Here is a 44,237-nt window from a genome sequence, read left to right on the forward strand (position 1 = left end):
CCACCGTGATGCTGGGGCTGCTGCGCGCGCTGCGGGACGCGGGTGTGGCGGTGGCGCCGTTCAAGAACGGCCCGGACTATATCGACCCCGCCTTCCACCGCGCCGCGTGCGGGCGCCCCTCTTCCAACCTGGACAGCTGGGCGATGGACACGGACCTCCTCGACGCGCTGGTGGGGGTAGGGCAGGGGGCGGACCTGGTCCTCGCCGAAGGTTCGATGGGCCTGTTCGACGGCGTAGCCCAGCGCGGCGCGAGCGGCACCGGCGCAACCGCCGATCTCGCCCGGCGCTATGGCTGGCCGGTGGTGCTGGTCGTAGACGTGTCGGGGCAGGCGCAGTCGGCGGCGGCGACGGCGCTGGGCTTTGCGCGAATGGATCCGGACGTTCCATTCGCGGGCGTGATCCTCAATCGCGTCGCCAGTCCTCGGCACGAACGGCTGGTCCGCGTCGGCATGGAGGCCGCCGGTATCCCGGTGTTCGGCGCCCTGCCGCGCCGCGCCGACCTCGCGCTGCCGGAGCGGCATCTCGGGCTGGTGCAGGCGGTGGAGCATGCCGACCTCGATCGCGTGATCGGCGACGTTGCGGACTTCTTGCGCGCGCATGTCGATCTCGCCGCGCTGCGTGCCGCGGCGGCCGCCGCGCCGCAGCCGGGACTGCGGAGCAAGGGGGCAGACGGTCCGCCGCCACCCGCCCAGCGGATCGCCATCGCGCAGGATGCCGCCTTCTCCTTCCTCTACCCGCATCTGCTCGATGGCTGGCAGCGCGCCGGAGCGGAGATCCTGCCCTTCTCACCGCTCGCCGATGAAGCGCCCGCCGACGATGCCGACCTTGTCTGGCTGCCGGGCGGCTATCCCGAGCTGCACGCCGGCACGATCGCCGCGGCGGGACGCTTCCTTGCAGGTCTGCGCGCCCATGCCGAAACCCGGCCGGTCCATGGCGAGTGCGGCGGCTATATGGTGCTGGGCGAGGCGCTGGTCGACAAGGCCGGCGAGACGCATCGCATGGCGGGGCTGCTCGGCCTCGTCACCAGCCATGCCCAGCGGCGGATGCACCTCGGCTATCGCCAGGCGACACTTCACGCGCCCCTTGCGGGGCTGGCGGCCGGTACCCGGCTGACCGGCCATGAATTCCACTATGCCACGATCGTCGCCCAGACCGACCCGCCGCTCGCCGAGGTGCGCGATGCCGAGGGCGCGCTGGTCGCGGAGACGGGATCGGTGCGCGGGCGCGTGACCGGCAGTTTCTTCCACCTGATCGCGGCGGCGGCATGATCGCCCTTCAGCTGATCGGTATCGGCACCGGCAATCCGGCGCACCTGACCGGCGAAGCCATTGCCGCGCTCAACGGGGCCGATCTGATCCTTGTGCCGCGCAAGGAAAATGCGCCCGATCTCGCCGATCTTCGCCGTTCGATCTGCGCCGCGGTGCTCACGCGGGCCGTGCCGATTGCTGCGTTCGACATGCCGGTGCGGGCAGGGGAGGACTATCTCCAGGCCGTCCACGACTGGCACGACGCCATCGCCGCCGCCTGGACCGCGACAATCCGTGCGCAATTGCCCGGCGGCGGTACGGTGGCGCTGCTCGTCTGGGGCGATCCGTCCCTCTACGACAGCACGCTGCGGATCGCGGCGCGGCTCGCCGACGCCTCCGTGCGGGTGGTACCCGGCGTCACCAGCATCCAGGCGCTCACCGCCGCCCATGCAATTCCGCTCAACCCCCTCGCCGGCGCCGTTACCGTCACCACCGGCCGCTTGCTCCGCAGCCATGGCTGGCCGGGGGGTGCCGATACGCTGGTCATCATGCTCGATGGCGGCTGCGCGTTTCAGGACCTCGATCCCGCCGGCATCCGCATCTGGTGGGGCGCCTATCTGGGCATGCCGCAACAGGCGCTCGACCAAGGCCCGCTGGCGGAGGCAGGCCCGAGGATCATGGCCGCCCGCGCCGCGCTCCGCGGCCGCCATGGCTGGATCATGGACGTTTATCTGCTTCGAAAGGAAATCCGATGACCCGCGACGATGCCGCGCATGCCGAGAAGATGCGCAAGATCCAGGCCGCGCGCGCCACGATGATGGCGGGCAAGACGGAGGAGAGGGGCCTGTTGATCGTCCATACCGGCAAGGGCAAGGGCAAGAGCAGCGCCGCGATGGGCATGGTGGTCCGCGCGATCGGCCACGGCATGAAGGTGGGGGTGGTCCAGTTCATCAAGGGCGCCATGATGACCGGCGAGAAGGCCGTGTTCGACGCTTTCCCGCAGCAGGTCGAGTTCAAGCCCATGGGGGAGGGGTTCACCTGGGACACGCAGGACCGCGCCCGCGACATCGCCGTGACCCGTACCGCGTGGGACGAGGTCCGGCGGATGATCGCCGATCCAACCTATGACATGGTACTCGCCGACGAACTGAACATCGCGCTCCGCTACGACTATCTCCCGCTCGACGAGGTGCTGGAAACGCTCGCTGCGCGGCCGCCGATGCAGCATGTCATCGTCACCGGCCGCAACGCCCCGGACGCGCTGATTGAGGCGGCGGATCTGGTCACCGAGATGACACAGGTCAAGCATCCGTTCCGCTCCGGCGTGAAGGCGCAGCGGGGGGTCGAGTTCTGAGCGACGCGCCCCTCTTCGACGCCGCGTTTCTGGCGCAGTTCGATACGCTGCTGCGCTGGCGCCGCGACGTGCGCCATTTCGCCGCGACGCCGATCGCCGAGCAGGACATGCAGGCCCTGTTCGCGGCGGCTGCGCTTGCGCCGTCGGTGGGCAATGCGCAGCCCTGGCGGTTCGTGCGGCTGCGGACACCGGCGGTGCGCGCCGCGCTCGCGGCGCATGTCGATGCCGAGAATGCGCGCGTGGCCGAGGCGTTCGCCGACACGGCGCGACAGGAGGCGTATCGCGCGCTGAAGCTGCACGGCGTGCGCGAGGCGCCAGGGCTGCTTGCCGTCTTCTGCGACGAGCAGCCCGCCGCCGGCCACGGCCTGGGCATCGCCACCATGCCGGAAATGCTGCGCTATTCCTGCGTCACCGCGATCCATACGCTGTGGCTCGCGGCGCGCGTCCGCGGCATCGGGCTGGGCTGGGTGTCGATCCTCGACCCCGCGGCCGTCGCAGCGCTGCTGGACGTGCCGCGGGACTGGACGCTCATCGCCTTGCTCTGCCTCGGCTACCCCGAAGCCCTTTCCGTAACCCCCGAGCTTGAGCGCCGCGGCTGGCAGGCGCGCGAGCCGCTCGCCGACCGCCTGTTCGAGCGCTGATTTTCCAGGAGATACTCATGCTTACTCGCGTAGAAGACGGCCCCGCGATCGTCGTGTGCAATAGCTGCCGATTCAGCAAGGAAGCGCGTGAGGACCCGGCAGGCCGTCGGGGCGGCGCGCTGCTGGCGGAGGCCCTCACGGCTGCCCGCGACGCGGATCCGCGCTATGCCGCGATCGCAATCCAGCAGATGCCGTGTCTGTTCGCATGCAACGACCATTGCACCGTGCATCTTCGGGCGCCCGACAAGCTGGGCTATGTTCTGGGCCGGTTCGCGCCCGATGCCGACGCCGCCGATGCGATCCTGGAATATGCGGCACATTATGCGGCGAGCACGCATGGCCGCGTGCCATTCGGGCAATGGCCACAGGGCGTGAAGGGGCATTTCATCGTTCGCGTGCCCCCGGCCGGCCACGTCGTCGAAAGCTGATCGCCGGCGATCAAGACCGGGGCGGTTCGTCCTGATCATTGAACTTTGATTGGACGTCTGCTCCATGGGCAAGCGTGTTGCCGCCAGTTAGAAAAGGCACATTTCGCAGCCAGATAGAAACGGCACAACGCCGTTGGCAGCGGGGGCTGCGTGGAGCCCTCCTCATAGCGCAGCGCTGCCCCCGCTGATGCCCCAAACTCCCGGCTCCTGCCCCCCCGGACCCGCTGCGCACGCAGTGGGCCCGGTCACACCGCCTCAACCGCCGGTGCTCGTGCTTTTGGGTACCGCTGCGCAGGGTGGTCCCACAAAGGAAGCTGGCGGCCCTTAGCGTCGAAATCCGGTTATGCGTAAAGCCTGTTTGAAGATTGTCATCAAGCCCATCGTCACGCTACGATGCCATTGCATACTACAAAAGATGGGCCTATTTGAGCGATGAAAAAGCGATTGAGCGCTTTCGTTACTTTCTTGCTCTTATTGGTTGGTAGTGCCTCGATCTATGCTTGGGGTCTGATAGACTCAAATCGTGCTTACAGCCTTGCCAAAGACCTTTGTTTGAAAGCTGGCGGACTGAGAGTTACCGAACCCTTCCCGAATGCATCTGCTGAGATTGTGCTTCTCGCGGAAGCTAAGCCGGGTTTCGATCCAATCGAATACCTCAAGCGATATCAGGGAAAGAGATCATTGGTAGTTTACGTGCTGCCGTACCAGCACCCAATATCCCGGATTCCTACCCAAGTGCGAGTTTCCGGCTGGCAAGCTTATTCCACACAAAGCAAGCAAAAGGTGGCCTCTTATCTAGAGGTCGGCTTGAACGGTGGGGCGTTCTCGTATCGAGTGTCGAGGATATTTGAAGCTCTCAATCCAAATATCAACAGCTCCAACTTCTGCGATGCGGGAGAGTTGGGAGGCGAAGCTCCTCCCTTCATATTTCATGAGCGCTCACTGATCAGAAAGGGCGTATTTCTGAGAATCAAACGTTCCTGACGTCGACTGCGTAATTGGGGCGAGCGGACAAGCGAGTTTCCGTCAGCTCCCAGTTCCGGCTCCCGCTCCCGCAGGAGCGCAGGTAGCCTCGGCGGGCCGAATGCGCTTGAGCTTCGGCGTACAAAGCGTCCGTCGGTCGATCTTCGGTTCCGCAGGGGTAGGGGACGCAAACACGCCCACCGATTGCGAACTGCGTACGGGCTCGCTGTTGTTCCGCGTGCGGTGGTGCGGTCTCGCGGCCTGCATCGCCTGCGCCATGGCCAGTGCCGCGCCGAGACGCTTGTTCTCGACGATCTCGGCCTGGTTGACCCGCTGCATCTTGTCGTAGACCCGGTAGGGCAGGACGATCTCGCCGTGCCGCACCTCGATGCGGCCGTTGGGAAACTCGCAGACATGGACGCGTTTGCGGGCCAGTGTCCGCGCCAGCGGCGTCGGCTCCAGGATGAACATCGCCTTGTTGTAGTGCAGCGCCAGGGCGCCGGTGACCGAGCGCTCGACGCGCCAGACCATCTCGGCTTCCACGTTCTCGTGTGGGGCAAGCGGTCGATGGGCGTCCCGAGGATCCGCAGGGGAGCAGGCGAACTGAGCATTGTGGCGCAAGAGGTAAGAGGGGAGGAAGGTGTTGGCCTTTGCGATGGAGGAGATGCCTTCAAGCCGCATCGCTTTGACGAGGCGGTTTTGAAGCGTGCTGTTTGCCCGCTCGACCCGCCCCTTGGCCTGGGGCGAGTTGGCGCAGATGATCTCCACGCCGAGCTTGTCGAGGGCGCGACCGAGGTGTGACATGCCGTCGCTGTCGGCGGTCGCGCGGTTGTTCCGGAAGGCACTGTGCTTGTCCGAATAGAAGGCAATCGGCTTGCCGTGCCGCTCGAGATAGGTCCGTGTAGCCTGCAGGTAGGAGAGGGCGGTCTCGGCCTCCGCCATCTCCAGGTGCATCAGCTCGCTCGTGGCGTCGTCGATATAGACCAGCAGGCTGCAGCGCGCGCCGCGGCCCTCGAACCAGTCATGATCCGAGCCGTCGACCTGGATGAGCTCGCCGCGGCGCTCGCGCCGGTTGCGGGTCTGGTGGAGCCTGGCGCGCTTGGCAGCCTTGGCCTTCCAGAGGCCGGCGCCGATCATCAGCTGCCGCAGTGTCTCGTGCGAGAGCGTGATGCCGTGGCGCTCGGCCAGATACTCGGCGGCCAGCGTCGGGCCGAAATCGGCATAGCGCTCGCGGACGATGCCAAGGACCTGCTCGCGAAAGGCATCGCTGAAACGCCGATTGCTGGGCCGGCCGCGCTTGCGAGACACGAGACCGGCAGCGCCATCGTCGCGCAGTCGCTCCAGCAGGCGGTACACCTGGCTGCGCTGCAGCCCGAGCTGTGCGACTGCGTCGACCACCCGAAGCTCGCCGCGCTCAACGCGCATCAGCGTTTCATACCGTGAGATTTCCGCAGCGCTCATCGCGATCACCGTCATCGTGCGCACATCCTCGTTGCCGAGGACTGCATGGCACCGAGCCGCTGCGAAACGGAGGCTGTCCCGTTTCTATTTAGCGGAGATGTCCCATTTCCACGTTGCGCTTATACTCCATGGGCAAGCGTCGGGTTGATAATATGTATTATGTAAACCAACAGGACCAGCTTCGATCACCAGTGTGCAAGAGCCCTAGCGCGTCGACGTCCGCGCTGTCGGTTCCAGAATCAGCACATTGCCTTCGACCCGCCAGCTGTGCAGCCGCGACAGGAAGTTCATCCCAAGAACGTCGAGCTCGCCGAAATTCTGCGAGACGACCACCCCCACATCCTGCATCCGCAGCGGCCCTAGCGTGATCGTGCCGATCCGCGCGCGGCGCGCCGCGACACTTCCATTCGCCGTCTCGATGATCGCCGGCAGACCGTCCGCCGCCTGGATGTCCGCCGCCTTGGCCGTCCGTTCGGATATGGCGGTGATCGTCGCGCCGCTGTCGATCAGCATCCGGCGCTCGACGCCGTTCAACGACACGCGCGCCCAGAAATGGCCGTCCGGGCTCATCCGGATCCGAACGGTATCGCCCTCGACGCGCTGATCCTCGATACCCAGCCTGGTGCTGAGCGACGACCAAGCCGCCGCCAGCTCGTAGCGATGGCCTACCGCAAGCAGCACCACCAACACGATGGCGGCCCAGCCCAGCAGCGTTCGCACGAACACCCCGAGCCCGATGCGGCGTACCGACAAGGCGCTTACCACCAGCACCAGCGCGCCGACCAGCCAGACCATGTTCACGCCGTCGAACCCGTTCACGCGCACAACTCCAGACCGTCATAGCCCGGCTCGACACCGGCGGGCAGTTCGGCGGCAAGCGTCGCATAATCCATGGAGTGATCCATATGAACCAGCGCGGAACGACCGGGCTTCAGCGCCTCGATCCAGCCGAGCACGTCGGCCAGATGCGGGTGCGTCGGGTGCGGCGCGCGGCGCAGGGCATCGACCACCCACAGGTCCAGACCCGTGTACAGCGCGCGCATCTCCGCCGTCATCTCATGAAAATCCGTGGCATAGCCGATCACCTTGCCACCGGATTCAAATCGCAGCCCTGCCGAGGTGATGCCGCCATGCGGCTGGTCGGCGACGCGGATGCCGATATCGCCGACCTCGAACGCGTCGGGCATCGTCTCCAACGCCACCACCGGCGGATAATATTTTCCTCGCCCTTCAAAGATGTAGGGAAAGCGCTTGCCAAATTGTTCGAAGGTGAACGGCCGCGCCAGGCCGCGCACCGGGGCTCCACCCCGGGCGTGCATCACCTGGCGCAGATCGTCCATGCCGTGGCAGTGATCGGCATGATCGTGCGTCCACAGCACCGCGTCGACATCGGAGACCCGCGCGGCGATCAGCTGCTCGCGCATGTCCGGGCTGGTGTCGATCAGCAGCGTCGTCGTGGCACTGCGCACCAGCACCGACGAGCGCGTGCGGCGGTTGCGCGGCTCGCTGGGATCGCAGGCGCCCCAATCGGGGCCGATACGGGGCACGCCCGAGGACGTGCCCGAGCCGAGGATGCGGATGCTCAGCGCCAAGGGCAGGTCCCCTGCCCGGTCACGCCAGCGTCTTGGCGAAGAGCGTGTGAAAATTGGCGCGCGTCGCCTGGGCGAGCATTTCGGGATCCTCGCCGCGGAGCTTTGCCAGGAACGTGCAGGTGTCCGCCACGAAGGCGGGTTCGCCGGTCTTGCCCCGATGCGGTACCGGGGCGAGGAACGGCGCATCGGTTTCGATCAGCAGCCGCTCGAGCGGCAGCGCGGCGGCGGTTTCCTGCAGGTCTCTGGCGTTCTTGAACGTCACGATACCGGAAATGGATATGTAGAAGCCGAGTTCCAGCGCGATCTCGCCAAAGGCGCGGCTGGCGGTGAAACAATGGATCACGCCGGGGAAGGCCCCCTTCCCCATTTCCTCGCGCAGGATCTCGGCCGTGTCCTCCTCGGCATCGCGGGTATGGACGATGATCGGCAGCTGGGTCTCGCGTGACGCCGCGAGATGCGCGCGGAAGCTCGCCCGCTGGCGATCGCGGTCGCTGTGATCGTAATAGTAATCCAGCCCGCTCTCGCCAATGCCGACCACGCGCGGGTGCCGGGCACGCTCGACCAGCTTGGCGGTGTCGACATGGGGATGCGTGTCCGCCTCGTGCGGGTGGATGCCGACGCTCGCCCAGACGTCCGCTTCGCGCTCGGCGACGGCAATCACCTGGTCCCATTCGTTCTCGCGCGTCGAGATGTTGAGCATCGCCACCACGCCGGCGTCGCGCGCGCGGGCCAGCACCTCGGGCTGCTGTTCCCCGAGACCCTTGTAGATCAGATGGCAATGGCTGTCGGCGAGCTTCATGCGTCCTCGGAAGCTTGGAGTTCAAGTCTCGGAAAGATGGGGGTCGGCGCCGCAATCTTGAAGTCCGCGTCGCCCTCGGGCCCGAGCTGCGCGAGCAGCTTGGCCGCCGAGGTCGGCACGACGGGTTCGATCGTCATGCCCAGACGACGGATCGCCTTGAGCAGCGTGCCGAGCACCGCGTGCATCCGCTCGGGATCGGTCTTGCGGAGCGTCCACGGGGCCTGCGCGTCGATATACTGGTTGCACGCGAACACGCCCGTCATCCACGCCTCAACACCCTGGCTGAGCGCCAGATCTTGGAAGGCGCGACTGAAGGCGGCGCAGGCGGTGTCGACTTCGGTCAGCAGCACCGCATCGGCCTCCTCGGCGCGGCCGACCTGCACCGCGCCTTCGCAATTCTTCGCGATGAAGCTCAGCGTGCGCTGCGCCAGATTGCCGAAACTGTTCGAGAGGTCGGCATTGGCGCGGGTGATGATCGCCTCGTCGCTGAACGTGCCGTCCTGGCCGAAGCTGACGTCGCGCAGCAGGAAATAGCGCAGCGCGTCGACGCCGTAGGTTTCCGCCAGTTCCATCGGATCGACGACGTTGCCGACCGACTTCGACATCTTCTCGCCGCGGTTGAGCAGGAAGCCGTGACCGAACACCTGTTTGGGCAGCGCGATGTCGGCGGACATCAGGAAGGCCGGCCAGTAGACCGTGTGGAAGCGGACGATGTCCTTGCCGATCAGGTGCAGATCGGCCGGCCAGTAGCGCGCCAGCCGCTCGGCATCGTCGGGGAAGCCGGCGCCGGTCAGATAGTTGGTCAGCGCGTCGACCCAGACATACATCACATGTCCGGGCGATCCCGGTACCGGCACGCCCCAGTCGAAGCTGGTGCGACTGACCGAGAGATCGACCAGCCCGCCCTCGACGAAGCGCAGCACTTCGTTGCGGCGCGATTCCGGGCGGATGAAGTCAGGGTTGGCGGCGTAGAAGTCGAGCAAAGGCTGCTGATATTTGGACAGGCGGAAAAACCAGGTTTCCTCCTTGGTCCATTCCACCGGCGTGCCCTGGGGCGAGAGCTTCTGGCCCCCTTCCCCTTCCTGCAGTTCCTTCTCTTCGTAAAAGGCCTCGTCGCGTACCGAGTACCAGCCCTCGTAACGATCGAGATACAGGTCGCCCTTGGCCGCCATCTTCTCCCAGATCGCCTGGCTGGCGCGGTAGTGATCGGCCTCGGAAGTGCGGATGAAACGGTCGCAAGAAATATCGAGTTTCTCCGCCATCACACGGAAATGGCTCGACATTTCGTCGGCAAGTTCGCGCGCGGTCATGTCGCGGGCGCGGGCGGTCTGCACCATCTTGAGGCCATGCTCGTCGGTGCCGGTCTGGAAGAAGACGTCGCGACCCTGCTGGCGCTGGAAGCGCGCGATCGCGTCGGCGGCGATCATCTCATAGGCATGGCCGATATGCGGCCTGCCGTTGGGATAGTGGATCGCGGTGGTGATGTAGAAGGGGTCAGCCATGCCCGCCGCTTTAGGATGCGGCGCAGCAACGGGCAACCTGTACCCTGCCCCACAAACCCTTCGTCATTCCCGCGAATGCGGGAATCCATTTGCCAGGGCGCTGGGGGCTGGAACCGACACTGCAGCGCCAATGGATCCCCGCCTTCGCGGGGATGACGGAGCATATTGGGCTACGGGCGGTTGCCGCCTCTCACCGCCGGGCAAGCCGGGCGAGGATGCCGCTCATCTCGAACACGGTGGCGGTGGCGTCGAGCGACAAGCCCAACGCCGCGCCGGCCAACTCGCGCGCCGCCACATAGGCATCGAGCGCCGTCCGCAGCGCCTCCCCCTCCAGCCGCTTTGCACGTGCGGCGATGAAGCTGGGCACGCGCTCCAGGAACGCCTCGTAGCGCGGCTGCGCTGCTTTGGCACCGAGCTGGCGACCGAGTCGGGTTCGCAGCGCATTGTCCGGATCGCCGTAGTCGGCGAGCTGCGCCATGTCCGCTTCCAGCGCCGACAGGTCGAGCCCGGCGAAGCGCAGCGCACGGCCCGGCGAGCCCTCGGCTGCCTCGACCAGCGCCGCGATCTCAATCTCGCTCGCTTCGGGAATCTGGCGGCGGAGCACCGTCGTCGTCTCGGCATCACTCAGCGGCTCGAACCGCAGCAGCCGGCAGCGCGAGCGGATCGTCGGCAGCAGCCTGCCCGGCGCGTGGCTCACCAGCAGAAAGATCGTACCCGCCGGCGGCTCCTCGAGGTTCTTGAGCAGCGCATTGGCACCGCCGCGCTCGAGATCGTCGATCGCATCGATGATCACCACCCGGCGCGGGCTCAGCGACGGCTTGGTCGCGAACAGCGGCTGGAGGCTGCGCACCTGCGCGATGGTGATCGAGCGGGCCAGCGCCTCCTCCGGCTTGTCCGCATCCTTGGGCAGCCGGGCGAGGATCTTGAGGTCCGGATGGCTGCCCGCGGCGATCAGGCTCGCGGTGCGGGTCGACTCCGGCACGTCCCAGCCCGGCATCAGCCGGTCGGGCTCGGCGGCCTCCGCCAGCATCCGCGCGGCGGCGATGCGGGCGAAGCCCCCCTTCCCCACGCCCTCGGGCCCGGCGATCAGCCAGGCATGGTGCAACGCCCCGCTCGCCATGGCGGCGGCGAGCGCGTCGCGGGCTTGGCGGTTGCCGATCAGGGCGTCGGCCAAGGCGATCAGGCCAGGTGGAGCAGCGACATCAGCCCCGCCCAGGCGCGGCCGAAAAAGCCGGCCGGGCCGACATCCTCGGCGGCGACCAGCGGCAGCACCTGCTGCGGCATGCCTTCGCCTTCGATGATCAGGTCGGCGATATGGTCGCCCTTCTTGAACCCGGCCTTGACCGGACCCTGATAGACGATCTTGCCAGCCAGCTTGGGGCTCAGGCCCGAGGGCAGCGTGATGTTGAGGTCGCGCGGCGCCACGACCGCCACCTGGTTGGCGGTGCCGCCCTGCACGTCGACGGTGCCGACCGTGCGGTCCTTCTTCACCACCGGCTTGGTGCTCCAAGCGGCGAAGCCCCAGCGCATGAAGCGCACGGATTCATCGGCGCGGCCGCTATAGGTGTCGAGCCCCGCCAGCACCATCACCAGGCGGCGGCCATTCTGCTCGGCCGAGCCGGTGAAGCCGTAGCCCGCCTCTTCGGTATGGCCGGTCTTGAGGCCGTCGGCGCCCGGCACCTTGCCGAGCAGCGGATCGCGGTTGCCCTGCTCGATCGCGGCGCCCGCGCCCAGGGTCTTGCCCCAGGTGAAGCTCGGCAGCGAATAGAAGGACTTGTAGAGATCGGGGAAGTCGCGGATCGTCGCCGCCGCGAGATGCGCCAGGTCGCGCGCGGTCACATAGGTGCGGCCTTCATCGGGCCAGCCGTTCGACGTGCCGAAATGGCTGTTGGTGAGGCCGATCTTCTTGGCCCGATCGTTCATCAGGTTGACGAAGCCCTCCTCGGTGCCCGCAATGCCTTCCGCCAGCACGACGCAGGCGTCGTTGCCGGAGAGCGTCACGATGCCCTTGAGCAGATCCGCCACGGTCGGCTGCTCGCCGACGCCGAGGAACATGGTCGAGCCCTGCGAATGCCACTTCTTCCAGGTCTCGGGCCGCACCTCGATCTTCTGGTCGAGCTTGAGCTCGCCCTTCTTGATCAGGTCGAACGCGACATAGACCGTCATCATCTTCGCCATCGAGGCGGGCGGCATGCGGCGATCGGCATCCTTGGCGAACAGCACCGCGCCCGAGGACATGTCCTCCATGTACGCGATCGGCGCTGGCGTCGGGAAATCCGGGCCGGCGGCCTGCAGCGGTGCGGCAATGGCGAGCGCCAGGAACGAGACGGCGGCGAGCTTCTTCATGATGATCGGTCCAGAACGCGAGTAATTACCCCTATCGGACCGTGGTGCGGCGCGCATCTCCAAACCCGGCCCGAACGGCCTCCGCCCGTGCCCGCTCCGCTGCCGCCTCCGTCGCGAAGGGGCCGAGCTGGACGCGGTAGAGCCCGCCCCCTGCCTTTACGAAGCCCTTTAGCTTTTGGGCAAGCATCTGTGCGCGCTCCGGCGAAGAAAGTGCGGCCACCTGCACCAGATACCGGCCTTGGGCGGCGGCAATCCTGGTGGCGGGCCTCGACCTGGGCGCTACAGCGTTGTTGGCCACCCGACGCGGGAGGACGTCGACGATCGGATCGGGCTGCGGTGGCGGTGGCGGTGGCGGTGGCGGCAGGGGCTCGCTCGCGTCGATCCGCGGCGGCAGCTGCAGGCGCAAGGCCCGCAGCAGCGCGGGCGGCGAATCGATCCGCGGCTGCGCCGCGCCGGCGCTGCGCAGCGCGGCCTGGTCCTCGGAGGACGGGCGCACAGCCCGGATCCGCACCGCCGCCAGTCGGTCGGCGGGAAGCCCGAGCTGGGCGGCCGCGCCTTCGGAAATCGCCGCGATCGCCCCCGGTGCTGCCTCCACCGTCTCGGTGATCCGGACGAGGATCGTGCGGCCGCTGTCGAGCGCGGTCACCTCGGCATAGCTTTCGGCCGGGAGCCCCGGGCTTACCGCCAGCGCGGCGGCGCCAAGGGGCTGCACGGCGGCATAGCCAACCGCGTCGTAGCGCCCCTCCCCCGGTTGCATCTGCGAGGTTCCGTGCGGCCCGCTCGCCGTGCGGGTCGGGTCAACATCCTGGGCATGGGCGCTTGCTGCGGCAACCAGCGCAAGGGCGAACGAGAAAGGGCTAGCGTTCCACGGCATCGGCCAGCAGGCCTACCGACAAAGCGTAAAAATTCGAGCAATTGTAATCGAGGATCACGCGGTAATTGCCGGTGAGCAGATAGGCAGTCGCACCCTGGCCGTCCGGCTCGAGCAGCGTCGCCAGCACATCATCCCCCGGCCAGGCCCGCGCCTGCGGCACGACGCCCAGCGCGCGCCATTCCGCCATCGTCTTCCATTGGCTCTGCCGGCCATGGACGCGCGGGCAGCGCGGGCTGTTGGTGCGGTTGGCGATCAGCCGCCGATCGAGCGAGGCCGGCACCGAAACGGCAAACCCCCAGGGCACCCCTGCACGCCATCCGGCATTCACGAAATAATTGCCGATCGAGGCGAGCGTATCGGCGTCGCTGTTCCAGATGTCCGCCACCCCGTCCCCGTCGCCGTCGCGTGCGAGACGGAGATAGACGCTGGGCAGGAATTGCGGCCCACCGAACGCGCCGGCCCAGCTGCCGACCAGCTTCTCGCGCGGCACGCCGCGATCGATCATCTTGAGCGTGGCGATGAATTCCTCGGCGAACAGGCTCCGGCGGCGACCCTCATAGGCGAGGCTCGCGAGCGCACGCGGCAGATCGAACCCGCCCATCACCCGGCCATAGCTGGTCTCGTGCCCCCAGATCGCCACCATGATCGATTCGGGCACGCCTGTTTCGCGCTCGATCGCCGAAAGTCGCCCGCGCGCGCGCAGATAAGCGGCGCGGCCGCGGGTGATGCGATCGGCATCGACATGGCGGGCGCGATACGGCGCAAAGGCCGGGATCGGCGCATTCGGGCTGCTTTCCGGCTGCTGGCGATCCAGCTCGACCACGCGGGCATTGTAGGTGAGCGTGGAAAGCACCGCGTCGATCGTGCGACGACTGACCCCGGCGGCGGCGGCCTGCGACCCGAGCGTCTGGAGATAGCGCTGGAACCCGGCTTCGTCCTGCGCCAGCGCAGGGCGGGTCGGCAGGGCAAAGGCAAACGCGATACCGGCGATCCCGGCGAGGAACGAGCGAACACGCAACATCACGCGGCTGTTGCACAGCAGCGCGCAGACAGAAACCCCGCTCGGCGCTGCAACGCGACGAAAACCGGCGCGGGCGGCGACCAAAGGAAAAACACCGGCCGCGCGGGGCGACCGGTGTCCTTCGATCCAGCGCACCCGGGGGTGCGACGGCTATCGTTCAGGCGAGCGCGACGCGCGCGGTGTTGCGACGACGCAGCGCGCCGCCCACGAACGCGAAGCCGCCGATCATCATTGCCCAGCTGGCGGGCTCCGGAACCGGGGCGAAGGTCGCCTGGGCGCCATACGAGCCGTTGCCGCGCGACAGGCCCTTGATCACGATGGTGTTTTCCTTGCCGGCGAGGATCGGCACATCGTTGGCGAACACGGCCTCGTTCAGGCCGCCGAAGGTGCCGGTCAGCGCCACGCCGTTGAACAGGACCGAGAACAGGTCGAGGTCGTTCGCTGCCTTGAGCTTCACCGCGCTGGTGTTGATCGAGGCGCTGCCGGTGAGCGAGGCCGGGAGGGTGAAGCTGTAGATGTGCTCGAAATTGCCGGCCTTGATGCCCGCCTTGCCGAAATCGGCCGAGTAGGTGCCATCGGTGCCGAGCACGATGCTCATATTGGCGCCGGTGTAGTTGGTGGTGATCACCGGTGCGGCCTGCGCCGGAGCCGAGAAGGAAAGGACGGCGGCGATGGCGCCGAGTGCCGGAAGAAGCTTGCTGATCATGAACCCTCTGTTTCGCTGGTATCGAATGGTGTGTCGGACGATTGCCGTACGCCCCTTTCGAACTACGCTTCCCGCCGCCGTCTTCAACAACACGCTGGTCCCGAACGGGGACCACGTCCCGTCGCGGAACAGCGCGCGGGATTTGTTTACGATCTTTGTCGCTTCGCCCGCACCGACTCGACGATGCGACGCTGCTCGGCGCTGTCATATCGGGGGGTGGATTGATCCCGACGCGAAGTCGCACTAGGCGCTGACGTCGCGCGGAGAGGTGGCCGAGTGGTTTAAGGCAGCGGTCTTGAAAACCGCCGTGGGTGGAAGCTCACCGTGGGTTCGAATCCCACCCTCTCCGCCAGCGGGCGTTTCCCGCTTGTCGCATCGGGTCGCAAAAATGGTCGTTTTGCGAGAGCGCTAAAGCCCGATCTTGTCGCATCCTGTTGCTTTGAATCGCAGGGTAGCGCAAACGTCCTCGGGGCATTTTGGGGGCATCGCCCCTACACTCTGGGGGCTTCGCTTGCTTACCGACGCGAAATGCCGCGCTGCCAAGGCTACGGGCAAGGCCTACAAGCTTTCGGACGCGCGGGGCTTATATTTGTTTGTGACCGCCTCGGGCTATCGCTCCTGGCGCTGGAAATATCGCCTGCGGGGCAAGGAGCAGAAGCTCGTGCTCGGCAGCTACCCCGATATGTCGCTCAGCAAGGCGCGCGATTCGCGCGACGCTGCATCGCTGATGTTGCGGGAGGGCAGCGACCCGTCGCTGATGAAGAAGCGCGGGGCCCCCATCGGTACCCCTACGCTGAAGCAACTCGCGGAAGAGTGGATCGAGCAACAGAAGGTCACCTGGGTGGAACGCCACGCCCAGGACGTGCAACGCAGTCTCGAGCGGGACGTGTACCCGCACCTGGGCGAAGTGCTGATCACCGAGATCACGCCGCCGGACATCCTGCGACTGCTCCGCGCGATCGAGGCGCGGCCTGCGATCGAGACAGCGCATCGGGTGTGCCAGCGCCTGGACGCGGTTTTCGCCTTCGGCATCGCCTGCGCGCGTGCGACCAGCAACCCGGCGGCGGAGGTGCATGGAGCCCTTCGGCCGGTGAAGCGCGGCCGCCAGCCGGCGCTGCGGTCGATCGACGAGGCGCGGCAGCTGCTGATCGAGAGCGAGAAGCAACCCGGTCAGCCGCTGGTGAAGATCGCTTCTCGCCTGCTTGCCCTCACGGCCGTGCGGCCGGGCGTGATCCGGCTGGCGCAGCCGCACGAGCTGGAGGATCTCGACGGGGCCGAACCGATCTGGCGCGTCCCGGCCGAGAAAATGAAGCTCTCGCTCGAGCGCAAGGAGGACCCAGCGTTCGAGTTCATCGTTCCGCTGGCACCCCAGGCGGTGGCTCTGTTCAAGCTTGCGACTCGACTGACGCGGCCCGGGCCCTATCTGTTTCCGAACCTGCGACATGCGCATCGGCCGATGAGCGACGCGGCGATCGGGACGATGTACAACCGGCTTTCGGAATTTCGTGGGCGCCATGTTCCGCACGGCTGGCGCTCGACCTTCTCGACGACGATGAACGAGCTCGCCGAGCGCGAAGGTCGGCCAGGCGACCAAGCCGTCATCGATCTCATGCTCGCGCACAAGCCGAAGGGTGTGGAGTTCGCATACAATCGCGCGGCCTACATGCCGCGCCGACGCGAGATCGCTCGGCTCTGGGCGGATCTGCTACTCGAGGGACTGGCGCCGGCCGAGACGCTCCTGGATCTGCCGCGCCGCTGACGCGCTTCGGCGGGGGCCGCGCATGACGGCCCGCTCGGTCAAGCAGATCCTCAAGGGTGTCAGCGCGAGCCTGCAGGGGAAGACCCGCGGGCCCGATCACGATCCCGAGGGGAAGCGACGCACGCCGCATCGCGACAGCTATGATGTCGACGACGTCCGCGCGAAACCGTGGCGGCCGATCGGCGACGGCAGCGTCCGCCAGGGCCTGGCCTATCGCGAAGCGCTGATCCAGGCAGCGAAGGAGCTGTATCAGCAGCTCTGGCGCGATTACCCCCTGCCCGAGGTGCGCGAGGCGCGCGCCCGCTTTGCAGCCCTCTCGGCCGAGCTCGACGAGTTCGTCGCCGGCGGCGCGGCGCCAACCGGCCGCCCTGCCCTCATCCGCCAGGAGCTTGGTCGACTCAGCGGCTATCTGAATGCCGCCGACGCCCGCTTGCGCCGCGTCGACCTCACGGTTCTCGAGGCGGTGCTGCAGACGCTCGACTTCGCCACCGGCCGGCTATTCCCGGCGATCGACACGATCGCGACGCGCGCCGGCTGCCACCGCAACAGCGTGATCGCGGCGCTCCGGCGGCTGCGCGACCATGGCCTCATCTCGTGGGTGCGGCGGACGATCAAGACGGCGAACGAGGGCGAGTTCGCACCGCAGCGCGAGCAGACCAGCAACGCCTACTATTTCGAGCACCGCACCAAGATGGCTGCGCGGGTCTTCCAGCGCTATTGCCAGCTCCTGGTGACGAAGCTCCGACGATTAGGCGGCGTGCCCCAGGCGTTCGCCCAGCGCGGCCCTCGCGAGCCCCAAGACCCTGCGCTCCGCCAGGCGCTTGACGCCTTGGGCGCGGGTGTCGCCCTTCGCGAAAGCGCGAGTACATAGAATGTGCTCTGTCCGCCCTGAGAATCTAAGGAAATGAGGAATGGGCTCGCTTGAGCGAGCCCATGCGCCAGTTTGCTTTCCCCCCATGGCCGAAAGGTCCCACACCCTTCCACCGGATTGCCCAGCGCGGCAGTCAGGACCGGGCGGCTTGCGCCGCCCGATGGCTATCGTGGGGGGAGAGCACGATCCGTGCCATTCGAGCCGCGGCGGGGCCGCTCGTGGAGAGGCTGCCGGGCGCGCTCATGGCCAGGCCGGCCGCATCGCGGCCTCCGCGACCTGCACGTCTGGAAAATGCAGACCTTCCGGCCGCTCGCCATGAACCGGACCATCGCCGGCCGAGGTAACGGTGCGCAGCACCTTGAACCGATCGAGCGCGTCAGCGACCAGATTCGCCGCGGTCGCGCGCGCATCCCTCCAGCGGTCCGGTACCGAGGATAGCCACATGGACCGGAGCGCGCCCGGGAACGCCTCGATCGCGGCGATCACCACCAGCTGCAGCTCGGTTCGGTCCAGATCCCGCGCCGCGGCCACGTCGAAGATGGACAGCCGGCCGAGCTCGCGCGCCAGGACCTCGGCCGCCAGTTGCGGGCGTCTCGCCTGGAACATCGCCTTGATGTCCGCGCGCCGCCAATGGCGCATGCCGGAATAGATCTGATAGGTCAGTTCGTCGCGGTCGACCTGCCGCATTCGCGTCGTCAGTGACATGTTCGCCTCCTGGATGAGGCCGCATGTTCTCTTTTCGTTCGCCGTTTCGTTCAACCCCGGATCACACCGAGATCAGCGCGGCCCATTCCTGGAACAGCGCGCGCCGGCGGCGCATCTGCGCCGACCGATTGTAGGCCGCTTCGACCTTGTCCTTGGGCGCGTGGCCCAGCGCCAGGTCGATGGCGGCGCGCTCGAGCGGCCGCCGCTCGTTCATCACCGTGGCGAAGCTGGCGCGCCAGCCGTGCGGCACATGGCGGCCAGCATAGCCGGCCCGGTCGTAGAGGTCCCCGATCGCGCTCTCGCCGATCGCCGCGGATCCGCTGCGGCCGGGGAACACCAACGCGCCGGCGCCGGCGATCGCTCGCGCCTGGCGCAAGACATCGACAGCCTCGACGGAGAGCGGCACCAGGTGGTCGAACGCGCGATCGCGCTTCTTCGCGGCCGAGAGCTTCATGCGCGCCGCCGGCACCCGCCAAAGCGGCAGCGTGGGGCCGGTCAGAGTGCCCGCCCAGTCTATGCCCTCGAATTCCGACCAGGTCGCGCCGCGCAGTGCGCCGAGGCGCACCGCGGTGAGGGCGAGGAAGCGTGACGCGAGCTTGACGATCGGCGCGGCTTTCACGTCCTCGGCCGCGCCGAGCAGGGCGCGGATCTCCACGAGCTCCAAGATCGCCGCCTGACGGCCACCATGGGCCTGCGGGCGAAGCGCCCTCTTCACGATCGCCGCCGGATCGGCGCTGGCCTCGCCGATTGAGATCGCAAAGCCGAACACGGCCGAGATCCGTTGGCGCACCCGGCGCGCGGTCTCGCCGGCGCCGCGATCCTCGATGGCGCGAAGAACCTGAAGGATCGCGGGAGGAGTGATGGTGCCAAGTGCCATATGACCGATCGTTGCGAACACGTCACGCTCCATGCTAGTCAAGACGTCGGTCGCGTGTGCCTCAGTCCAACCCGGGCACTGGTGGGAATGCCAGGCGCGCGCGGCCACCTCGAAAGTCCAGGCGGCATCGTCTGCGGAGTGAGCCGCACGCCGTCGAGCGACGCACGGATCGTCGCCGCGGCGCAGCTGCTCACGCGCCTGATCGCACTGGGCGCGGGCATCGGCCAGTGTCACCTCGGGCCAGCTGCCGATCGTCAGCAGCTTTTCACGCCCCTGCAGGCGGAACTTCATGCGCCAGGACTTCAGACCGGTGGGAGCAACGAAAAGATAGAGACCGCGCTCGTCGGCCATCTTGTAGGCGCGCGATCGCGCGCCGGCGGCTTTCACCGCGGCGTTGGTCAGCATATACGGGGGCCTCAAATCGACGGCGTTCAGCCGTTCATCGTTGGGGGCAGTGTGATCGAAGGTTCAGAGGTTGAGCCAATCCCGTCGAAGCTGGCAGATCACTTCGCGAAGCGGCTCGAGGGGACTTCCGCGCAGCAAGTCACGCACCTGATGGAGTCGTCAAAATGGTTGTCGGCGTCGCTGCTCGTCATCAACAGTGGCGCGGCAGTTTTCACTCTGCAGGGTGTGGAAAAGCTCGGGTCGCCTTGGCTACCGATCGTTCTGTTTGGCCTCGGCATCCTGCTGTCGCTGTTGAACGCAGTTCTGATCCAGGAGTTTGTACAATCAGGGTTGCCATCGCTCGAGGCACTCATTGCTTTCTGGCGGAGGGCTGAAATCGACGGCGAGTTCGATCGCGCTGAGTTGCAGTCGCTGAAAGCCGGGATCGCCAAGGTCAATCGGAGGTCGTTCCTACCGCCGCTGGTCGGTTGGTTTTCAGGATTGGCCTTCGTAACAGGTGGCCTGGTGGTTTCGACTGACTTAGTCGAGCAGTCGAGAATGGCGAGGCAGGCAACGGTCCATCAACCTTCGGTTGTTACGCCGCCCGGGGCAAACCCTCGTGAGGGCCAGAAATGATCGCAAACACGGCGGAGGAATTGTCCGCCGTGCTCGCGCTCATTTTTGGCAGAAAAGCCCGATTCGGGCGCGCGCGCCGCGCGGACCGTACCCCGATTTATACCCCCAGCTGATCAGGCATAGTTGCGGATGATCAGCTCGCCGACCTTGCTCTGCGCGCCTACCCGGGCACCGACCGACCAGGTGGTCTCGACGTCCTCGAGGACAAATCGGCCGAACACCTCGCGGGCGCCCGGCGTGTCGTTGATGGATAGCAGGAATTTGCCCTGGATACCGGCGAGCTGCTCGGCCAGGCGCGCGAAGTCCTCGCGATCGAAGACGCCCGCGCCGTAGTCGCCCTCGCAACCCCAATACGGAGGGTCGAGATAGAACAGCGTGTCGGGACGATCATAGCGCCTGATGAATTCGGCATAGGGTAACTGCTCGATCGTGACGCTCGAAAGCCGGCGGTGGATCGCCCGAAGCTTCGGCTCAAGCCGGCCCGGGTTGTAGCGCGCGGGACTTCCGGCATCAGTCCCGAAGGTCCGGGCCTTCACCTTGCCGCCATAGGAAAGGCGCTGCAGGAACAGGAAGCGATCGGCGCGCTCCAGGTCGGTCAGCGAACTGGGATCCTGTCGGCGGAGCCGCTCAAACTCGACCCGGCTGGAAAGCCGCCAGCGCATCAGGTCGAGAAGCGCCTCGGGGTGCCGCTGCAGCACGCGAAAGAAGTTCGCGACGTCGCCGCTGATGTCGTTGATCGCCTCGGCGCGCGCCGCCGATCGCCGGCGAAGGAACACGCCGCCCATGCCGACGAACGGCTCCGCGTAGAGCCGGTGCGGCACCGCTTCGATGCGTTCGATCAGGCGGGTCGCGAGACGGCGCTTGCCGCCGAGATAGCCGGCAGCCGGCTCGACCGCTGCAGTTGCAGTCATGTAGCTTAGATCCTTTCTGAGAAAGGCACGTCGGCTACGCCGTGCATCGGTGAGTGCCGGCGCGACCGCGCCGGCGGGTGTTCCGCGCCGATCGGCGCAGGAATTCGGTGATGAAGGTTGAGCGAGCTCACGCGCGGCTAGCGCCCGAAAGCCGGGCGGTTAGCCGCGCGTGAACCAAAGGGAAACGCGCCCTGCGTATTTCCCGAAGGTCTTACATTCCGCAGGCCACCCGGCAAAGCCGGTCGCCTTTGGTTACAACCGCGGCCGCGGGCCGATCCTAACGGCTAAGCTCGGGTCGGCGGCGCCATATTGCATGCTGTCGAGCGGCCGACAACACCGCAGGCTCGATCGGCACCAGGCACCCGACTGGGCCGCGCCTTGCGTATCAGACGGAGACCTTCAGCATCCCCATCTGCGCGAGTTGCACCGTGGCGGAGACGTTGGCGGTGGCGCCGGTGTAGTTTCCGAACTGCAGATCCATGTACACGACCACCTGCGACGGCGACGAGATCAGTCCGGGTCCGCCGTTTGCGGCGTCCATATTTGGATCGGCCAGGTCGATCATCTGCGTTTGCAGCTCCTCCCATTCACCGCCCGCATCGAACCCAGCGCTGTTGATGTAGTAGCCGAGCCGATCGCCCGAACCTCCGGGCGAGCCGCCCTGATCATAGGCTCCTTGGCTCTTGGCGACTGTCGCATCGGTGATGGAAATGCGGAGCCGAGCTCCAAGCAGCTGCTGACTGCCAGGGAGGACGCGTCGCTTGCAGACGCCCTGCAGCTTGTCGGTGAGGGCGACCGCGGAACCAGACGCCAGCTGGTAAATCTGCAATGTGTAGCTGGACTGATCGGGCAGCGTGCCGCTGACCGATATCTGAAACATCGGGAAGCCGTCCGGAGTAGTGCCCGTCTTGTCGCAGGTTACGGTGATACCGGCACCCGCGCCAGTGCCGCTGACTGCCCAGCCTTGGGGAATGGTTGCCGCCGTAGGTGCGGTGCCGAAGTTTGCTCCAACGACCTGTCCGTTGCCGCCAGGCGTGAGCAGCGGGTTCGAATGAATGAACGGCGCACCGGCTGCAGTCGGGAGCGTGATGCGCTTGGGCAGGTTCGTCCAGACCGAGCCATATGCGGCCGCCAGGCGGTCGATCACGAGCTGGCCCCACTTGCGCGAGCCCCACGGCGTCGGATGCCGATCATCCCGCAGCCAGCCGAGATGGTTTGTGCCCGACGCAGCGTCGTACGACGGCCCCATCGAGTCGACGACGAGCACGTCGTTCCGGGCGTTGGCGTGGCCGCTGTCCGCGTCGAGCGTGTTGATCCACGCGGAGAAGGCCAGCTTGTTCGCTGTGGTGCCGCCAGCGATAGAGCCGTCGATCTTCTTGCCGGTGCCGGTTTCGTTCAAGATCACCTTGAGCTGGCCAGGCCGCAAATTGTTCAGGATCGCGAGCAGGTTGGTACGGCTCGTGGACGACAGCAGGCTGTCCGCGTCGTTCACGCCGTAGAGAATTACCGCAATGCCGGCAGGATGCGCCGCCGCATAGTCCATGCCCTTGTTCGTGCTGTCGGTGCCCCGGAACCAGGTCTGCGGGCTGCTGTTCGTGACGACGCCGCTGGCGTTCTGCCGGGGCACGGCGGCGCCCTGCGTCGTAGTCGAAGCCGAAATGCCGAAATTCGGATAGCGACCGAACTTGAGCCGGTTCTGCGAAAGCACCTGTACCCAGCCGATCGGCCCGAAGATGCTGGTTCCCGCGGTATAACCGGCCGTGCCCGTCAACGTGCCGGCGAGCACCGTATCGGTGCGGCTGTCCCCGATGCCGATCACGTCCCAGTTGGTCGGCGTAATGCGGCTGCTGACCGGGGTGGGCGTTGGGGTTGGCGCGCCGCCGCCGGTGCAGTTGATCGGATATTCTATCGCACGGGCGGTAGGGCCGCTGCCGATCTGTTCGCGGACCAGGGCTGTCTGCGTCTCGTTTGCAGCCAGGGCCGTGGCCAGCTTGAGTCCATCGCCATTGTCGAGAGCGATGTTGGCGTTACCGGCGGAAAGCAGCGAGAAGGTCGACGTGCTGCCCAGAAGGCGTACCAACGAGACGACGCGACCCGTAGCGCCCGCAGGCACTACAACAGAGCGCACGGCCGGAGCGCCGCCGGCAGCGCCGCCGCCGCCGAACGCGAATGCAAAACTCATGATGAACGGCTTTCGTTAGCAGGGGGCAGCGCTGGAAAGGCTCAAGGTAGCGCAACCGGGCCGCGTTGGGCTGACGTCTCAGAGGTGGGCGATCAGATCCGCCGCAGTTGTGCCGGTCGAACGGATGAACGCGAACCGCAGCGGCAGGAAGCCACTACCGAGATTCTTCCAGACATGATCGGTGGTATCGTCGACCAGGCGACCCGTGATGTTGCCCCCGGTGCCGACATAGATGCCTTTGGGAACGTCGGGCAGCGCCACCGTGTCGCTTGGCGTGATGTCGAAGCACTTGCGCGACGGACCGATGATGGTGTCGGCGGTGCCCTGATACTTGTCGGCCATGATCGGCTCCTATTTCGGTTGGGAGGGAGGCTGCGGACAGTAGACGCGCAGCGGCTGCGCGCCGGCGGCCAAGACCGCGCACTGCAGACGGATCAGATCCGCACGAAGCTTGCCGCCGGTGTCGTAGAGCTCGAGCTGGGTTCGATGGGCGGCCGCGCCGTCCTGGATCCCTTCAGCGGTCCGCTGGGGTCGTGGGAGCTTCGCCGGCTCCGCCAGCAGCTCGGCCGGGATCTTCGCCATTGGCGACGGCGGCAGCCTGATCGAGGATGCGCAAGCCGTCAGCGTCATCGCAGACGTTGCGATACACAGGGCGCACCACCACGCGTTCGGTTTCATGATACAGTTCCTTCACGCTGGCCTGGCGTCGGGTTTCACGCTCGGCGCCGGCGAGCGCGCCGCGGTCGACCAGGTCCTGGCGCTTCGCCTCTTCCTTCCGCACCGCAGCCTCGACGGCCGCCTGCTTGCCGATCTGGATCGTGGCGCCGTCGTGGCGGCCGAAGGCGTAGACACCACCGAGCAGCAGCAGGGCGGCGATTCCGCCGCCCAGGCCGAGCAAGGGGTTCATGCCTTGATCCCGACCGCAGCCAGGTCAGACGCTACATCGAAGCACGGGCAGCTCTTCAGCCACTCGTTGGACGTTATCTTGCCGTCGCCGTTGCGATCCGGGCTCCAGTCGCGATGGCCGCGGATCCGCACGCCGGGGTAGGTCACGCGCAGCTGACGCAGCAGCAGGTAAAGTGCCGATCGCTGGGCGGGCGTGCGTGTGTCCGCCGGAGTCTTGCCGTCCTCGAGGAGACCGCCGACGTAGCAGATGCCGAGATTGCCGGTGTTCTTGCCGCCCACATGAGCGCCGCGCTGGTCATGGCGCAGCGTCTGTGTGGTCTTGCCGTCGAGCTCGATCACATAGTGGTAGGCGACCTGGTTCCCGAGGTCCTTCCGCGCCAGGTCCATGGCGGAGATCTGCTCCGCGGTGAGCGCCCTGCCCTTCGGCGTGGCCGCGCAATGAATGGTGATGTCGCGGATCCTGTTCGGATCCATCCAGGCAGGCGTACCCATGCTCAGCTCCTGTCAGTGCTTGGAGCGCGCCCGGGGCGGCCGGGTCGCGCTGTGGTAGATGCGGCCAATCGCGGCAACGCCGGCCGCAAGCGGGTCCAGGGCCGGCTCGGCATCGATGACGATGATCGAGACGCCGGCGATCGCGCGCTCGAGCAGCTCGACGGCCGCCGCGCGAGGATCAGGCTTGATCGCCATCGGTCGGCTTCCCGGTGACCTTCATGGCAAGCGCCATGATCGCGCGGGCCATGCTCTTGTCGGTTTCGAGCCGGTCCTTGTCGTATTGGAGGCGCTCTGCGCGCTCTTCCTTCCGCTGCTGCAGTAGGAAAAGGCAGACGACGCCAAGCGGTCCCGAGCCCACCAGGGCCGAGATGATCGAGGGATCCATCGATGTCTCCGAATTCAGGTGAGCGGACTGCGGGCGCCGGCGCTGGCGCGGCTTAGGTCGCCGTGGGAACGGTTGTGCTTGTCGGCGCGACGGGTTCCACCCAATTTGCGACGTTGATGCCGAGGCCCGTCATGCCTTGGAACACGGCCTCGATGCCGATCCCGAAGAAGCTGTCGTCCTTGGGACCGTTCGCACGGATGTCGGCGAGCTGCTGGTGAATGCCGATGAAGGCTTCGCTTTCCACCAGCGGCTTGACCGCCAGATACACCTGGTGGCGCGCGAGCGCGGCCTGATAGGCTTTCTCGCGCTCGTAGACGGCCAGCTGCTCGCGCATCTCGGCCGCTTGTTCGTCGGTGATGATCGGGTTTGGCATCGTCGTTCTCCTCAGAAGAATTGAGCGCCGACCGGGACGCCGGTCACATCGACCACGAAGAGGCTCAGCGGGATGGCGTAGTCGGGCGGCTGGGTAGGGTCCGAGGTTGGGCCAACAACGACGTCGTCCCAGCTCAACATGCGGGTCTGGATGGTCTGGCCGCCGTTGGTGACGAAGCCGCCGTAGACCTTACCGTCGTTGTCCCAGCGGTACTGCGTACCGGGCGGAGGATCTTCAGGGTCGACGATGATGGGGCCACTGCCGCCGCTGTAGGCTCGGACCTGACCGGAGATCCTGTGCGACGCAAAATTGGCTTGGCAGAACGCCAACTGGCGCCCGGCGTAGGTGCTCGACTGCTCACCATCTCTCACGATGCCGCCGATCAGGTCGAGGATCTGCATCACCCTTTGAGATGAGGAGAAGACGATCTCCTGCGCCGGATTGCGCACCTCAAGCCCACTGCTCACTGCAGGGATGGTATTGCTCCGCTCGAAAATGAAATAGCTGAACGCCGTTCCGACTGGCGCGTTGGTGGCGTAAATACGCTGGCCATTGTCGGCTCGGCGCCCAGCATAAGCGGCGGCGTACCCGCTCCCGCCAGCCAACGCGACGAGGCATTGCGTGAAGGTGTTCGTCGTCGGCACCGAGAGGCTGTTCGGTGAGGTGTTACCAACCTTGTGAGCTTCGACGAACGTCGTTCCAGACACTCGCAGGGCATAGGTCAACAGCCCGCTCGTGATCTGCAACTTCTGATTCTGGTCATAGACCTCGAAGCCCGACTGCATCAGCGGATTCCGTAGATGATCGTCTGAACCGGGCGATTGTATAGCAGGCCGTTCGAATATTCGGCCGGGCGCGGGAAGGTCCAGATCAGGGATGAGCCGCTGACGCTCCACGTCGCGTCATAGCCAGCATCGTCGAAGCCGCCGTCGATGCGGCACCAGAACGGAACGTGCATCGCGAACTGGGTGAAGCGAGCATCCACGATCGAGCCTGACTGCGCATCGCCGGTGAAGCTCGGGCCTCCCGGCGCCGCGCCGATCGTCGCGGCGCCGAGGAACTTCACAACGGCCGTGGTCTGATTGAAGAGAGTGGTGCCGTCCTCCAGCCCGACCCAAAGGCCTACCGGCACGTCACCACCGCCCGAGCTTCACATTCGGCTGGCCATTCGGGTAGAAGACGAACACACCCCGGCCGCTGATCTCGGTGCTGCCGTCGCCGTCGCTTCCGACGATCCGGACATCTCCGACGATGTCGACGCCAGCGCCGCCGTTCGCGTCGGCCCGAACCGTCATCTGCGCGCGATTGTTGCCCGCTACCGCGAGCACGTGCCAATATGCTGCCGCCCGCCCGTTCAAGCCGACGATCGCGCTTTCTGTCGTGGTGATGCGGGAACCGAGCTGGCTTGGCTGGGCGCCACTGAGTTGCGCCTCGACGGTCGACGTCCGATTGGCAATCGCCGCGCCCTGATCGGCCCGAGCCGTCTCCTCTGCGGCGATGCGCGCCTGCAGCTGGCTGCCCTGCGAACCTGCAAGCTGGGCCTCTGTGGTCGAGAGGCGGTTAGAGAGCACCGCGTCCTGATTCGCCCTCGTCGTCTCTTCCGCCGTGATCCTCGCGAGGGCGCTCCCCGCATCAGTCAGCGCTTTCCCTGCTCTGATCTCGCCATCAGTCGCAGGGCGGACGTTGAGGTAGAACCACCGCATGTACTTCGCGGCGATGGTGCGCCCGAACCCACCCCAGCCTCCCATGGCGTGCAGATTGACCGAACCGGAGGAAGTCCAGTTGATCATCTTCGAGAACGAGCGGACGCCCGAGAGGTCGCCTACGGCACCGCTGGTATCCGCTTCCGCCACAAAATCGATGCCCTGAGCGCCGCTCAATGTCACACCTGCACCGGAGAGGCTCGCCTGATCCAGCGATATCGTTGCTTCGATCACCCATGCACCGGGCGTCATCCAGACACGCTGAAGGAGGCCCCAGTCCACGTTGGGGGTGTCGTTACGAAAATCTGCGCAGAACAGGCTGCCCCGTACAGAACCGCCTGAGGAGCGTGCGATCCTACCACCGTTCAGCTGCCAATAATCCCACTGCGCCGGCAGCGAGGAGTCATCGGGCCAGCGCGCGAAATTGGGGTTGAACGCCGTTCCAGCTGCAGATGTGCCTGCCCCCGCCTCCAAGGACGTCGCGCGGTTGGCGAGCGCTGCATCTTGCCCGGCGCGCGTCGTCTCTTCGGTCAGGATACGCGCTTTCAAGGCGCTGTCCTGAGTACCGGCGAGCTGCGCTTCGGTCACCGCCGTGCGGCTGGCAATCGCATTGTCGCCGTTCGCGCGGGCGACCGCTTCATCCCCGATTCTGGCGGACAGAACGCTCGCTTGCGCGCCGGCGAGCTGCGCCTCCGTCGTGGAGATGCGATTGCCTAAAGCGATATCGTCGCGCGCGCGGACGGTAGCCTCATCTGTCACTCCTGCAGATGCGCCGTCTGCTGTCGACTTCACGGCCGCCAGAGTGGTGTTGATCGCACCCTCGGCATTCTTGGCCCGCTGCACCTCGATCGCGAGGTCTGCGCGAGCGGCGGCAGCGTCATCCCGAGCATGCGAGGCGTCGACCTGCGCGGAAGTGACATCCGCATCGAGCTGCGCCTTGACCGCGGCGAACTGGTCGCGCGCCGGAACCACGTTTCCGTTGGCGTCTTTCACCGCGTCCGCGATGTCCTGCGCGGGAACGCCGCCAATCGACGACTGCAGCGCTTGAGACAGCAGGTCGAGCGCGAACCGCAAATCGGTGAGCACGCCGGTGAAGGTCGCGCGAGTGACGAATGTATCCAGCGCCACATTGTCCCAGGCGGGCGACAGAGAGTCGCGATATGCCAACCAAGCGGCCCAGGCCTGCGCGGCGGTCGCCCGCGCATTCACCACCGCAGGCACGTTCGGCGAAAGCGCTGCCTGCGCATCGAGCAGCCCGCGCTCGTTGGTCAACTCCCCATTCTTGGGGATAAGGATCCGCGCCTTTTCGTCGCGAGAGAGGATGCCGTCGTCACCCAGGCCGGCCACGGCCGCGATCGCGGCGTTTGCCCGCGCCGAGGCGCCGTCGGCGGCCTGCTGCGCGTCCTGAACCGCCAGGATGATGGGGTTGTTCGACGTGTTGTAGACGTTCGGCGCTGCGGCCTGGACGGCGGGGCGATCGGCACCACCAATGGGATAGATGGCCGGATCCTCTACCCGGAGCGTCATCGCGCACTTGCCGCCGGCTGCATATTGCTGGTCGACCACGCGGAATGGCTTCCGGACGAAGCCCAGCGCCGCGAGGGTGAATGGCAGCGGGTCACCGACGCGATATTTCCAGGCACGGATGTCGAACGTCGCCTGGAAGGTGCGGTCGTACTGCCGGCGCATCAGCGCCTGCGCCGCCACACGCTGCGCCTGCGCCGGGCTCTGCACGGCCGACAGATCGAGGGGCAACGTGCGATCGATCCCATCGACGGAGGCGATGCCGACATCCGGATAGGGCAGCAGCTGATACAGGGAGTTCGGCGAGGGATCGGTGAAGCGGCCGCGCACGACGTTCGGCACGTCGGTGATCGCCGGATCCGGCTGCCAGACGAAGGGGCCGACAAGATCGTCGTCATTGAGACCATCGTCGGCCGCGATCGCGGCGAGGTCGTTATGGGCGATCGCCAGGCCGAGCTTGCCCGATCGTTCGGTGATGCGGCCGCAACAGGCGGCGCAGAGCATGTTCAGCCGGGTGGTGGGATCGTCGCCCTCGGAGAGGGTCGCGGCGCCGACATACCGGCGCTCGGTACCGCCGGCGGCGAGGGTGACCGCCTCGTCGCAAAGGTTGGCGGCGATGATATAGGACTCGAGATCGATCCGCTTGACGGGCAAGCCGAGGCCGACCGACAGCTTCTTCTCGCCGGTCGCCGGATTGGTGATGCGCCAACCGAGCTTCTCGCGCAGGATCTGCAGCGCGACATTGTTGCCGATCACAGTCCCGTCATCCGCGGTGTAGCGCCAGGTAGACTGATCGGTCGCGCGCATCGGCCCCGAGCCGCCGGGCACGGTGCTGTCCCGGCGCGGATCGTAGACCGGCGAACCCTTCCCAATTACGGTGATCCGCTGCGGGATGCCGGATGAGAACGGGCTCTCGGCCTTGCTCGAGTTGCCGGTGACCTTGAATTCCAGATGTGAATAGGCGCAACCGGTCAGTCGGCAGAGCGCATTCCACCGGCTGCCCGGGGCCACGTTGGCGATGATGGAGGGCGATCCCTCCGTCACGACCTGACGCACCCAGAAATAGTTGATGAAGCGCCCCTGCGTGCCGCCGGTTGCGGTCCAGGCCAGTTCGTCGTTCAGCCAGATCGCGTCCACGCTCTGGATGCGGTGACCGGCGTGCGCAACGATCAGGCCGCAACGCTCCTGATTGGTTCCGAACCACTCCTGATACCGGACGTCGGTCGGCAATGCTGTCTCGCCGAGGGCCGACTTGCGCAGTGCCTGCGGGTCGATCGAGAGCGTCAGACGCTCGCTTTGCGAACTGGGGACGGTGGGCGGCTTGGAAAGCAGCGCACCCGCGATGCTGAGGCCGGCGCCGATCGCGGTGAGCGTGCCGGCGCCGACGCCCAGGAAGCCTGTAACCGCACCGGCCAGCGGCGCGCCGAGGCCACCGCTGGCGACGATCGCCACGACACCGACGACGGCCGCCGCGATTTTCGCGACCTTCGCCATCAGCAACTCCGTCCCACGGCCCAGGCGAACGGCTCGTCCCACTTCGCCCGTTCGATCAGGACCAGGCCTTCGCGGTCGCCGACACTCCCCACCGCGATCAGGGCTGCGCCCATGCAGATTCCCAGCGCGCCCCCGGACATCACGATATCGCCGCGTTGCGCCGTCGCGGCGGCGATCGGCGTGAACTTCTGGTCCAGTGTCGGGGCCAGCGCGCCGGCGCCGAACCGCTTCAGCACGCGCAGCGAACCGATGCGTGTCGTATAGCGGCCGCGAAACTCGGCCATGTAATCGAAGCCGGTCATCGCGTAGACGGCGCCGGCGGCGAAGGTGCAGCAGTCATGGCGGCCCCATTCGAAGGGCATCAGGCGCAGGGGGTCGAGGTACGCGGAGAGCCGCGCTTCCCAGTCGACATAGCGATCCATGGATCAGGCCTTCTTGCCGGCGCCGTTGGCGATCGCGATCGCGAGCGCGGCGCTCTGGTCGCCGGGATCGAAATCGCTCTGGGTGAGATAGGTCCGGTTCGACGCCTGCGTGAACCAGGCGAGATAGCCTTCGACGTCGAGCTCGATGACCTGCGATTCGGCGCTGCCGAGCACGCGCGGCACCGCCATCACGCCGGTGTGATAGCACCATACTGCCCCGAGTTGAGACAGGGTCTTAGGATCGAGCATGCCTTTCCAGAGGCGCGCGTCTCTGCCCTGCCATCGCTGGCGATCGCCGATTTCGTTCATGGTCTCGTCGTCGATGCTGGCCAGGCCGGACAGCTTCAGGGTGACGGTGTCCGCCCCCTTTTCGCTGAGCTTCACGTCGCCCACGGAAACGAAGCGGGGGTCCAGGGCCTCGAAGGTGAAGCCGTCGAGATCCTCGTCGCCGGTCCCGGTGAAGGTGATGTCGTAGGGGGCGTTCGTCACGCGCATCGGCGCGCCGGCAATGTCGAGAAAGGCGAAGTCCACCGGTCGACGGACGCTCGCCGCCAATGCAGCCTGTGCAGCGTTGTCCGGCTTGTCAGCCATCAGAACGCCTCCTCGCAATCGAGCTCGACCTGGTAGAGCTGGCCAGGGGACACGGTCCAGCCGGGCTTGCTGTCCTTGAGCGACATAACGCCATAGGGCCGCCGCACCTCGATCGGAGCGCCGGCGGCCGGCGAGCTCCGCATTGGCACGGCGAACGACAGGACTGCGTTGCCGCTGCTGTTGGCGACGACGTCGTCGACGAGCTCGAGCAACTGGTCGCCCACCGTGACCAGACATCCGCTGACCAGCTTCAGCCCAGGCGGGCCCCACCCGATCGTGATGAGCGACGAGCCCGCCTGCCCGCCGGCAGCGACGGTGACGGCCACGCCGCTGATCTGATCTTCTTCGGTAGCGCTCAGCCGAAAGCTGTTCGCGGTGCCCCGGAGCTGGGCGAGGAAGGCGCGCCAGGGGCGGAATGCGGCTTCGCCCTGGATGACCGGCAGGGTCACCTTCGCCTCCCAGCGCGGAGCCTGGGGCAGTATCACGGTGCGACGCTTGCCGGTGAACTCGGAGCGGTTCGACTGGGAGGGCTGATCGTGCGCCCAGGTTACGGTTGCGGGTATCGGACGCGCCGGCATGGCGATGAGTGTCATCCATAGCCTCCCGGCAAGACGGGTCGGTTGGCGCGGCGAAGCGTCCGCTTCTCGGCGCCGGCCATGATCGGTTCGGCCGCCGCACCGATTGTGCGGACGGAAACCTCTTCCATCCGCGCGTCGAGCAGCGGTGAGGCGTCCACGCGCACCCGGGCCTCCACCTGCACGGCGCCCGCCGGTATCGGCCGGGCAAGGGACTGGGGCGCAACGGCGTTGATGTCGGGGATCCGCGGGATATAGCCCGCCGGCGCGACCAGGCCGCCAGTGGCGAACCCGGGCAGCACGCCGCGGTTCATCGCGTCGATCAGCGGCCAATACCGGCGGGTCGCAGCTGCGTTGACGATCGACTCGCCGGTCGAGAGCGCAATCGGATCCTGCCCGTTCAGCAAAGCGAGGATGCTGTCCGACGTGGGCGACCCAGGGCCGGTTATCCTGCCGGCCGCGTCGACCTGCCCACCATCGGCGAATCCGAAGATCTTACCGATCGACTTGATCAGCCCCCCGCCCTTTTTGGCGCCCAGCGCTCCAGCTAGGTTGAGCACGTCTCCACCGCCGACCCCGGATGCGAAGTCCTTCTTTCCGCCCAGACCCAGCCAGTCGATCGCCTGCAGCTCGAGCATCTTGATTCCGATGCGGGCGAAGTCGGAAAGCACGGAGCCGACCAGGTCGCCGAACTCGCCTTTCAGGCCGAGAAGCTTTGTGATCTGGCGGGCCTCCGCGTCTTCGAGGCGGCCGAAACCTTCGACGGCGACCTGCTCGAGCGCCGAGTTCATATCCGCCGTCGTGTCGAGCAGCTCCTGCCGGTACCGCTGCAGCGGGCTCGCATACTGCCGGTCGAGCGCCGCCTGCTCGATCGGACTGCGGGCGTTGATGGAGTCGATTTCGCGCTTGCCCTGCGCGCGCGTTGCCGGATCGTTGCTGTCGATCTTTCGCTGAGCAGCCTTCCGGGCCTCCTCGCGCTCGAGCTCGAGAATGCGTTGCGCGATCGAGCGGCGTTCCGACAGCGTGGTTGCCAATTGCTCCTGGACCCGGAGCGTCTGCAGGCGGTCCTGGAGCGCCTGGCGATCCAACTCGAACTGCTGATCCAGAAGCCGCTGCTGCTTGGCGCGCGCTATCGCGGTCTTCTCTGCTTCGTAAGCGCCCTGGTTCAGCGCGCTGAGCTGATCAAATTCGGCGTTGGTGAGCTTTCCGGCGGCTAGCTGGCGCTGGTAAGCTGTCTCGCGGTTGACCGTCTCCGCTCGGAGCTGTTGAAATGCAACGTCGGCCTGGTCCTCGGTACCTTCAGCCAGCGACTGCTGCGCGCGTAGGTACCGGTCTTGGGCTTGCGCGAGCTCGGTGCCGAAAGAGGCGCGGCGATTGGCTTCCTTGTCTGCAACCCTGGCAGGGTCCGCCTTCTTCTCGGTCGCGAATTCCACGTGATAGTGGCCACGCTCCTTGAAGATCTTGGTGAGGCGGACTCCTTCCTTCTCGAAGGCCTCGCGGATCGCCTTCACAGTGACTCCGGGCTCAATCTGGATGTCGAGAGCCTTGCCCTTCTCGTGTGCGCTAGTACCGGGCTTCGCAACCGGATTGTCGGATGGTCGGCCCGCTGCCACCCAGTCGTCATAGAGCTGCTGCTGGCGCGTGGTGCTCCGATCTGCGCTGTTGACCTTGAACCCAGCGTCCCGCGCGATCGTCGCGGCTTCGGACGATGTCAACGTCCGACCATATTCGCGGTTGTCCTTGGCGCTTGATCGAGCGGCCGCCTGCCGCCGTTGTTCGGCCTCGATCTCCTTCTTCTCGGCCTTATCCCATATGACGAGCTGACCCTTCAGGCTAGCAGCGTACTCGTCGCTGGCCTGTGCCCGAGCGCGCGCCGCGTCGCGCAAGTCGTCGTACTTGCGCTTGATACCGGTCAGCGCATCGCTCTCCGCTGCCGCATCATCCACAGCAAGCGATACGCGTGCGGCGCGAGCGCCCTCCTGCCCCCCCGCGATCAGTTTGCGAGCTTTGCGAACTCTCTCTTCGGCCGCTTTGACACGCTGATCAGCAGCGCCAATGGCGGAAGCGACGGCGGCCCCTCCCCCTGGGCCTGCCTGGTTGCCGGTCCGAAGACGAGCAGCCGATTTCTGCGCGCGATCGAGGTTCAGCAGTGCGCTCGCGAGCTCTCTTTTGCCGCTGGATTCCTGAGCCTCTGCATCGAGGAGTCTCTGCTGCGTCAACTGGCGCTGGCTTTTCAGGCCACGCTCCAGCTCCTCGTTGACCTTCCGCTGTATCTCGAGCTGGCCGTCGAGTGTCTTTGCAAATGCCTCGTGAGCCTGCCGGGCGATGTCGGTCTGGCGAGCGTCGTCGCCGAGCTTCTTGGTCGCCTTCTCAAGCTCGTTGTTGCTCTCCACCAGCTTCAGGACCAAGGGGACGAGCGCGACGGCAGCAGCCCCGGCGACCTGGACCCACGGGTTGCCGAGCACACGGAGCAGTCCGGTGGATTCCGACGTCATCAGCTGCACAGCCTGCGTCACCTGCCCGAGCTGCTGAGCGAAGATGATCTGTGGCGGCGTGCCCGCAGCGAATCCCGTCGCGACGTCGTTCAGGTTGAAGGTCAGCTGTTGCAGGCCCGCTTTGGCCTGCCCGCTCATCTGGGTTACCCGCTTGCCGGTCACTGCCGCCGTAGCGCCGGTGGCGTTGAGCTCGCCCTGTACCTGCTCGAGAACTCTGGCCTGCGTCCGCAGTGCGGCCGCTTGCTCCTCGGCACCCTGAGCAGCAGCAGCGGCGGCGAGCGCATAGACGCGCGCCGCCGCGCTGTCGCCACTCGTGGCCGCCGCTGCTCGTTCGGCCGCAACCGCAATCTCGCGCAGCGCTGCAGCCTGCGAAGTGGCAGCCGTGGCCGCTTCGCGCGCTGCGCCGGCGTCGATGTTGATCGCGCCCGCCTTGGTGAGCGGCGTGGCGATCGCCTTCTCGGCCTGCTCGCGGATCGCGTCGAACGACCGGGTATAGGCCTGCTCGAGCTGCTTGGCGGCCTGCGCCGGATTGCTGCCGCCCAGCTTCTGGAATGCGTCCTCGATCCGCTGAAGCTGGTTCTCGGCCGAGGTGCCGAACTCGGCTAGGATCGACTTGCCCGCCTTCAACGCGGTGCGCAGCGGATCGGTCGTGCCGTCGACCTGCAGGTACAGGTCACGGCGTGACGGCGATCGGGCCATCGTCACCTCCAGAAAGCAGGAAGCCCCCCAGGATCAGCGTTTGTTCGCTTCCTGGCGGGCTTCGATCATTGCCCAGAATTCATGGCTGGTGGCACGCCAGAACTGGTCGGCCGACCAGCCAAAGGCATCGAGCGCGATGCCCATCAGCTTGCGGTAGGGAAAGCTCAGCTCTCCGCTACCGCCTTGGCTTCCCCCGATGCCTTGCGGCCTCCCAGCGCTGCGTCGATCAGCACCAGTGCGAGCCGCGGCATGATGGTCCGCATACCGGCCTCGTAGGCCAGCTGCGCGATCCGCTCGTCATCGACGTTGCGGACGAAGTCGCTGTCGGACCCGGCGCGGATCAGTTCGGCCGCAATCACGCCCACCTGGCGAAGCGAGAGCTCGCCGGTGTTCGCCATGCGGGCAAGAACGGTCAGAGCATAGCCTGCCTTCTTCTCCGCCGCGGCGATGGCCTCGAAACTGGGGCGCAGCACGTAGGTCTTGCCGCCCAGCACGAGCTCGTGCTCGCCGCGCTCCTCGTTGCCGGTCCCCGCCGGCGCGACGTCGGCCGCGCTCACGAGGTGGCCGTCAGGTCGTCGACGATTGGCGCGGCCACGTTCGACAGGTCGAACGAATAGGTGACCGGCGCGTCCTTCGCCGCGTTCATCGAGAAGTTACCGACGCCCATGCGCCCGTGGTACTTTACCACCGTGCCCTTCATGATCTTGATGTTCAGCTCGGGCGGGGCGACCTTGGACTGGTCGGAGACGCGCTCGAGCGCGGTGTCGGGCAGCTTCACGTTGCCGTTCACCGAGATGGTGATCTTCTGCTTGCCGTAGCCGGTGGCGCCGTAGACGCCGTCGTCCTTGGTCGAGAAGTCGATCTCGGCCGAGCTGCGCTTCACTTCGAAGCCGCCTTCACCGCCGAGCGCGTCGAAGTCTTCGGTCGGCGTCCCACCGTCGCCGATGTGGATGCGCCAGTCATTGGCATATTCGTAGGCCATGTTCACTCCTGTTCCCGGCGATCAGGCCGGTTCTGCGTACACTTCGAATTTGAGGAGACCGGCATAGGTGACGCCGTCCGGACCTGCCTGGCTGGCGCTGCCGGCGACGCACTGCAGGCGCCCAAAGGTGGCGCCGGCGGCCGTGAACGGCTGCTCGAGCACTGCGGTGCGAGCGGCGTTCATGATGCTGAGCAGCGGCGCGCGGCCTGGGCCGCGATAGACGCTGATCACCTCAAAGGTGACCAGGAACAGGTCGTCACGCTCCCGCTCGAAGTCGACATCGCCGACGAGGGTGAACGGCGGGAGAGTCCCCTGCTTCACATGCTGGGTGACCAGGCCATGCTCCGCGAGCATCCCAGCGCGCAGCGCGCCGAGCGCGGCCACCTGGACCGTACCAATTGGATCGAATGTCATCAGACACCTGCCCTTTGGAAGGTGTTGGACCAAAAGTCCGCGACCCGCTGCGCGACAATCGCGTCGGCATTCGGTGCGAAAATGAAGTTGCGCGGTGCCATCGCTTTCACGCGCAGGGGGTATGGCTTGCCGTCATAGATGACGCGTTTCGTCGTTCCGTATCGGCCATTTCCACGGACCTTGCGCTTGAGGTGCCGCGTAACAAGAACGGTTTGCGCCTTGCGCCCGTACTGAACGAAGCGGCCGTAAAAGACCTTGGTCTTGTTGCCCTGGCCGCGCGCGCCCTTTGCGCTGATAAAACCAACCCGGGCGCGCAGCTCGTCGACCATCACCCAGATCGAAAGGAACCCAGCCAGTTCACCGGTGTCCTTCGGAGCTGCTGAGCGCTGCCATGCGAGCAAGTCGCGACTGATGATCCCTAACTCTACGGCTAGTTCATCTCGGGCTGCGCTGCTCACCTGATCCATCATTTGCTGGATCGCGTCGACGCCCTGCAGCTTCTCCCAGATCATGGTTCTGCCCGCGCGCTCTCGGTGGTGGCCAGGATGACGAGCTGCTCGCGCTTGCCATCCGGATCCACGGCCGAGGTGATGTTGAGCTCGCGGCCGGCATAGCCGCGCACCTGGTCGGCGGGCTCGATGCCCCCGCGCCAGCGGATGCGGATCCGGTAGGTAGAGATGCCCTGCAGGGCCTGGTCCATCACCGATTCCCGGCCGTCGAGCCCGAGGACTTCCGCCCAGGGCGTGGCGATCGTCGTCCAGCTGGTGTCGTACCCGCCGTCATCGTTGGGAGCCTCGGTCGGGCGGCGGATCTCGAGCTTGTGCCGGAGATCCTCCGATCGGAGCGGCTTCACGGGTTGATCCGCTCGTTCACGATCAAGGCCTCGATCAACGGATCGCGGCTTTCGAAGCGGGCGCGCAGCACGGCGAACACGGCGAAGCGGAGGTTTTGCGGTACCGACGCAGCATCGGCGTAGCCGACTGCCAGGTCGACGGCGATCACCTGGTCGGCGTCGCGCGGCTGCGGCCAGACGTTGCCGGCCGCGGGCCGCACGCCGCGGTCGATGCCGGCGCCGAACAGTTCATAGGCCGAGGGATCGAGCAGCTGCTCGGCGCCGGCGCGATCCTGGTACCGGATAGCGAGGACCTGGTTAACGGGGCCAACGTCGAAATGCGCGAGATCCGCGAAGCTGTCGGCCAGCACCTGGACGGTCTGTGCCACCAGGCGCTGGCCGGTCGCCTGCTCCACCTCGCTGCGGGCGGCGACGAGCAGCATGCCGATTTCCTCGTCCAGCGCATTGCCATCGGCGCGCAGGTATTCGCGGGCCTGGTCAAGCGTGATCGGCTCGGCCGCCGGCGCGACGAGAAGGGTCGGCGCGCTGAACATCAGGCGGGCTTCGCGAAGCGCGCGAGAACGAGGCGGATCCCCTCTTCCGGATCGCAACGGTGCGGATCGTTGCGAGCCAGGCCGATCGTCGGGCCTTCCATGCTGGTCAGCATCGTCAGGCCGACCTGCCCGTCGGCGTCCTCCTCGAGGCCGAGCTCCGCCAGCCGATCGGCAAGTGGGCGCGGATCGGTGGCGTTCTCCTGTTCCTGGGATGCGCCGCTGCCATCGGCAGGCGCATCCGATGCCGGCGGCGCAGTCTCTTCGGCGGGTGTATCGGTGGTGTCGTCCGCGATCGCAGCCGCGGCGGATTTGGCGCGAGTGGCCATGCTCGTTCTCCCGGGTTGGACGAAAACGGGGCGAGCCGGAGCCCGCCCCGTTCCGGATCAGGCCAGCTTCAGGTGCTTGACCGCGCTCGGGTCGACGAGCTCGCCGTCGTAGCGGATCAGGCCGGCAAGCCCGACCTTCGGCCAGAAGCGCTCGCGCACGGTGCCGATCAGGGGGTTGCCCACCTTACGGACCCAGTAGCGGCTGAAGTCGCCGAACAGGATGGCGCGGTTACCGGTAGCGATCGGCGGCACGTCGTCATTCACCGAATAGGGCTTGTCCAGCAGCATCGCCGGCGCGCCGACGCGGATGTCGCCCATCGCCCAGAGATAGTTGCCCTGCCCGTCCTTCAGCTTGCGAACCGTGGCGAGCGTGCTGTCGGCGAACATCCAGCGGCACTTCGGCGAGCGGCGATACGCCGCGTTGACCGAATGCTGGAGATCGATCAGCTCGTCGCCGGCGATCGCCAGAGCGGAGGCCGCGGTCTTGCCAAGCCCGGAGGCGGTAACGATGCCGTTCGGCTGGCTGTTGCCGGTGCCCGTGGTCAGGCGAGCGTTTGCCTTGCGGCCAAGCCGCTGGCCCAGCGCATCAGCGAGGAACTCCTCCAGGTCGAACAGCGAGTCCTGCATCAGCTCGAAGCTGAGCTTCACCCAGGGCGTGGCATCGACGAACGCGTCGAGGCGGGCCTGCCCGAACACAGCGTCGCCGCTGCCGTCGTCCGTCAGGTCGGCGCCTTCCCCGAGCGCGCTGGCCGAACCGGCGGTATCGTCGTTGGTCGGGACGTCGAACTCGTTGCCGGAGCTGGTGGTGATGACGCGGCAGATATCCTCGTCATACATCGGACCCCAGTCCTTCATGACACGGACGATCTCGTCCGCCAGCTCGCGCGGCACGGTGTAACCGCCGGCTGCGGCGGTTCCGGCGATCTGGGTGCGGATTTCCGCGTCGTAGCCGCGGCGCAGCAGCGCGCGCTGCTCCGGCTCAAGCGCGGTCGGATCGCAGCCGGCGCGGCAGAACGCGTCGAAGGCGGCGCGATATTCGGCCTGGGCCTTCTCGCGCGCGCTGCTGCCGGCGGGCTCGCCATCGCTGCCACGGGTCTCGACATCGTCGCCGTGCGGGCGCTGGCGGTAACGGCGCTCCTCTTCCTGCTTTTCGATCTCGGCCTGGCGCGCCTCGCGAGCGATCGTCTTGTCGAGCTTGTCGAGCTTGGCCATGATCGCGTCATGGCGCTGCTCGAGCTCGGTCGCGCGGCTGTCGTCGGTGTTCGCGGTGATTTCGTCCAGCGCCGAGCGGGCTTCGGTCACCAGCTGGCCGCGCTGATCATGCAGTTCCGTCAAAGTGGGCATTGGGTGCTCCTGGGCATGAAAAAGCCCGCCGGGGGCGGGCGATTGAGGGCGGGCGCACTTGCTGCCAGCCACCTCCGGCTCAGCCGGGAAATGTTATCGAAGGCCGCGCTCGGCCTGGGCCTGGCGGGCTCGTCGCTCGGCGATGCGGGCGGCGGCGGCTGCACGGTTGTGGTCGCGTCGCTCGGCACGGGCATGCTCGAGCGAGCGGAGGCCGACCGTCGTGTCCGGATACGCCGGCGACGAGGTGTAGGTGATCTCGAACAACGCCGCCTCGAGGATCGTGCGGTGCGGCGGGTCGACCGTCTCGTCCCACTGTTCCTTGCGGGCGGCGAAACCGAAGGACATGCCCGGAATATCGCCGCGATCGATCTGAACAGAGAGATCGCGGCCATCGGTGGTGTCGGGCAGCGGATTCTCGAACGCCAGCCCGGTCGCATCCTCGCGCAGGGTGAGCGTGCCTGCGCCGAGGCGGCCGACGACGCGGCCGCGATCGTGGCTGTGCAGCGCGACGACGTCGCGTTCCTGGAGCGACTTGGTGAAGGCGCCGGGTGCGATCGTCTCGGTCCAATAGCCTCCGATATCGGTTTTGGTGTTGAACAGCGCCGCATAGCCGGCCGCGGTTCGGGTCTGCTGCTCCGCGGTCACGGCGCGGACCTCGATCGCGCTGCTAAACGCGCGCGTCTCGCGCCCGTCACGCGTCTTGCTGGTCGCCGGCGTCGTCATCGGCTGGATCTCCATTGTCGTTGATCGGCGGGCCGCCGTTGTGGCCGATCGTTGCCGTGGTGGTGCCCAGCGGCACGGTCGCGCCCTGGATGTAGAGCTTGGCGCCGGCACCGGACGGATCCGGCGGGCGGTTCTCGAGCGCGCGGGCCTCGTCGGGCATCAGCTGGCCGGTCTGGATCGCGCGGGCCAGGCCCTCGATCCGGCTCTTGAAATCGCCGCGCTGTAGGCCGTCGAGGCTATGCTCGACATATCGGGAACGTCGGCGCTGGCCGAACAGCTTGAGGTTGAGCTCATCCTCGAACGCCTTCGACCACTGGCCGATGACGTGCTTCACCAGCTGCAGATCCTGCTGCTCGGTATTGGAGAACGTGCCCTTGCTGAGATCCTGCAGGAAGACCGGCGGAAGGTTCCAGATCCGGGCGATCTCCTGGATCTGGAACAGCCGTGCTTCGACCATCTGGCCCTTGGCGGGCTCGATGCCGACCGGCGCAAGCTTGTGCCCGGGCGGGAGCCCGAAGAAGGGCTGTCCCGCCTTGCGCGCCTGATCCACCGCCCGCCAGATGTCTTTCATTGCCCGCTTAAAGCCGTCAGGCCCCTGCGGAAGGGGCCCCTCGAGCGACAGCGGCGGCAACCCGCCGGAGCCGAAAAACTGCGCCGCGAAATTCTGCATCGCAATTGCGAGGCCGATCGCGTCTTTTCCTTCCACGATCGGGCCGCGATGCGAGACCTGGTTCCGTCGGAGCATGAACGTCACGTCGATGACGTCGGACGCCGGATACTCGTTCTGCCCGACGCGATAGAAACGCCGGCCATTGCGGCGGAGTACCGTCGTCTCGTCCGGATCCATCGGCCAGAGCGCGACGGGTGCAATGCCGCGGCGCTCGATCCATGTCAGACCACGGCCGCCCGTGAAGACCTGCTCCCAAATGTAGCGCCGCCAGCCGAAACTGGACCATTCCGCATTGGGCGCCTCGTTGAGCAGCATCTGCAGCTCGCCGTCGACGCGGGCGGCGTCGCCGTTCTCCCCCTTGCGATAGGCATGGAGCGGCAGCGCCGCGAGCGTGCGGGACAGGAAGCCGACCGCAGCCAGCACCGCCGGCACCTTCAGGGCGGATTCGATGGTGACCGGGGGCAGCTGCACGCGGCTCGGGTCCATCTGCCCGAAGAACTGCATGAACTCGTCGTAGCTGGCGCTGATCGGGATCGTGGGGTTCTCGAGCGGATTGGGCGCGGCGCGCTCCTCCCGGCCGAGCATGCGAGCGAGCATGCCCATCAGGCGGCACCGCTCATGCTGAAATTGGGATCATCCCAAGGCGAAGTCGGCACTTCTTCCTCCTCCTTCGACATGGCGACGCCCAGCGCGCTGATCAGCGCGACCGGATTGTCGATCTTCAGGTGCGGCTGCCCATCGGGCTTGCGCGGGTAGACGTTGTCCTTCGCGTCGACCTGGCTGACTACGTTCGAGATCTGCCATTCCATGACGGGACAGCCGCCGTGGCGAATCCGGCCCGACTTGGTCAGCGCGTCGAGCTCCTTCATGGGCTCGCTGAAATTCAGCACCATCGGCCTGTATTCGAGCACCGGGACGCCCAGCTTCGTCAGCGTCGTCACCAGCATCGTGGCCTGGTGGGGATCGTAGGCGACGTGCTCGACCTGGAAGAGGCTCACCGCCTCCGAGATCGCGGTCTGGATCTCGTCATAGTCGATGATGTCGCCATCGGTGACGTCGAGCAGGCCCTGCGCGTCCCAGGCCTTGTAGGCATCGACATCCTGCACCCGGGTTGAAGGCACGAAGTACCGGCCGATGCGGATATACGGATCTTCCGCGGTCGCCTTCTCGCCGATCGGCAGAATGAGATATTCGAGCGCGGCAATGTCGATCTTCGACGCGAGGTCGAGGCCGATCTTGCAGCGTCGGCCGGCGAGCTCGGGCAGCGCCAGCGCATCGCGCGCCAGCATCGGCATTCCGGGATCGCGGCAGCGCCGCCAGGCCTCCACGTCGAAGAACGCGGCCTTCGTGGAAACCCAGAGGTTGAGGTGCTTCGTCTTGAAGACACCGGCCTTGCGGGGCGTGGCGATCGCGTCGCGCTGCCGCGCCTTCAGGAAGTCGGGCTCGATCGAAACGCCGAAGTTCGGGTTAGCCTTGCGGAGCGAGGTCTCCGCCTTCCAGTCGTCGCCCTCGTCGATCGAATACTCGACGAAGAAGGTCTCGTCGTCGAGCGGCGGGCCGCCATTGTGCCCCAGCCCGGCCGCGGCGAGGGCTTCGCGCGCCTCGTCCAGCACGCCGATGCCTTCCAGCCGCTTCCGCTGCTCCTGGATGGAGGAATAGCAAGGGCCAGCCAGATTGTCGCCGGCGGTGGTGATCAGCACCTGCAGGGGCTGCTGGCGGGCGCCCATGCCGGTCTGCATCGTGTCGACCTGACCGTCGTCGGCGTGCTCATGGTATTCGTCGTGGATTGAGCAGCTGGGGCTCTGTCCGTCGCCGGGGTCACCGACGATCGTCTCGAACTTGCTGTTATCCTCGACGCAGACGAGCGACTTGGCGTTGACCTCGATCCCGAACCGCCGGCACAGGGCCGGGGTCCGCTTGGCCATCAGCTGGGCGGGCTTGAACACCTCCCATGCCTGTTTCTCGTTGGTGGCACCCGAATAGACCTCGGCGCCGAACTCGCCATCGGCGCAGAGCATGTAGAGGCCGATGCCCGCCGACAGCGCCGATTTGCCGTTCTTGCGCGGCACGACGACGAACAGGACGCGAAAGCGCCGGAGGCCATCCTTCTTCCGCAGCCACCCGAAGGTACAGGCGAGGATCCAGATCTGCCACGGCTCGAGCTTGAGCGTCTCCTTCTTGCGGGCCCATTTGCCCTTGGAGTGCGGGAGGCGCTCGATGAACCGGCAGACGCGGCTCGCCTTCTCCTCGTCGAAGCGATGGGGGAACGCGTCCCGATCTTGGACAGACAGTTCGTCCAGGAAGCGTTGGCACTGCAGCCGGATCGACTTGCCGGCCGGGATCTCGCCCGAGGTAACGTCGCGTGCATATTGCTTCGCGATCAGTGCATACGGGCGCGCTTCCACTGCATCAGAAGTCGTCGAACTCGCCCGCCTGCGGCTTATCGCCGGAGGCGAGGCGTAGGGCGGCCGAGGGGTTTAGCAAAAGCTCGGCGAGCAGCGATTGCGCCTGACGCATGGCGTCCGACAGCATCGCTACCTCCGGCCGAGCTCGAACCATCTTCGTGACCACGGCGACCTTCCCCGCGCTCTTCACGGTCTCCGAGGTGAAGGTGTCGCCTTCCATCTCCAGCACGGCCTTCAGCCGCTGGATCTGCGACAGCCGTACCGCAAGCAGCGCGACGTGCTCGGCAAAGTGCGGGCTGGCCCGCCCCTGCTGCTCGAGGATCTCGGCGATCGAGCCGAAGGTGAGCTGTTCGAGGTCGCCTAGGTGCATGGGCGGCACCATCTTCCCGATGGCGACCTGGTCGGGCATCTCGAGCTCGCGATCGGCGCGATCCGTCCCCGCCAGCAGCTTCAGCGCCGGGTCTTTCCGTTTCCGACCACTGTTCGGCCGGCTGCCACCTCTAGCCAAGCAGCTTCTCCTCGGGCAGGCAGGCGTCGGGCAAAAGGGGGAGACACGATGGGGACTACGTACGCTGAGGAAGGCAACAAGGAGTCGCTCCGTAACGCGACGTTCCTGCAGGGCGTGACCGCCTCCGCTATCGCGTTCGCCCTTCATGAGGCGGCGGGTTGGCACTCCATCGCGAGCCTCGTAACCGCTGGCGTCAGCGTCGTTGCGTTCGCCGTGAGCTTCTACGTCGGCACGCTATATTCGCACGCCGTCCAAACCTTCATGGCGGTCGGAGCTCGGCTGCGGTCGAGACAATATCATCCGACCATGCACGAGAAGTTGCTGCGCCGGCAAGCCGAGGCACAGAGACAAACCGGCTCGCGATATCGCTGGCAGCTTCGGTTTATGCTGGTTGGCGCCGTGCTCTATTTCGCCGCCGTGGGCATCCATGTCCGCGAAGGGCCGGCGCCGGCAGGCACCGCTTCGGCGACAAAATAGCCCACCTTTTTCCCCTTTGATTTTGCCCGCGTGCAAATTTGATCACTACGCGGTGTCCGCCCCCGGATCGCCCCAGGGATCGCC

Annotated in this window: 50 protein-coding genes and 1 tRNA gene (1 of these 51 running past the window's edge); 11 read left to right on the forward strand and 40 right to left on the reverse strand. The window is 66.6% G+C overall.

The annotated features are described in order from the left end of the window. The 6 genes from S2M10_RS15890 to S2M10_RS15915 all read left to right on the forward strand — a co-directional run. On the forward strand, positions 1–1,268 hold the 3' portion of the coding sequence (locus S2M10_RS15890; protein ID WP_168846950.1) for a cobyrinate a,c-diamide synthase. The gene continues 52 nt to the left of window position 1, outside the view; the window shows 1,268 of its 1,320 coding nt (coding positions 53–1,320); its start codon lies off the left edge, out of view; its stop codon occupies positions 1,266–1,268. Beyond that, complete coding sequence (cobF, locus tag S2M10_RS15895; RefSeq protein ID WP_168846951.1) at positions 1,265–2,002, forward strand: precorrin-6A synthase (deacetylating); 738 nt, start codon at positions 1,265–1,267, stop codon at positions 2,000–2,002. The genes S2M10_RS15890 and cobF overlap by 4 nt, the downstream gene beginning before the upstream one ends. After that, positions 1,999–2,601, forward strand: coding sequence for a cob(I)yrinic acid a,c-diamide adenosyltransferase (cobO, locus tag S2M10_RS15900; RefSeq protein WP_168846952.1), 603 nt, complete (start codon positions 1,999–2,001; stop codon positions 2,599–2,601). Before cobF ends, cobO begins: the two co-directional genes overlap by 4 nt. Then, a complete protein-coding gene (gene bluB / locus S2M10_RS15905) occupies positions 2,598–3,242 on the forward strand; it encodes a 5,6-dimethylbenzimidazole synthase (RefSeq protein WP_168847001.1) in 645 nt (214 codons plus the stop codon). Before cobO ends, bluB begins: the two co-directional genes overlap by 4 nt. 17 nt (positions 3,243–3,259) lie before the next feature. Continuing rightward, on the forward strand, positions 3,260–3,670 hold the full coding sequence (locus tag S2M10_RS15910) for a DUF1636 domain-containing protein (RefSeq protein ID WP_168846953.1): 411 nt from the start codon (positions 3,260–3,262) through the stop codon (positions 3,668–3,670). A 432-nt stretch (positions 3,671–4,102) separates the two neighbouring features. Beyond that, positions 4,103–4,654, forward strand: a complete 552-nt coding sequence (locus tag S2M10_RS15915; protein ID WP_168846954.1) for a hypothetical protein — start codon at positions 4,103–4,105, stop codon at positions 4,652–4,654. Between the two features lie 42 nt (positions 4,655–4,696). On the opposite strand, the gene S2M10_RS15920 is transcribed toward S2M10_RS15915, so the two are convergent. The 10 genes from S2M10_RS15920 to S2M10_RS15965 all read right to left on the reverse strand — a co-directional run bounded on the left by S2M10_RS15920 (position 4,697) and on the right by S2M10_RS15965 (position 14,934). After that, entirely contained in the window at positions 4,697–6,109 is a 1,413-nt protein-coding gene (locus tag S2M10_RS15920) for an ISNCY family transposase (RefSeq protein ID WP_247650853.1), read from the reverse strand. 189 nt (positions 6,110–6,298) lie between these two features. Next, complete coding sequence (locus S2M10_RS15925; RefSeq protein ID WP_168846955.1) at positions 6,299–6,913, reverse strand: TIGR02281 family clan AA aspartic protease; 615 nt, start codon at positions 6,911–6,913, stop codon at positions 6,299–6,301. Further along, positions 6,910–7,680, reverse strand: coding sequence for an MBL fold metallo-hydrolase (locus tag S2M10_RS15930; protein ID WP_168847002.1), 771 nt, complete (start codon positions 7,678–7,680; stop codon positions 6,910–6,912). The genes S2M10_RS15925 and S2M10_RS15930 overlap by 4 nt, the downstream gene beginning before the upstream one ends. A 25-nt stretch (positions 7,681–7,705) precedes the next feature. Continuing rightward, positions 7,706–8,485, reverse strand: coding sequence for a TatD family hydrolase (locus S2M10_RS15935; protein WP_168846956.1), 780 nt, complete (start codon positions 8,483–8,485; stop codon positions 7,706–7,708). Beyond that, positions 8,482–9,987, reverse strand: a complete 1,506-nt coding sequence (gene metG / locus S2M10_RS15940) for a methionine--tRNA ligase (protein ID WP_168846957.1) — start codon at positions 9,985–9,987, stop codon at positions 8,482–8,484. Before metG ends, S2M10_RS15935 begins: the two co-directional genes overlap by 4 nt. A gap of 190 nt (positions 9,988–10,177) precedes the next feature. Beyond that, positions 10,178–11,161: a DNA polymerase III subunit delta' gene (locus S2M10_RS15945; RefSeq protein WP_168846958.1), complete on the reverse strand. Its 984-nt coding sequence runs from the start codon at positions 11,159–11,161 to the stop codon at positions 10,178–10,180. Positions 11,162–11,166: 5 nt separating this feature from the next. Continuing rightward, positions 11,167–12,333: a D-alanyl-D-alanine carboxypeptidase family protein gene (locus S2M10_RS15950; RefSeq protein ID WP_168846959.1), complete on the reverse strand. Its 1,167-nt coding sequence runs from the start codon at positions 12,331–12,333 to the stop codon at positions 11,167–11,169. A gap of 31 nt (positions 12,334–12,364) precedes the next feature. After that, entirely contained in the window at positions 12,365–13,090 is a 726-nt protein-coding gene (locus tag S2M10_RS15955) for an SPOR domain-containing protein (RefSeq protein ID WP_168846960.1), read from the reverse strand. A 100-nt stretch (positions 13,091–13,190) separates the two neighbouring features. Further along, positions 13,191–14,228: a lytic murein transglycosylase gene (locus S2M10_RS15960; RefSeq protein ID WP_168846961.1), complete on the reverse strand. Its 1,038-nt coding sequence runs from the start codon at positions 14,226–14,228 to the stop codon at positions 13,191–13,193. Between the two features lie 157 nt (positions 14,229–14,385). Then, the gene (locus S2M10_RS15965; protein ID WP_168846962.1) at positions 14,386–14,934 is read right to left on the reverse strand and encodes an FxDxF family PEP-CTERM protein; all 549 of its coding nucleotides are present in this window, start codon (positions 14,932–14,934) and stop codon (positions 14,386–14,388) included. Positions 14,935–15,196: 262 nt separating this feature from the next. Between S2M10_RS15965 and S2M10_RS15970 the strand changes: the two genes are divergently transcribed. The 3 genes from S2M10_RS15970 (at position 15,197) to S2M10_RS15980 (ending at position 17,564) form a co-directional block, all read left to right on the forward strand. Then, positions 15,197–15,286 (forward strand) — tRNA-Ser (locus S2M10_RS15970). Between the two features lie 159 nt (positions 15,287–15,445). Further along, positions 15,446–16,693: an integrase arm-type DNA-binding domain-containing protein gene (locus tag S2M10_RS15975; protein WP_168846963.1), complete on the forward strand. Its 1,248-nt coding sequence runs from the start codon at positions 15,446–15,448 to the stop codon at positions 16,691–16,693. 22 nt (positions 16,694–16,715) lie between these two features. Then, on the forward strand, positions 16,716–17,564 hold the full coding sequence (locus S2M10_RS15980) for a helix-turn-helix domain-containing protein (protein ID WP_168846964.1): 849 nt from the start codon (positions 16,716–16,718) through the stop codon (positions 17,562–17,564). A 240-nt stretch (positions 17,565–17,804) separates the two neighbouring features. Here the strand turns inward: S2M10_RS15980 and S2M10_RS15985 are convergent, their stop codons facing one another. Continuing rightward, a complete protein-coding gene (locus S2M10_RS15985; protein ID WP_168846965.1) occupies positions 17,805–18,269 on the reverse strand; it encodes a hypothetical protein in 465 nt (154 codons plus the stop codon). A gap of 61 nt (positions 18,270–18,330) precedes the next feature. Further along, positions 18,331–19,551 (reverse strand): integrase arm-type DNA-binding domain-containing protein, encoded by a 1,221-nt coding sequence (locus S2M10_RS15990; protein WP_168846966.1) that lies wholly within the window; start codon positions 19,549–19,551, stop codon positions 18,331–18,333. 51 nt (positions 19,552–19,602) lie between these two features. Here S2M10_RS15990 and S2M10_RS15995 point away from each other — a divergent pair, with 51 nt between their 5' ends. Then, complete coding sequence (locus S2M10_RS15995) at positions 19,603–20,166, forward strand: hypothetical protein (protein WP_168846967.1); 564 nt, start codon at positions 19,603–19,605, stop codon at positions 20,164–20,166. A 113-nt stretch (positions 20,167–20,279) separates the two neighbouring features. Here the strand turns inward: S2M10_RS15995 and S2M10_RS16000 are convergent, their stop codons facing one another. From S2M10_RS16000 to S2M10_RS22755, 28 genes are all read right to left on the reverse strand, one after another. Then, the gene (locus S2M10_RS16000; RefSeq protein ID WP_168846968.1) at positions 20,280–21,077 is read right to left on the reverse strand and encodes a DNA adenine methylase; all 798 of its coding nucleotides are present in this window, start codon (positions 21,075–21,077) and stop codon (positions 20,280–20,282) included. Positions 21,078–21,462: 385 nt separating this feature from the next. Beyond that, the gene (locus tag S2M10_RS16005; RefSeq protein ID WP_168846969.1) at positions 21,463–23,259 is read right to left on the reverse strand and encodes an SGNH/GDSL hydrolase family protein; all 1,797 of its coding nucleotides are present in this window, start codon (positions 23,257–23,259) and stop codon (positions 21,463–21,465) included. A 78-nt stretch (positions 23,260–23,337) separates the two neighbouring features. Beyond that, the gene (locus tag S2M10_RS16010) at positions 23,338–23,601 is read right to left on the reverse strand and encodes a hypothetical protein (RefSeq protein WP_168846970.1); all 264 of its coding nucleotides are present in this window, start codon (positions 23,599–23,601) and stop codon (positions 23,338–23,340) included. Between the two features lie 172 nt (positions 23,602–23,773). After that, entirely contained in the window at positions 23,774–24,166 is a 393-nt protein-coding gene (locus S2M10_RS16015; protein WP_168846971.1) for a hypothetical protein, read from the reverse strand. Next, on the reverse strand, positions 24,163–24,657 hold the full coding sequence (locus S2M10_RS16020) for an N-acetylmuramoyl-L-alanine amidase (protein ID WP_168846972.1): 495 nt from the start codon (positions 24,655–24,657) through the stop codon (positions 24,163–24,165). Before S2M10_RS16020 ends, S2M10_RS16015 begins: the two co-directional genes overlap by 4 nt. Positions 24,658–24,669: 12 nt before the next feature. Then, positions 24,670–24,852: a hypothetical protein gene (locus tag S2M10_RS16025; protein WP_168846973.1), complete on the reverse strand. Its 183-nt coding sequence runs from the start codon at positions 24,850–24,852 to the stop codon at positions 24,670–24,672. Beyond that, entirely contained in the window at positions 24,836–25,042 is a 207-nt protein-coding gene (locus tag S2M10_RS16030; protein WP_168846974.1) for a hypothetical protein, read from the reverse strand. The genes S2M10_RS16025 and S2M10_RS16030 overlap by 17 nt, the downstream gene beginning before the upstream one ends. Positions 25,043–25,094: 52 nt before the next feature. Then, entirely contained in the window at positions 25,095–25,415 is a 321-nt protein-coding gene (locus tag S2M10_RS16035) for a hypothetical protein (RefSeq protein WP_168846975.1), read from the reverse strand. An 11-nt stretch (positions 25,416–25,426) separates the two neighbouring features. Next, a complete protein-coding gene (locus S2M10_RS16040) occupies positions 25,427–26,200 on the reverse strand; it encodes a hypothetical protein (protein ID WP_168846976.1) in 774 nt (257 codons plus the stop codon). Continuing rightward, positions 26,200–26,547 (reverse strand): hypothetical protein, encoded by a 348-nt coding sequence (locus tag S2M10_RS16045; protein WP_168846977.1) that lies wholly within the window; start codon positions 26,545–26,547, stop codon positions 26,200–26,202. The genes S2M10_RS16040 and S2M10_RS16045 overlap by 1 nt, the downstream gene beginning before the upstream one ends. A gap of 1 nt (position 26,548) precedes the next feature. Continuing rightward, positions 26,549–30,136, reverse strand: coding sequence for a hypothetical protein (locus tag S2M10_RS16050; RefSeq protein WP_168846978.1), 3,588 nt, complete (start codon positions 30,134–30,136; stop codon positions 26,549–26,551). After that, the gene (locus S2M10_RS16055) at positions 30,136–30,558 is read right to left on the reverse strand and encodes a hypothetical protein (protein ID WP_168846979.1); all 423 of its coding nucleotides are present in this window, start codon (positions 30,556–30,558) and stop codon (positions 30,136–30,138) included. The genes S2M10_RS16050 and S2M10_RS16055 overlap by 1 nt, the downstream gene beginning before the upstream one ends. A 3-nt stretch (positions 30,559–30,561) precedes the next feature. After that, positions 30,562–31,149 carry a hypothetical protein gene (locus S2M10_RS16060; protein ID WP_168846980.1) on the reverse strand — a complete coding sequence of 196 codons (588 nt, stop codon included), beginning with the start codon at positions 31,147–31,149 and terminating at the stop codon, positions 30,562–30,564. Then, a complete protein-coding gene (locus tag S2M10_RS16065) occupies positions 31,149–31,742 on the reverse strand; it encodes a hypothetical protein (RefSeq protein ID WP_168846981.1) in 594 nt (197 codons plus the stop codon). Before S2M10_RS16065 ends, S2M10_RS16060 begins: the two co-directional genes overlap by 1 nt. Next, entirely contained in the window at positions 31,739–34,918 is a 3,180-nt protein-coding gene (locus S2M10_RS16070; protein ID WP_168846982.1) for a D-alanyl-D-alanine carboxypeptidase family protein, read from the reverse strand. Before S2M10_RS16070 ends, S2M10_RS16065 begins: the two co-directional genes overlap by 4 nt. 33 nt (positions 34,919–34,951) lie before the next feature. Continuing rightward, positions 34,952–35,116, reverse strand: coding sequence for a phage tail assembly chaperone (locus S2M10_RS16075; RefSeq protein ID WP_348770618.1), 165 nt, complete (start codon positions 35,114–35,116; stop codon positions 34,952–34,954). After that, a complete protein-coding gene (locus S2M10_RS16080) occupies positions 35,083–35,475 on the reverse strand; it encodes a GTA-gp10 family protein (RefSeq protein ID WP_168846984.1) in 393 nt (130 codons plus the stop codon). Before S2M10_RS16080 ends, S2M10_RS16075 begins: the two co-directional genes overlap by 34 nt. Beyond that, entirely contained in the window at positions 35,472–35,900 is a 429-nt protein-coding gene (locus tag S2M10_RS16085; protein WP_168846985.1) for a phage tail tube protein, read from the reverse strand. The genes S2M10_RS16080 and S2M10_RS16085 overlap by 4 nt, the downstream gene beginning before the upstream one ends. Before the next feature lie 21 nt (positions 35,901–35,921). Further along, a complete protein-coding gene (locus tag S2M10_RS16090; RefSeq protein ID WP_168846986.1) occupies positions 35,922–36,314 on the reverse strand; it encodes a hypothetical protein in 393 nt (130 codons plus the stop codon). Then, a complete protein-coding gene (locus S2M10_RS16095; protein WP_168846987.1) occupies positions 36,314–36,826 on the reverse strand; it encodes a hypothetical protein in 513 nt (170 codons plus the stop codon). The genes S2M10_RS16090 and S2M10_RS16095 overlap by 1 nt, the downstream gene beginning before the upstream one ends. Next, on the reverse strand, positions 36,823–37,167 hold the full coding sequence (locus tag S2M10_RS16100; RefSeq protein ID WP_168846988.1) for a phage head closure protein: 345 nt from the start codon (positions 37,165–37,167) through the stop codon (positions 36,823–36,825). The genes S2M10_RS16095 and S2M10_RS16100 overlap by 4 nt, the downstream gene beginning before the upstream one ends. Beyond that, a complete protein-coding gene (locus S2M10_RS16105) occupies positions 37,164–37,700 on the reverse strand; it encodes a hypothetical protein (RefSeq protein ID WP_168846989.1) in 537 nt (178 codons plus the stop codon). Before S2M10_RS16105 ends, S2M10_RS16100 begins: the two co-directional genes overlap by 4 nt. Next, a complete protein-coding gene (locus S2M10_RS16110) occupies positions 37,700–38,026 on the reverse strand; it encodes a hypothetical protein (RefSeq protein WP_168846990.1) in 327 nt (108 codons plus the stop codon). The genes S2M10_RS16105 and S2M10_RS16110 overlap by 1 nt, the downstream gene beginning before the upstream one ends. A 57-nt stretch (positions 38,027–38,083) precedes the next feature. After that, positions 38,084–39,370: a phage major capsid protein gene (locus S2M10_RS16115; RefSeq protein ID WP_168846991.1), complete on the reverse strand. Its 1,287-nt coding sequence runs from the start codon at positions 39,368–39,370 to the stop codon at positions 38,084–38,086. 93 nt (positions 39,371–39,463) lie between these two features. Next, the gene (locus S2M10_RS16120; protein ID WP_168846992.1) at positions 39,464–40,093 is read right to left on the reverse strand and encodes an HK97 family phage prohead protease; all 630 of its coding nucleotides are present in this window, start codon (positions 40,091–40,093) and stop codon (positions 39,464–39,466) included. Continuing rightward, positions 40,062–41,366, reverse strand: a complete 1,305-nt coding sequence (locus S2M10_RS16125; RefSeq protein ID WP_168846993.1) for a phage portal protein — start codon at positions 41,364–41,366, stop codon at positions 40,062–40,064. The genes S2M10_RS16120 and S2M10_RS16125 overlap by 32 nt, the downstream gene beginning before the upstream one ends. Further along, on the reverse strand, positions 41,366–43,168 hold the full coding sequence (locus S2M10_RS16130) for a terminase TerL endonuclease subunit (protein ID WP_168846994.1): 1,803 nt from the start codon (positions 43,166–43,168) through the stop codon (positions 41,366–41,368). Before S2M10_RS16130 ends, S2M10_RS16125 begins: the two co-directional genes overlap by 1 nt. Before the next feature lie 4 nt (positions 43,169–43,172). Beyond that, positions 43,173–43,577 carry a P27 family phage terminase small subunit gene (locus S2M10_RS22755; protein ID WP_247650854.1) on the reverse strand — a complete coding sequence of 135 codons (405 nt, stop codon included), beginning with the start codon at positions 43,575–43,577 and terminating at the stop codon, positions 43,173–43,175. Between the two features lie 147 nt (positions 43,578–43,724). Here S2M10_RS22755 and S2M10_RS16140 point away from each other — a divergent pair, with 147 nt between their 5' ends. Further along, a complete protein-coding gene (locus tag S2M10_RS16140; RefSeq protein WP_168846906.1) occupies positions 43,725–44,153 on the forward strand; it encodes a hypothetical protein in 429 nt (142 codons plus the stop codon). Positions 44,154–44,237: the final 84 nt, after the last annotated feature.

It is taken from the genome of Sphingomonas sp. S2M10, from assembly GCF_012650175.1.
Taxonomy (GTDB): domain Bacteria; phylum Pseudomonadota; class Alphaproteobacteria; order Sphingomonadales; family Sphingomonadaceae; genus Sphingomonas.

Excerpts from the sequence above, each read along its gene's own strand:
- cobO (WP_168846952.1), top strand. The coding sequence starts at position 1,999 with ATGACCCGCGACGATGCCGCGCATGCCGAGAAGATGCGCAAGATCCAG.
- S2M10_RS16000 (WP_168846968.1), bottom strand. The coding sequence starts at position 21,077 with ATGACTGCAACTGCAGCGGTCGAGCCGGCTGCCGGCTATCTCGGCGGC.
- S2M10_RS15915 (WP_168846954.1), top strand. The coding sequence starts at position 4,103 with ATGAAAAAGCGATTGAGCGCTTTCGTTACTTTCTTGCTCTTATTGGTT.
- S2M10_RS15985 (WP_168846965.1), bottom strand. The coding sequence starts at position 18,269 with ATGTCACTGACGACGCGAATGCGGCAGGTCGACCGCGACGAACTGACC.
- S2M10_RS22755 (WP_247650854.1), bottom strand. The coding sequence starts at position 43,577 with ATGCCCGACCAGGTCGCCATCGGGAAGATGGTGCCGCCCATGCACCTA.
- S2M10_RS16065 (WP_168846981.1), bottom strand. The coding sequence starts at position 31,742 with ATGACACTCATCGCCATGCCGGCGCGTCCGATACCCGCAACCGTAACC.
- cobF (WP_168846951.1), top strand. The coding sequence starts at position 1,265 with ATGATCGCCCTTCAGCTGATCGGTATCGGCACCGGCAATCCGGCGCAC.
- S2M10_RS16140 (WP_168846906.1), top strand. The coding sequence starts at position 43,725 with ATGGGGACTACGTACGCTGAGGAAGGCAACAAGGAGTCGCTCCGTAAC.
- S2M10_RS16125 (WP_168846993.1), bottom strand. The coding sequence starts at position 41,366 with ATGGGCATGCTCGCTCGCATGCTCGGCCGGGAGGAGCGCGCCGCGCCC.
- S2M10_RS16005 (WP_168846969.1), bottom strand. The coding sequence starts at position 23,259 with ATGAGTTTTGCATTCGCGTTCGGCGGCGGCGGCGCTGCCGGCGGCGCT.
- S2M10_RS15965 (WP_168846962.1), bottom strand. The coding sequence starts at position 14,934 with ATGATCAGCAAGCTTCTTCCGGCACTCGGCGCCATCGCCGCCGTCCTT.
- S2M10_RS15960 (WP_168846961.1), bottom strand. The coding sequence starts at position 14,228 with ATGTTGCGTGTTCGCTCGTTCCTCGCCGGGATCGCCGGTATCGCGTTT.
- S2M10_RS16085 (WP_168846985.1), bottom strand. The coding sequence starts at position 35,900 with ATGGCCTACGAATATGCCAATGACTGGCGCATCCACATCGGCGACGGT.
- S2M10_RS16015 (WP_168846971.1), bottom strand. The coding sequence starts at position 24,166 with ATGAACCCCTTGCTCGGCCTGGGCGGCGGAATCGCCGCCCTGCTGCTG.
- S2M10_RS16030 (WP_168846974.1), bottom strand. The coding sequence starts at position 25,042 with ATGGATCCCTCGATCATCTCGGCCCTGGTGGGCTCGGGACCGCTTGGC.
- S2M10_RS16095 (WP_168846987.1), bottom strand. The coding sequence starts at position 36,826 with ATGATCTGGGAGAAGCTGCAGGGCGTCGACGCGATCCAGCAAATGATG.
- S2M10_RS15950 (WP_168846959.1), bottom strand. The coding sequence starts at position 12,333 with ATGAAGAAGCTCGCCGCCGTCTCGTTCCTGGCGCTCGCCATTGCCGCA.
- metG (WP_168846957.1), bottom strand. The coding sequence starts at position 9,987 with ATGGCTGACCCCTTCTACATCACCACCGCGATCCACTATCCCAACGGC.
- S2M10_RS15935 (WP_168846956.1), bottom strand. The coding sequence starts at position 8,485 with ATGAAGCTCGCCGACAGCCATTGCCATCTGATCTACAAGGGTCTCGGG.
- S2M10_RS16090 (WP_168846986.1), bottom strand. The coding sequence starts at position 36,314 with ATGACATTCGATCCAATTGGTACGGTCCAGGTGGCCGCGCTCGGCGCG.
- S2M10_RS16040 (WP_168846976.1), bottom strand. The coding sequence starts at position 26,200 with ATGCAGTCGGGCTTCGAGGTCTATGACCAGAATCAGAAGTTGCAGATC.
- S2M10_RS16010 (WP_168846970.1), bottom strand. The coding sequence starts at position 23,601 with ATGGCCGACAAGTATCAGGGCACCGCCGACACCATCATCGGTCCGTCG.
- S2M10_RS16115 (WP_168846991.1), bottom strand. The coding sequence starts at position 39,370 with ATGCCCACTTTGACGGAACTGCATGATCAGCGCGGCCAGCTGGTGACC.
- S2M10_RS16105 (WP_168846989.1), bottom strand. The coding sequence starts at position 37,700 with ATGTTCAGCGCGCCGACCCTTCTCGTCGCGCCGGCGGCCGAGCCGATC.
- S2M10_RS16060 (WP_168846980.1), bottom strand. The coding sequence starts at position 31,149 with ATGGCTGACAAGCCGGACAACGCTGCACAGGCTGCATTGGCGGCGAGC.
- S2M10_RS16050 (WP_168846978.1), bottom strand. The coding sequence starts at position 30,136 with ATGGCGAAGGTCGCGAAAATCGCGGCGGCCGTCGTCGGTGTCGTGGCG.
- S2M10_RS15980 (WP_168846964.1), top strand. The coding sequence starts at position 16,716 with ATGACGGCCCGCTCGGTCAAGCAGATCCTCAAGGGTGTCAGCGCGAGC.
- S2M10_RS16110 (WP_168846990.1), bottom strand. The coding sequence starts at position 38,026 with ATGGCCACTCGCGCCAAATCCGCCGCGGCTGCGATCGCGGACGACACC.
- S2M10_RS15955 (WP_168846960.1), bottom strand. The coding sequence starts at position 13,090 with ATGCAACCGGGGGAGGGGCGCTACGACGCGGTTGGCTATGCCGCCGTG.
- S2M10_RS16035 (WP_168846975.1), bottom strand. The coding sequence starts at position 25,415 with ATGCCAAACCCGATCATCACCGACGAACAAGCGGCCGAGATGCGCGAG.
- S2M10_RS16055 (WP_168846979.1), bottom strand. The coding sequence starts at position 30,558 with ATGGATCGCTATGTCGACTGGGAAGCGCGGCTCTCCGCGTACCTCGAC.
- S2M10_RS16070 (WP_168846982.1), bottom strand. The coding sequence starts at position 34,918 with ATGGCCCGATCGCCGTCACGCCGTGACCTGTACCTGCAGGTCGACGGC.
- S2M10_RS16120 (WP_168846992.1), bottom strand. The coding sequence starts at position 40,093 with ATGACGACGCCGGCGACCAGCAAGACGCGTGACGGGCGCGAGACGCGC.
- S2M10_RS16020 (WP_168846972.1), bottom strand. The coding sequence starts at position 24,657 with ATGGGTACGCCTGCCTGGATGGATCCGAACAGGATCCGCGACATCACC.
- S2M10_RS15920 (WP_247650853.1), bottom strand. The coding sequence starts at position 6,109 with ATGACGGTGATCGCGATGAGCGCTGCGGAAATCTCACGGTATGAAACG.
- S2M10_RS16025 (WP_168846973.1), bottom strand. The coding sequence starts at position 24,852 with ATGGCGATCAAGCCTGATCCTCGCGCGGCGGCCGTCGAGCTGCTCGAG.
- S2M10_RS15990 (WP_168846966.1), bottom strand. The coding sequence starts at position 19,551 with ATGCTGACCAACGCCGCGGTGAAAGCCGCCGGCGCGCGATCGCGCGCC.
- S2M10_RS15910 (WP_168846953.1), top strand. The coding sequence starts at position 3,260 with ATGCTTACTCGCGTAGAAGACGGCCCCGCGATCGTCGTGTGCAATAGC.